Origin of the sequence: Micromonospora sp. NPDC050397, from assembly GCF_044901685.1 — a bacterium.
In the GTDB taxonomy this organism is placed as follows: Bacteria; Actinomycetota; Actinomycetes; order Mycobacteriales; family Micromonosporaceae; genus Micromonospora_G.
In genome coordinates this window covers 1-57,671 of sequence record NZ_JBJDPS010000019.1, presented here as the reverse complement: position 1 = coordinate 57,671, position 57,671 = coordinate 1, and the positions used below count along the sequence as shown (strand labels likewise).

The 57,671-nt window shown below is 70.5% G+C and carries 38 protein-coding genes (1 of these 38 running past the window's edge); 14 read left to right on the top strand and 24 right to left on the bottom strand.

Annotation, left to right across the window (positions count from 1 at the left end; genetic code table 11):
• A protein-coding gene (locus ACI2K4_RS32640) for a low temperature requirement protein A (protein ID WP_404516941.1) crosses the window boundary here: on the top strand, positions 1 to 839 show its 3' portion. 397 nt of this gene lie to the left of the window's left edge; only the last 839 of its 1,236 coding nucleotides appear in the window; its start codon lies beyond the left edge, outside the window; the stop codon is at positions 837 to 839.
• Positions 840 to 956: 117 nt separating this feature from the next.
• Here the strand turns inward: ACI2K4_RS32640 and ACI2K4_RS32635 are convergent, their stop codons facing one another.
• The 7 genes from ACI2K4_RS32635 to ACI2K4_RS32605 form a co-directional block, all read right to left on the bottom strand.
• On the bottom strand, positions 957 to 1,571 hold the full coding sequence (locus ACI2K4_RS32635) for a polysaccharide deacetylase family protein (protein WP_404516940.1): 615 nt from the start codon (positions 1,569 to 1,571) through the stop codon (positions 957 to 959).
• Positions 1,572 to 1,735: 164 nt separating this feature from the next.
• Positions 1,736 to 2,785 carry a polysaccharide deacetylase family protein gene (locus ACI2K4_RS32630; RefSeq protein ID WP_404516939.1) on the bottom strand — a complete coding sequence of 350 codons (1,050 nt, stop codon included), beginning with the start codon at positions 2,783 to 2,785 and terminating at the stop codon, positions 1,736 to 1,738.
• Between the two features lie 34 nt (positions 2,786 to 2,819).
• Positions 2,820 to 4,013 (bottom strand): endo-1,4-beta-xylanase, encoded by a 1,194-nt coding sequence (locus ACI2K4_RS32625; protein WP_404516938.1) that lies wholly within the window; start codon positions 4,011 to 4,013, stop codon positions 2,820 to 2,822.
• A 348-nt stretch (positions 4,014 to 4,361) separates the two neighbouring features.
• Positions 4,362 to 5,987 carry a glycoside hydrolase family 43 protein gene (locus tag ACI2K4_RS32620; protein WP_404516936.1) on the bottom strand — a complete coding sequence of 542 codons (1,626 nt, stop codon included), beginning with the start codon at positions 5,985 to 5,987 and terminating at the stop codon, positions 4,362 to 4,364.
• A gap of 80 nt (positions 5,988 to 6,067) precedes the next feature.
• Entirely contained in the window at positions 6,068 to 6,934 is an 867-nt protein-coding gene (locus ACI2K4_RS32615) for a carbohydrate ABC transporter permease (protein ID WP_404517000.1), read from the bottom strand.
• Positions 6,931 to 7,929 (bottom strand): carbohydrate ABC transporter permease, encoded by a 999-nt coding sequence (locus ACI2K4_RS32610; protein WP_404516935.1) that lies wholly within the window; start codon positions 7,927 to 7,929, stop codon positions 6,931 to 6,933. The genes ACI2K4_RS32615 and ACI2K4_RS32610 overlap by 4 nt, the downstream gene beginning before the upstream one ends.
• On the bottom strand, positions 7,926 to 9,233 hold the full coding sequence (locus ACI2K4_RS32605) for an ABC transporter substrate-binding protein (protein WP_404516934.1): 1,308 nt from the start codon (positions 9,231 to 9,233) through the stop codon (positions 7,926 to 7,928). The genes ACI2K4_RS32610 and ACI2K4_RS32605 overlap by 4 nt, the downstream gene beginning before the upstream one ends.
• A 139-nt stretch (positions 9,234 to 9,372) precedes the next feature.
• Here ACI2K4_RS32605 and ACI2K4_RS32600 point away from each other — a divergent pair, with 139 nt between their 5' ends.
• Positions 9,373 to 10,431: a LacI family DNA-binding transcriptional regulator gene (locus ACI2K4_RS32600; RefSeq protein WP_404516933.1), complete on the top strand. Its 1,059-nt coding sequence runs from the start codon at positions 9,373 to 9,375 to the stop codon at positions 10,429 to 10,431.
• A gap of 211 nt (positions 10,432 to 10,642) precedes the next feature.
• On the opposite strand, the gene ACI2K4_RS32595 is transcribed toward ACI2K4_RS32600, so the two are convergent.
• Positions 10,643 to 11,500 carry a GNAT family N-acetyltransferase gene (locus ACI2K4_RS32595; RefSeq protein WP_404516932.1) on the bottom strand — a complete coding sequence of 286 codons (858 nt, stop codon included), beginning with the start codon at positions 11,498 to 11,500 and terminating at the stop codon, positions 10,643 to 10,645.
• A 199-nt stretch (positions 11,501 to 11,699) separates the two neighbouring features.
• Positions 11,700 to 12,638 carry an RNA polymerase sigma factor gene (locus tag ACI2K4_RS32590; RefSeq protein ID WP_404516931.1) on the bottom strand — a complete coding sequence of 313 codons (939 nt, stop codon included), beginning with the start codon at positions 12,636 to 12,638 and terminating at the stop codon, positions 11,700 to 11,702.
• Positions 12,639 to 12,788: 150 nt separating this feature from the next.
• Here ACI2K4_RS32590 and ACI2K4_RS32585 point away from each other — a divergent pair, with 150 nt between their 5' ends.
• Positions 12,789 to 13,502 (top strand): M15 family metallopeptidase, encoded by a 714-nt coding sequence (locus ACI2K4_RS32585; RefSeq protein WP_404516929.1) that lies wholly within the window; start codon positions 12,789 to 12,791, stop codon positions 13,500 to 13,502.
• Positions 13,503 to 13,533: 31 nt separating this feature from the next.
• On the opposite strand, the gene ACI2K4_RS32580 is transcribed toward ACI2K4_RS32585, so the two are convergent.
• Positions 13,534 to 13,917 (bottom strand): AAA family ATPase, encoded by a 384-nt coding sequence (locus ACI2K4_RS32580; protein ID WP_404516928.1) that lies wholly within the window; start codon positions 13,915 to 13,917, stop codon positions 13,534 to 13,536.
• Between the two features lie 451 nt (positions 13,918 to 14,368).
• Here ACI2K4_RS32580 and ACI2K4_RS32575 point away from each other — a divergent pair, with 451 nt between their 5' ends.
• Together ACI2K4_RS32575 and ACI2K4_RS32570 are read left to right on the top strand one after the other, a co-directional pair.
• Positions 14,369 to 16,960 (top strand): M64 family metallopeptidase, encoded by a 2,592-nt coding sequence (locus ACI2K4_RS32575; protein WP_404516927.1) that lies wholly within the window; start codon positions 14,369 to 14,371, stop codon positions 16,958 to 16,960.
• Positions 16,961 to 17,119: 159 nt separating this feature from the next.
• Positions 17,120 to 18,244 (top strand): MalY/PatB family protein, encoded by a 1,125-nt coding sequence (locus tag ACI2K4_RS32570; RefSeq protein ID WP_404516999.1) that lies wholly within the window; start codon positions 17,120 to 17,122, stop codon positions 18,242 to 18,244.
• Positions 18,245 to 18,254: 10 nt separating this feature from the next.
• On the opposite strand, the gene ACI2K4_RS32565 is transcribed toward ACI2K4_RS32570, so the two are convergent.
• The 3 genes from ACI2K4_RS32565 to ACI2K4_RS32555 form a co-directional block, all read right to left on the bottom strand.
• The gene (locus tag ACI2K4_RS32565; RefSeq protein ID WP_404516925.1) at positions 18,255 to 19,604 is read right to left on the bottom strand and encodes a hypothetical protein; all 1,350 of its coding nucleotides are present in this window, start codon (positions 19,602 to 19,604) and stop codon (positions 18,255 to 18,257) included.
• A 221-nt stretch (positions 19,605 to 19,825) separates the two neighbouring features.
• Positions 19,826 to 20,371: a hypothetical protein gene (locus ACI2K4_RS32560; protein ID WP_404516923.1), complete on the bottom strand. Its 546-nt coding sequence runs from the start codon at positions 20,369 to 20,371 to the stop codon at positions 19,826 to 19,828.
• 51 nt (positions 20,372 to 20,422) lie between these two features.
• A complete protein-coding gene (locus ACI2K4_RS32555; protein ID WP_404516921.1) occupies positions 20,423 to 21,487 on the bottom strand; it encodes a gfo/Idh/MocA family oxidoreductase in 1,065 nt (354 codons plus the stop codon).
• 142 nt (positions 21,488 to 21,629) lie between these two features.
• Between ACI2K4_RS32555 and ACI2K4_RS32550 the strand changes: the two genes are divergently transcribed.
• From ACI2K4_RS32550 to ACI2K4_RS32535, 4 genes are all read left to right on the top strand, one after another.
• Positions 21,630 to 22,031, top strand: coding sequence for a DUF2267 domain-containing protein (locus ACI2K4_RS32550; RefSeq protein WP_404516919.1), 402 nt, complete (start codon positions 21,630 to 21,632; stop codon positions 22,029 to 22,031).
• Between the two features lie 129 nt (positions 22,032 to 22,160).
• Positions 22,161 to 22,679: a MarR family winged helix-turn-helix transcriptional regulator gene (locus ACI2K4_RS32545; RefSeq protein ID WP_404516998.1), complete on the top strand. Its 519-nt coding sequence runs from the start codon at positions 22,161 to 22,163 to the stop codon at positions 22,677 to 22,679.
• Positions 22,676 to 23,341: an NADPH-dependent F420 reductase gene (locus ACI2K4_RS32540; RefSeq protein ID WP_404516917.1), complete on the top strand. Its 666-nt coding sequence runs from the start codon at positions 22,676 to 22,678 to the stop codon at positions 23,339 to 23,341. The genes ACI2K4_RS32545 and ACI2K4_RS32540 overlap by 4 nt, the downstream gene beginning before the upstream one ends.
• Before the next feature lie 49 nt (positions 23,342 to 23,390).
• Complete coding sequence (locus ACI2K4_RS32535) at positions 23,391 to 24,476, top strand: Atu2307/SP_0267 family LLM class monooxygenase (protein WP_404516915.1); 1,086 nt, start codon at positions 23,391 to 23,393, stop codon at positions 24,474 to 24,476.
• A 129-nt stretch (positions 24,477 to 24,605) separates the two neighbouring features.
• Here the strand turns inward: ACI2K4_RS32535 and ACI2K4_RS32530 are convergent, their stop codons facing one another.
• The 3 genes from ACI2K4_RS32530 to ACI2K4_RS32520 all read right to left on the bottom strand — a co-directional run bounded on the left by ACI2K4_RS32530 (position 24,606) and on the right by ACI2K4_RS32520 (position 33,259).
• Positions 24,606 to 28,670 carry a ThuA domain-containing protein gene (locus ACI2K4_RS32530; RefSeq protein WP_404516913.1) on the bottom strand — a complete coding sequence of 1,355 codons (4,065 nt, stop codon included), beginning with the start codon at positions 28,668 to 28,670 and terminating at the stop codon, positions 24,606 to 24,608.
• 82 nt (positions 28,671 to 28,752) lie between these two features.
• Positions 28,753 to 30,036: a multicopper oxidase domain-containing protein gene (locus tag ACI2K4_RS32525; protein ID WP_404516911.1), complete on the bottom strand. Its 1,284-nt coding sequence runs from the start codon at positions 30,034 to 30,036 to the stop codon at positions 28,753 to 28,755.
• An 85-nt stretch (positions 30,037 to 30,121) separates the two neighbouring features.
• Positions 30,122 to 33,259: an OmpL47-type beta-barrel domain-containing protein gene (locus ACI2K4_RS32520; RefSeq protein WP_404516909.1), complete on the bottom strand. Its 3,138-nt coding sequence runs from the start codon at positions 33,257 to 33,259 to the stop codon at positions 30,122 to 30,124.
• A 561-nt stretch (positions 33,260 to 33,820) separates the two neighbouring features.
• Here ACI2K4_RS32520 and ACI2K4_RS32515 point away from each other — a divergent pair.
• Positions 33,821 to 34,567, top strand: a complete 747-nt coding sequence (locus ACI2K4_RS32515; protein WP_404516907.1) for a DUF6585 family protein — start codon at positions 33,821 to 33,823, stop codon at positions 34,565 to 34,567.
• Positions 34,568 to 34,652: 85 nt separating this feature from the next.
• Here ACI2K4_RS32515 and rhaS read toward each other — a convergent pair whose 3' ends face one another.
• The 4 genes from rhaS to ACI2K4_RS32495 form a co-directional block, all read right to left on the bottom strand.
• The gene (gene rhaS / locus ACI2K4_RS32510; RefSeq protein WP_404516905.1) at positions 34,653 to 35,711 is read right to left on the bottom strand and encodes a rhamnose ABC transporter substrate-binding protein; all 1,059 of its coding nucleotides are present in this window, start codon (positions 35,709 to 35,711) and stop codon (positions 34,653 to 34,655) included.
• An 85-nt stretch (positions 35,712 to 35,796) separates the two neighbouring features.
• On the bottom strand, positions 35,797 to 36,816 hold the full coding sequence (locus tag ACI2K4_RS32505) for an ABC transporter permease (protein WP_404516903.1): 1,020 nt from the start codon (positions 36,814 to 36,816) through the stop codon (positions 35,797 to 35,799).
• Complete coding sequence (locus ACI2K4_RS32500; protein WP_404516901.1) at positions 36,806 to 37,861, bottom strand: ABC transporter permease; 1,056 nt, start codon at positions 37,859 to 37,861, stop codon at positions 36,806 to 36,808. The genes ACI2K4_RS32505 and ACI2K4_RS32500 overlap by 11 nt, the downstream gene beginning before the upstream one ends.
• Positions 37,858 to 39,396: a sugar ABC transporter ATP-binding protein gene (locus ACI2K4_RS32495; protein ID WP_404516899.1), complete on the bottom strand. Its 1,539-nt coding sequence runs from the start codon at positions 39,394 to 39,396 to the stop codon at positions 37,858 to 37,860. Before ACI2K4_RS32495 ends, ACI2K4_RS32500 begins: the two co-directional genes overlap by 4 nt.
• Before the next feature lie 316 nt (positions 39,397 to 39,712).
• On the opposite strand from ACI2K4_RS32495, the gene ACI2K4_RS32490 reads away from it, so the two are divergent.
• From ACI2K4_RS32490 to ACI2K4_RS32480, 3 genes are all read left to right on the top strand, one after another.
• Positions 39,713 to 40,735 carry a LacI family DNA-binding transcriptional regulator gene (locus ACI2K4_RS32490; RefSeq protein WP_404516897.1) on the top strand — a complete coding sequence of 341 codons (1,023 nt, stop codon included), beginning with the start codon at positions 39,713 to 39,715 and terminating at the stop codon, positions 40,733 to 40,735.
• Between the two features lie 52 nt (positions 40,736 to 40,787).
• Positions 40,788 to 44,963 carry a CHAT domain-containing protein gene (locus ACI2K4_RS32485; protein ID WP_404516895.1) on the top strand — a complete coding sequence of 1,392 codons (4,176 nt, stop codon included), beginning with the start codon at positions 40,788 to 40,790 and terminating at the stop codon, positions 44,961 to 44,963.
• Positions 44,964 to 45,210: 247 nt separating this feature from the next.
• Positions 45,211 to 46,791: a DHA2 family efflux MFS transporter permease subunit gene (locus tag ACI2K4_RS32480; RefSeq protein ID WP_404516996.1), complete on the top strand. Its 1,581-nt coding sequence runs from the start codon at positions 45,211 to 45,213 to the stop codon at positions 46,789 to 46,791.
• A 116-nt stretch (positions 46,792 to 46,907) separates the two neighbouring features.
• Here the strand turns inward: ACI2K4_RS32480 and ACI2K4_RS32475 are convergent, their stop codons facing one another.
• Positions 46,908 to 47,651 (bottom strand): class I SAM-dependent DNA methyltransferase, encoded by a 744-nt coding sequence (locus ACI2K4_RS32475; RefSeq protein WP_404516893.1) that lies wholly within the window; start codon positions 47,649 to 47,651, stop codon positions 46,908 to 46,910.
• 406 nt (positions 47,652 to 48,057) lie between these two features.
• Here ACI2K4_RS32475 and ACI2K4_RS32470 point away from each other — a divergent pair, with 406 nt between their 5' ends.
• Positions 48,058 to 49,356, top strand: coding sequence for a cytochrome P450 (locus ACI2K4_RS32470; protein ID WP_404516891.1), 1,299 nt, complete (start codon positions 48,058 to 48,060; stop codon positions 49,354 to 49,356).
• Between the two features lie 81 nt (positions 49,357 to 49,437).
• Here the strand turns inward: ACI2K4_RS32470 and ACI2K4_RS32465 are convergent, their stop codons facing one another.
• From ACI2K4_RS32465 to ACI2K4_RS32455, 3 genes are all read right to left on the bottom strand, one after another.
• On the bottom strand, positions 49,438 to 50,769 hold the full coding sequence (locus ACI2K4_RS32465; protein ID WP_404516889.1) for a M1 family metallopeptidase: 1,332 nt from the start codon (positions 50,767 to 50,769) through the stop codon (positions 49,438 to 49,440).
• Positions 50,766 to 54,767, bottom strand: a complete 4,002-nt coding sequence (locus tag ACI2K4_RS32460) for a Pls/PosA family non-ribosomal peptide synthetase (protein WP_404516887.1) — start codon at positions 54,765 to 54,767, stop codon at positions 50,766 to 50,768. Before ACI2K4_RS32460 ends, ACI2K4_RS32465 begins: the two co-directional genes overlap by 4 nt.
• A 345-nt stretch (positions 54,768 to 55,112) precedes the next feature.
• Positions 55,113 to 57,338, bottom strand: coding sequence for a peptidase M6 immune inhibitor A (locus ACI2K4_RS32455; protein WP_404516885.1), 2,226 nt, complete (start codon positions 57,336 to 57,338; stop codon positions 55,113 to 55,115).
• Positions 57,339 to 57,671 lie beyond the last annotated feature (333 nt).

Below are 57,671 nucleotides of genomic sequence, written 5' to 3'. Positions count from 1 at the left end.
CCGCGCTGCGTGGCCATCCACGACGGCTGGTGCCGTTCCGGCTCGCCGCGTGGGCTGCGGCCAGCGCGCCGCTCTGGCTGGCCGGCGCGTTGGGCCCGGACCCACTCCGGCTGCCGCTGTGGGCCGCCGCCCTCGCTGTGGACTATCTCGCCTGGGCCCTGGGCTGGCCGCTGCCGAGGCTCGGGGCCTCGGCGGTGAGCCGCTGGCGGATCGCCGGGACGCATCTTGCCGACCGTCACCAGCAGATGTTTCTCATCGCACTCGGTGAATCGATTCTGGTCATCGGCATGGTTTTCAGTGGCACGGACTACTCCGGGGAGCGGGCCGCCGCCTTCGTGGTCGCGTTCGCCACCAGCGCGCTGCTCTGGCGGATCTACTTCCACCGCGCCGGCCTGCTGCTGACCGAGGCGCTGGATCGGGCGGGTATGCCCGGTCGGCTGGGCACGGCGTCGGAACGGACGCACTTGCTGATCGTGTTCAGTGTGCTCGTCACCGCCGTCGGCTACCAACTGGTGATCGATCACCCGCACGGGCCGCCGCGACCCACTTGGCTCCTGTTCCTGGTGGGCGGTCCGGTCCTCTTCCTCGTCGCCCATCTACGGCTGGAGTACGAGATCTTCGGCCGGGTCTCCCGATCCCGCATGATCGGCTTGGTGGTCCTGCTGCTGGGCACGCCGGCGTTGACGCAGTGGGAGCCGATGGTCGGGCTGAGCGTGGTGGCCGGAGTGCTGGCCCTGGTCGCGCTACTGGACGCGCTGCGGAACCGAAGACGGCCGCTGGAGCCTCCCGCCTCGCCGATCGGGACGGAGGCATCCGGCGATCGCGACTCCGAGGCGTGACCGCGCACCAGACCTGATCGGCTGGGACAGCGCCGGTTGGCCGTACGTCTACTGAGCGGATGCTCCGGGGGATCCCCGCCGCTGATCCCCCGGAGCTGGCTCCGCGCGCCGACCGCCTCAGGCCGGCAGGGTGAACCGCCACCCCCGCGACTTCAGTAGCGGGATCACCTGGTCGACCGCGTCGACGGTCTGGGCGCGGTCACCGCCGCCGTCGTGCATCAGCACCACCGCGCCGGGCGTCACCCCGTCGAGCAGCCGGTCGCGCAGCACGTCGGTGCCGGGCGGCTCCCAGTCGGTGATGGCCAGGCGCCAGCCCAGTGGCCGCATCCCCATCCGGGCGGCGACCGCCGGGGTCTGGCCCCAACTGCCGTACGGGGCGCGGAAGTAGCGGATCTGGACACCGGGCACGGTGTGGCGGATCAACGCGTTGGTCTGGCGCAGGTCGGCCTCGATCCGTGCCGGGCTCCAGTTGGCCATGTCGTCGTGTCGCATGCTGTGGTTGCCGATGCTGTGGCCGGCGGCGACGATCCGGCGGACCAGGTCGGGACGTCGCGCGACGTGTTCGCCCCAGAGGCAGAACACCGCCTTGACCCGGTGGGTGCGCAGCACCGAGAGCAGGCGTGGGGTGTCGACGGGGTTGGGTCCGTCGTCGAAGGTGAGACTGACGACGTTGCCGGTGCCACGGGCGGCATCGATGATCTCGGGGCTCACCCCGGGTCGGTGCCCAGGCATGGCACTCCGCCTTCCTCCGGTCGGGACCGACGGTGTCGATGCCGGCTGGTTCGGTCGATCCGGCTGGTTCGGTCGATCCGACTGTTTGGTCGTTCCCGGCGGCTCCGCCGGTCCCGGGATTACCGGGACCGGCGGGTGCCGGGGGGCCGTCGCCCTGGTCGAGATCAGGGGGTACGGCAGGCGACGGTGGGGGCGGTCCAGTTGCCGTTGGCCATCACGGTGAAGCCGAAGGTGGTGCTGCCGCCAGCGGGCAGGGAGCCGTTGCCGCTGGGCCTGACGGTCATGACCAGTCCGCTGCCGTCCCAGCTCGGGCTGCCGTTCCAGACGGTCGAGACCCGCTGCGGGCCGCGCAGGGTGACGGTCCCCGTCCAACTGGTGATGGCGGTGCCGCCGGCCCTGATGGTGACCTCGCCGTTGAACCGGTCGCCCCAGCGTTGCGTCTCGCGGTAGCTGGCGGTGCAGCCACCACCACCGGACGGGGGCGGCGTCGTGGTGGCGGTCGGGCCGGGATTGCCACCGTCGGGCGCGACCGCCCGGCCCGTGCTGGTGGAGATCATGCCGGCGCAGAGGTTGCGACTGGTCAGGTTCGCGACGATCTGCGGGATGGCGTTGATCGTGGTCTGGTAGCCGTCGTGCATGAGGATCACGCCGCCGTTCTGCAGGCTCGACGCCGCCTGCACGATCTGGGCGGTGCTGGCACCGTTCCAGTCCTGCGAGTCCACGCTCCAGAGCACCTCGGTCAGACCGAGTTGCGCCTGGACCGACCGTACGGTCGCGTTGGTCTCCCCGTACGGGGGCCGGAACAGCCGTGGCGCGGTGCCGGTGGCCTGCTGGATCGCCTGCTGGGTCTGGGTCAGCTCCGAGGTGATCTGCGCGCTGCTGAGCTGGGTCAGGTGCGGGTGGCTCCAACTGTGGTTGCCGATCCACATGCCGGCCTGTTGCTGGGCCCGGACCAGGGCCTGGTTCTGCTGTGCCTTCTGACCGATGTTGAAGAAGGTGGCGCGTACGCCGTTGGCCCGCAGGGCGTTGATGAGGCTGGTGGTGGTGCCGGCGTTGGGACCGTCGTCGTAGGTCAACGCGACGTAGCCGCTGCTACAGTCCGCGGCGGCGGCGGAAGGGCTCGCGGTGAGCGCGACGGCGGTGACGCCGACGACGGTGACCAGGGCGCTCAGCACGGCGGCGGTGGTTCGGGACAGGCGACGTGTCGGGGACATCGTCCAGCTCCTCGGGGTGAGGGAAGTGTGCTGGCTACCGGCGCGGCCGCTGCGGGACGCGCGGCATCACGTAGGGCGGTCCGGCGTACACCAGGTCGGCCTTGACCTCCTGGTAGGCCCGCTTGGGCTGGTAGTTCTCGTCGTACAGGGTGGCCAGGCCCTCGGGCGGGTTGGAGAACCAGCCCGGGACCCAGGAGTGCTTGTCGGTGAAGCCCCACACGGTGAACGACAGGCAGTGACGGTTGGCCAGGCAGGCGCGCAGCAGGACGCTGAAGTTCGCCGCCGACGCCTGTAGCCGGGGGTTGATCTCGTTGGAGTCGCCCGCCTGCACCGCCGGTGTCATCTGGCTGCGTACGTCGACCTCGGTGAACGCCGTGGCGAGACCGAGGTCGGAGAAGCGCTTGAGCGCGTCGGCGACCTGGAAGGTGTCGTAGTTGCCGTACTGGGTGCCCAGGTGCCCCTGGCTGCCCACGCCGTCGATCGGTACGCCGGAGGCACGCAGTTGCTTCACCATGTCGTACACGAACTGGGTCTTGTCGTCGGCCGGGTTGCCGGAGCCGAACGCCTCGATGTTGTAGTCGTTGTAGAACAGCAGCGCCTTCGGGTCGGCGGCACGTGCCCAGCGGAACGCGTCGGCGATGTAGCCGGGGCCGAGGTGCTGCGCCCAGAAGCCCTTGTAGTGCAGGGCGGGCGGGTTGTCCCAGGGGTCGCTGACCGCCTCGTTCACCACGTCCCACTGCCAGATCTTGCCCTTGAAGTGCCGGACCACCGTGGTGATGTGGTTGCGCAGGATGTCGCGGAGTTCGGTGCTGTCGATCGAGCCGTCGGCGACGCCCGCGGTGAGCCAGCCGGGCAACTGGTTCTGCCAGACCAGCACGTGGCCTCGGACGGACTGGTTGTTCTGCTGCGCGAAGGCGACGAGTTGGTCGGCCGGGCCCCAGTTGTAGGTGCCTCGGGTGGGCTCCAGGCTCTCCCACTTCATCACGTTCTCGGCGGTCACCGAGGAGAATTCGGATGCGGCGAGCCGGCGGTACTGCGGGTCCGCCGGGTCGTTCAGGGCGGCCATGTCGACGGCGGTGCCGATCTGCAGTCCGTGTCGCATGCCGAGGGCGCGCAGACTCTGGTCCGAGGGGTGGAGTGTGTGGCCGGCCGACGCGGGCAGGCTGTTCAGCGTGCCGGCGGTCGCGAGGGCAACGGCACCGACGGCCATCCATCGTCGCAGCTTCATCGGGCGTCCTTCCATTCCGGGGTGGGGACGGATTCCGCCCGGATCGATTCGGGCGGGTGGGTACGCAGGCAGGGTGGGGGTCACGCCGTGGCTTCGGCGGAGCGCCGGTGCGGTACGCGGATCGGCAGTACGCCAGCAGCCGTACGTCTTCCGTAACTTTGCCGAAACCTTACGACTGCAATCGATGGGCGTCAACAGCAAACATTTACAGATCTGCCTACGTAACGGCTATGGAAGAACGCCGAAAAGGTCCGGAATTTTCGGAACCCGCGTCGGGGTGCGGGCAGCCGGAACCGGCGGCACGCGCATCGATGCGTACCGCCGGTTCTCCGCGCCCCCGCCGGGGCGTCAGTGTTCGAGATAGGTGGCGTGGTCGAAGTCCGCGTACGCGCCGTCGGCGCCCAGGTCCTGCACCCAGAGGCCGAGGAAGGCCCCGGTGAAGCCCCATGCCTCCGGCTCGCCGTCGACAACGGTCGCGGCGTGCTCGTCGGAGAGGATGGTGGCGTCGAAGTCGGCCGGGATCTCGCGCCAGCCGTCGCCGAGGTGGTGGGCAAAACGCAGGGTCGGTCCGTCGAACGTCACCCGCAGACCCACCCGCTCCACGTCGGTGACGTCGAGACTGAGTTCGGGGTGGGCGGTGAGCCGGCCCCGGTCGCAGCCGAGCACCTCCAACGAGCGGCGCCCGTCGTCCGCGCGGGTGACGTAGGCGTAGTACCAGTTCGCGGTGTTGTAGTAGGCGGTCACCCCGGCGAGCTGACGGTGGTCGGCCGGGTCGAACTCCAGACTTGTCTCCAGGGAGCAGTGAGTGGCGCCGACCCGACGGGCGACCAGGCTCGGTCGCTGCCGGCCGACCGGCGACTGGCCACCGTAGAGACGCAGGTGGGACGGGCGACTGGTCAGGTCGACCCAGTCGGGAGCCGCCGGCCGGCGCAGGGTCGACCATGCCGGGCCGAGGTGCGGTCCCTCGAAGTGGTCGGTCGCCGGCTCGTCCGGCCAGGGATGGGCCGGCAGGTCCGGCGCGGCGACCTGGTCGGCGGGCACACCACCGGCGATCGACGGCCAGCCGCCGTCCGGCCAGTCGACCCGTTGGATGGCGGTCTCCCGGCCGAGCACGCAGTTGCCGAGCGGGGTGTAGGGGCGGGCCACCAGGTGGGCCAGGTACCACTGCCCGGTCTGGGTGCGTACGAGGCTGCCGTGTCCCGCCTTCTGCAACCGCAGATCCGGCCGACCGACCGAGGTCAGCAGCGGCCCGGCCGGGTCGCTCTCGTACGGGCCGAACAGGCTGCGGGACCGGGCCACGCTGGCCTGGTGCTCCCAGCTCGTGCCGCCCTCGGCGGTGAGCAGGTAGTACCAGCCGTCGTGCCGGTAAACGTGCGGCCCCTCGGTGAGCCCGGCCTCGGTGCCGCGATAGATGATCTGGGCCTTGCCGACGAGGCTCCGGCTCGCCCGGTCGTACCGCTGGATCTCGATGCCGCCGAACCGGTCCCGGCCTGGCCGCCAGTCGGCGCTCATCGCCAGCAACCAACTCGTGCCGTCGTCGTCGTGGAACAACGAGGCGTCGAAGCCGTGCGCGTGCAGCGGAACCGGGTCGGACCACGGCCCGTGGATGTCGGGCGCGGTGATGAGGTAGTTCTGCGGGTCCCAGTAGCCGCTGGCGAAGCTGGCCACGTCGCTGTACACCAGGTAGAACAGGCCGTCGGCGTAGCTCAGGTCGGGTGCCCAGACGCCGTTGGAGTCACCGGCGCCGTGCAGGTCGAGCAGTCGCCGATCGGTGAGCACCCCACCCAACGCGCGCCAGTGCACGAGGTCCCGGGAGTGGTGTATCCGCACCCCCGGGTACCACTCGAAGGTCGAGGTGGCCAGATAGTAGTCGTCACCGACACGCAGGATCGACGGGTCTGGGTGGAAGCCGGTGAGGATCGGGTTGCGGATCGAACCGGCGGCCGTCGCCACCCCCGCGAACTCGGTCGACATAGTGTGTTCCCCTCTGACGATCCAGCTTCCGGCGACGTTCCGGAAGTTCTTGCGCGTCGGAATCCCTGGTCACCGAGCACTCAGCCCTTGACCGCACCCTGTAGGCCGCCGACGATCTGCTTCTCGGCGAGTGTGAAGAAGAGCAGCGCCGGCAGCATCGACAGCGAGGTGAAGGCGAGGATGCCCGCCGTGTCGGAGGTGTACTGACTCGAGAAGTTCTGCACCCCCAGCGGCAGCGTGTGCAGGTCGACGTCGCCGAGGACGAGCAGCGGCAGGAGGAACGCGTTCCAGCTCGCCACGAAGGCGAGGATCCCGACGGTGACGAGCGCGGGGCGCGACAGCGGCAGCATGATGCGCCAGAGGAAGCCGATCCGACCCGTACCGTCGATCGCGGCGGCGTCCTCGAGTTCACGTGGCACGGCGGCCAGGAACGGGCGCAGGATCACGATGGTGAGCGGTAGCGAGAAGGCGACCTGCGGCAGGATCACCGCGTAGTAGGAGTTGATCAGGTTGAGGTCGCGCAGCATGAGGTAGAGCGGCAGGATCGCCGCCCCGGCCGGGAAGAGCAGGCCGAGGGTGAAGAAGGTGTAGAGCCCCTCACGCCCCCGGAAGGTGTACCGGGCCAGCACGAACGCGGCGCCGACGCCGAGCACCACCACCCCGAGCGTCGTACCGAGGGCGATCACGGCGCTGTTGAACGCCTGGGTCCAGAAGTCGCTCTGGGTCAGCACCCTGGCGTAGTTGTCCCAGACCCACGGGTCGGGCAGTCCGGCCGGGTTCGCCACGATCTGCGGGGTGGTACGGAAGCCGCCGATGATCACGTAGACCACCGGGGCGATCGACACGGCCGCGACCGCGAGTGCCAACGCGTACGTGAGTGGGCTGCTCCAGACCACCGGGCGACGCTTGGGCGACGGGGGCAGGACGGTGTTGGCGGCCACGGTCAGTTCACCCTTCCGGTGATGGCGCCCTGGATGTCACGACGGAGCAGGAATCGCTGGAACAGCAGCGCCGCGACGAACGAGATGACGAACAGGATCACGGCCACCGCGTTGCCGTAACCCCAGAGCCGGGCGAAGAAGCCGTTGTCCACCATGTACGTCGCCATCGTCGCCGAGGCGCCGAGGGAGCGGACCGCGGGCACCGAGGTCACCCAGATCACGTCGAAGACCTGGAGCGAACCGATCATCGACAGGAACATCCAGATCCGGATGGTCGGCCCGAGCAGCGGGAGCGTGATGTGGCGCTGGATCTGCCACCAGCTCGCGCCGTCGATCGCGGCGGCCTCGGTCAGCTCGTGCGGCACGTTCGACAGACCGGCGAGCAGCAGGATGATGGCGAAGCCGACGTACTTCCAGGTGAGGACGAACAGCAGGGTCCAGATGACCACGTCGAGGTCGGCGAGCCAGGCTTGGACCAGGCCGCCCAGCCCCAGTGACCGCATCAGCGCGTCGAGCGTGCCGCCGTCGGTCAGGATCAGCTTCCACATGATGCCGACGGTGACCTCGGCGAGCACGTAGGGCACGAACACCAGCAGGCGGAACACCGTGCGACCGCGAAAGCGCCGGTTGAGCAGCAGGGCCACCGCGAGCGCGATCGGGCCCTGGATCAGCAGTGACCCGACGACGATGAGGGCGTTGTTGCGCAGCGCGTCGAGGAAGATCGGGTCCTGGAAGGCGAGGACGTAGTTGTCGAAGCCGACGTACTCGGTGGGCGGTCCGACCCCACGCCAACGGAAGAGGCTGTAGTAGACCGCGAAGCCCATCGGCACCAGCACGAACATCACGTAGACGATGATCGCTGGGGTGGTGAGACCGATGATCTCGTACCACTTGCGTCGTGTCTCGGCCGCGCGGGTGGTCGTACGCCGGGCGGGCCGAAGTCCCGCCGGCGGCGCGGAGGCGCCGCCGGCGAGGTTCAGGGTCGGGTTGGTAGAGGTCACTTGCGTGCGGCCGCCTTCATCGCCGAGACCACCTGTTCGGGGCTGCCGTTGCCGGCGAAGATCGCGACGATCGCGTCGTTCATCGCGTTGCCGACGGTGCTGCCGTACGCGGTGTCCAGCCAGAGCTGTACGTAGGTGGCGCTGGCCGTGGCCTCCAGGATGGACTTCAGCGCGGGGTCGGTGACGCCGGCCTCCGCTCCCTTGGCCACCGGCAGACCGGTGCCGGTCTCGGCGTACGCCTTCTGCACCTCGGGGCTCACGATGTACTTGAGGAACTCGACGCACTCGACCGGGGCGTTCTTGGCGCAGGCGAACCCGTCGCCACCGCCGAGGGCCGCCTTCGGGTCACCCGGGGAGCCGGAGAGCGCCGGGACCGGGAACCAGCCGAGGAACTTCTTGACCGCCTCCGGGTCCTGGGCGACGGTCTCCAGGGTGCCCTTGTTCCAGTCGCCCATCAGCTCCATCGCCGCCTTGCCGTTGGCGAGCATGCCGTTCGCGCTGGTCGGATCGTTCTGACCCGGCGTGGCGATGAAGTTGGGCTGGAACGGGTTGGTGGCGAGGAAGGTCTTCAGATCCTCGCCGGCCTTGACGAAGCACGGGTCGTCGAAGGCGAGTTCGTTGGAGGCCTTCTTCAGCGTGTCGACCGAGCAGGCGCGCAGCGCCAGGTTGTACCACCAGTGGGCGGCGGGCCACTTGTCGCCCGCACCGACCGCGATCGGGATGACGTTGATCGCCTTGAGCTTGGTGACCGCGTCGTTGAGCTCCTGGAACGTGGTCGGCGGAGCGGAGATGCCCGCCTGCGCGAACATGTCCTTGTTGTACCAGATGCCCTCGATGCCCATCCGGAACGGCAGACCGTACTGCTTGCCGTTGGCCTGCCAGATCTCGGCCGCGCTACCGATGCCGGCCACCTCGGTCCGGACCTTTTCGGTGATGTCCTTGAGGTAGTCGGCCTCCACCTGCTCGCGGATCTCACCGCCGCCCCACGCCTGGAAGATGTCCGGCGGGTCGCTGCTCAGCAGTGCGGCGGGGAGCCGGGTGCGCTGGAGCTGGTTGGTCTCGATCGCCTCGATCTGGATCGTGACCGTGGGATGGAGGGCGGAGAAGTCCTTGGCGACCTTCTCCCAGTAGGTCTTGCCGGGCCCGTCCTGTGAGGCGTTGTGCCACCAGGTCAGGGTCACCGGGTTCTTGTATGGCTCGTCCTCTGTGGGCCCCGCGTCCTCGCCGCCGTTGCACCCGGCGAGAAGCAGTGCACTGGTCATGAACAGCGCTAGGACGGCGCCTGCGCGGCGCTTGGTCGTCATCGATGTCTCCTCGACTAGTCAGTCGCGGTACTCGGACTGAGGGCGAGTTTTACAGTCCCGTAACGTGGTGTCAACCGATGTCGATAACGTTTTCGACTCCCTGACGACGAGGCTCCGCCGGCCCTCTATCATCGTCTGCGTGGCGTTCCCGCAGCGTGTCAAGATGTCGGACGTGGCCAGTGCGGCCGGCGTCTCGGTGGCAACCGTATCCAAGGTGATAAATGGCCGGTACGGCGTCGCCCAGGCAACCGTGGAGCGCGTCCAGGAAATCATCCACCAACTTGGATACGAGGCCAGCCTGGGGGCACAGAGTCTGCGCAGCCACCGTACGAACGTGCTGGGCATCCTGGTCGCCGAGTTCGAGCCGTTCTCGACCGAACTGCTGAAGGGGGCGTCCAGAGAGGTCGCCGGCACCGGCTACCAGTTGCTGGCGTACTCCGGCGGCGACGGTGAGGGCGCGGGCATCGGCTGGGAGCGACGGTCGCTGGCCCGGCTGTCCGGAACGCTCATCGACGGGGCGGTGATCGTCACGCCGACCGTGGTCGAGACCAAGCAGGGCTTCCACGTCGTCGCCGTCGACCCACACACCGGGCCGTCCGGTCTGCCCACCGTCGACTCCGACAACTTCGCCGGTGCCGTGCTCGCGACCAACTACCTGCTCTCGCTCGGCCACCGCCGGATCGGGCACATCAGCGGACGCCCGGACCTCGAGTCGGCACGTCTGCGTGAGGCGGGCTTCCGTACGGCCATGGCCGACGCCGGGGTGCCGGTGGACGAACGGCTCGTCCGCGTCGGCGGCTTCCGGATCGAGAGCGCCGCCGGTACGGCCGCCGAACTGCTCGCACTCCCCGACCGGCCGACTGCGGTCTTCGCCGGAAACGACCTCTCCGCGATCTCCACGATCGACGTCGCGCGGAACATGGGCCTCACCGTGCCCGACGACCTCTCCGTGATCGGCTTCGACAACGTACCGGAGTCGGCACTGGTCAACCCGCCGCTGACGACGATCATGCAGCCCTTGCAACGGATGGGCGCGGAGGCGCTGCGCCTGCTCGTCGACCTGATCGCGGGCGTCGAACGGGACACCCACATCCGGCTCCCCACCGAGCTGGTCGTACGCGCCTCCTGCCTCCCGTACCCCGCGCCCCTGCGACGGGATCAGCCGCTGTCCACGCACGGTGCGGCGGCGGGTGGCTGAGCGCTCTCGGGACCGGGTCGGTCGGGGCGACCGTCCCGGTCCCCGGGCTGCTCACGCGACCGCCGGGGGCTACTCCCCGGACGGCGTGGCGAGTTGCACGTTCGCGCCAACATCCATCGATGTCAAGCGGTGTCGGTCTTGCTCGCGGCGAACACGACGAAGGCGCTGTTAGCGATAACAGCGCCTCGTCACCCCTACGTCAGCGGCCCGGTCACTCGGCCCCGGTCGCCGCACCCCCGCCGACGCCGGTCGACTTCCAGGTCCAGTTCTGGCGGTCGTAGAGCGGTACGAGACCGGCGCGCAGCATGTTGTTCAGCGAGTGGTTGACCGACCCGGGTCCCGGTCGCCAGGTCTGCGCCACCATCCACCGGCAGCCGGCCTCGGCCGCGGCGCGGGCCCGGACCGCCATCAGCGCCGACTGCGCGCCCCGGCCCCGGTGGCCGGGCAGGGTCGCCGCACCACAGAAGACCGCGACGTCGCCGTGGACGAAGAGGGACGCCGCCCCGACCACCCGGTCACCGTCCCAGGCGCCGTACGTGTGGAAGCGGGGATTGCCCACCGCCGCGACCATGAGATCGGCCAACGACCCACCCCTCGGCCACTCGAACCCCTGCATGAACACGTCGGCCCACTGGTCGGCGTCGTCCGACGGGACCAGCCCGATCCGCAGGTCGGTCGTGCCGTCGATCTGGAACGCGTCGATCTCACAGGCGAGCTGGATGATCACCGCGCCCGGCTCCAGTCCCTCCGCCGCCCGGATCTCGTCCCAGTCCGAGGGCAGCCGGTCCGGGGCGATCTGGATCGTCGCGACCTCGGTCCCCCGCTCGCGGTAGAAGGCGAGGACCCGGTCCACCAGGTCCCGGGTGACCGGCTCCGCGAAGCCGAATCCGAGCGCCTTGCTCCAGTAGTGGACCTCAGCGTGCCGGGTGGAGAGGACAACGCCGCCGCCGATCCGCGCGTGCGCGGTGTCGAGCGCGAGCGAGACCGGTTCGGGTACGTCGACCACGTACCGGATCATGAACTCGGCCTCGGCCAACTCCGCGAGCCGGCTCAGTTCTTCCCTATCCATCGGATAGACTGCTCCTTCGGCGCGAATAGGATGAATTCCCGAATAGGCGCTCAAATTTGTATGGCGCTCGCTCCATGGTGCCGTCACCGCCGCCGTACCACCAGGCTCCGTCGGTGTGAGTAACCGCTCCGGAGCGCGATCGAACTATCGGGCGCCATCGCACACGGACCTTCGACCGGCGCCGGGAGCCGGCCCTCGGTCAGCTCGCCGCCGGGCGGGGCAGGTGGAACAGGCGCAGCCGTTGGGTCCGGCCCTCGCGCAGGGTGTGCAGCCAGACCACGCCGGGTGGACAGTGGTCCGGGTCGTCCGGCGGATTGATCAGGTTGGCCTCCCAGATCATCACGTCCTGGCTGGCCACCGCGTTGGTGAGCCGCTGGCGCACACCGTCGGCCAGGTCCCGCTCCATGATCCTGAGCAGGTACGACCGCTCCCCCCGGCGCTCACCGTTCGGCCGGATCAGGTCGGCGTCGGGCCACCACCACTGCTCCAGGGCCCGCTCGAACTCGCCCCGCATCGCCGCCGCCATCACCTCCTCGGCCTGGCGCCGACTGGCCCCGTTGACCAGCGCCGAGTCGTCGTGCGCGAGGTCCGCCGTGTCCAGCAGCGCGGTCGCCAACTTGCTCCGCGCCTGGCTCAGCCGGCTGCGGACGGTCCCCACCGGTACGCCACAGAGGGCGGCGATCTGCTCGTACGACGAGACTCCGCTGAAGTAGCGCAGGAGCGTGACCAGCCGCAACGGTTCGGAGAGTGCGCCGACGGCGTGCCAGATCCAGTCCCGCAGACCCGCCTGCTCGACCAGTTCCTCGGGATTCGGCTCGGTGTCGGGCAGGTCGAGCGTCATCAGGTCGCCGGGCAGGACGCGGCGCGCGGCACGCAGCCGGTTGCGGCACCCGTTGCGCACGATCGCCCGCAGCCACCAGCCCACGGCCGCCGGCTCGCGGAGTTCGTCGAGCCGCCGCAGCGCCACCAACATCGCGTCCTGGACCACGTCCTCGGCGTCCGGCCCGTAGCCGAGCAGGCCCAGCGCGACCGCCTTCATGCCGGCCTCGTGCCGGGTCAGCAGTACGCCGACAGCGGTCGGGTCGCCGGACCGGGCGACCCGGACCAGCTCCTCGTCCGACGCCTGGGGCGAAGACACGCCTACTCCTCTCGACCGGGGTGAGCCACCCCACTGAACAACGGCCGGGCGGCATCACAGAGCGTACCCGGACTGGCAAAACAGACATTTCCCCCGACCCGGGGCGGGGGGTCCGGCCAGGAATCAGGGGCTCAGCGTACGGTTTTCGAGGTGTCACGTACCCGGGACAAACTGATCCTGTCGGCGCTGCTTCCCGCCCTCGTGCTCGCGGGCTGTACGGCACCGGCGGCACGGAGCGCTGCCGGCACCGCCGCGTCGACGTCGGCCTCCGGTGACATCCCGTCCCCCACCCCGCCGTCCGGGTTCGTCGCCACGGTCTCGCCCGCGACCCCGGCCGACGTGGCGAAGAGCTGGCGTCCGGGCTGCCCGGTCGGCCCGGACCAGCTCGACCTGCTGACGCTGTCGTACCGGGGCTTCGACGGCCAGCCGCACATCGGCACGATCGTCGTACGTCGCACCGTCACCGACGACGTGATCAGCGTCTTCACCGCCCTGTACGACGCACGGTTCCCGATCCGGCGGATGACCCCGGTCGACCACTACGACGGCGACGACGACCGGTCGATGGCCGACGACAACACCTCCGGCTTCAACTGTCGCGACGCGGTGACCGACGGCCCGAGCGGCTGGTCCGCGCACGCCTACGGCGAGGCGATCGACGTCAACCCGGTGGAGAACCCGTACCTCGTCGACGGCCGGGTGCTGCCGCCGGCCGGCGCCGCGTACGCCGATCGGAAGGTCGACCACCCCGGCCTGGCGGTGCCCGACGGCGTCCTGGTGAAGGCGTTCGCCTCGGTGGGCTGGCAGTGGGGCGGCACCTGGCGGTCACCCGACTACCAGCACTTCAGCCGCGACGGCGGGTAGCCGGGACAGCTCGCTAGCCCCGGTCCGGCGCCTACCCCAGCGGTGGTTTCAGCGCCCAGCCGTTCGCGAGCAGGTCGGCACAGGCGGCACGGGCGGCGGCGAGGCGTACCTCCGGCGGTCCGCTCAGCTCGCGTACCGGCACACCGCTGTCGCGCAACACCTCCCGGAACCGTCCGGTCATCCAACCCCGCAGGTGCTCACCGTCGCGCAGACCGTCGTCCTCGAACGGCACGCCCTCGTGGTCGGTGAGCAGGTAGAGATCGGGTCGCCGGGCGGCGGCGAGGGTCACGGCCGACCGCGAGCCCAGGTAGCGCTCCTCCCACACCGCCGTCGCCCGCGCGTCGGTGTCACCGACCAGGATCGGCCCACCGGACCGGGCCGCCTCGTCCTCGGCCCGGTTCTGGGTCTGCGCCACCTCGGCGAAGTCCGCCCGCAGGTCACGTCGAACACTCTCGCGGCCGGATCATCGCGGCGCAGGGCGGCGAGCTTGCGTGCGGTCAACTCACGCCCGAACTCCGGAACCCAACGGGTCGCCGCCCACGGTCCGTCGGACGGCGAACTCCACGGTTGCGACGTTGGACGGACCAGTTACCCGGAAGTTCCGTCAGGTGTCCGGTGATGCCGATCGAGGCCGGCGGATACGGTCTACCGACCCGGAATAGACGCCGGCGGATCACGACGGAGACGAGTCACGGGGGTGGCGACACGGTCCCCCGGGTGCGGTCGCGTCCGCACGAGCTCGTAGCCAGCCGTTCCGCCGCCGGATCCCACCGGGTTTTCGCCTGCCCCTGAACGGCGCGGCGGGGTTGGCGGCCACGGTCGAGTGCCGGACGTCGAGCCGGCACCTGTTAGGTGAGGTGAAATTCGTGAGACGTTGGAGAGCGATTCTCGCGGTGGCGGGACTGGCGGCGAGCCTGCTGGTCGCCGGCCCCGTACCGGCGGCGCTGGCGGAGGAGGCGCCGACACCGCTGCCGGTGCCGAAGGTCCACCCGATCCAGGTCACCGGACCGGCCGCCGAGCGACTCAATCTGATCATCATGGGTGACGGTTACCAGGCCGACCAGCAGAGCGTCTTCTTCGAGGACGTGGACCGCAACCTGGCCGCCATGTGGGCCACCGAGCCGTTCCGCAGCTACCGCGACTACATCAACGTGTACGCGGTGGAGATCGCCTCCGTCGACTACGGGGTCCGGTGCGACCCGGACGGCCGGGTCCGGAACCCGGACGGCACGATCCGGGACACCGGCGAGCGCGAGGGCCCGATCGACGGCAAGAACACCGCGCTGCGGATGATCTACCAGAACGGCTGCGCGGACCCGCTCTCCCGGGGCACCGTCTACGGCGGCGCACCGCTGGACTGCCAGGACGACGCCGGGTACTACCCGCCCGGGGTGAACCCCTGCGAGACCGGTAACCAGGCGCACAACCGCATCATGGACAACTACGTGACCCCGGTGCTCGGCATTCCGCGTACGTCGCAGAACGTGCAGTCGCTCGCCATCTTCAACACGTTCACCTACGGCGGGATCGGCGGCACGAACGCCACCACCTCCGGCGGCTCGCCCCAGGGCCCGCTGATCTCCCTGCACGAGCTGGGACACTCGCTCGGCACCCTCGCCGACGAGTACCCGTACAGCTCCCGGGACGTGGTCCGGAACTGCTACACCGGCGGCGAGCCGGGCAGCTTCCACCACACCACCTACACCAGCGAAGAACAGATGATCGCCGACCAGCACAAGTGGTTCCGCTGGATCGGCGAGGAGAGCCTCTCCGGCGGCACGATCGGGCTGCACGAGGGCGGGGGGTCCTACCCCTGCGGCCAGCGTCGGCCGAGCGAGCACTCGATGATGCGGTGGATCGGCTTCGACCTGGACCAGATCGGCCGGGAGAACATGGTCGCCCGGATCACCGGCATGCGTAACGCCGGCCAGATGAACGTACGGCAGTCCCCGACCGGCACCGTGCCGAACGACGGTGTGCTCTGGGTCGAGGCCGGGCAGCCCCGCTACCACGAGCTCCAGGTGACCTGGCGGATCGGCGGCCCCACCGGTACGGTGCTCGACACGCACAACAGCCGCAGCCTGGACCTGGAGCCGCTGGACCTGCCCGCCGGCACGGTCGTGCACGTCGAGGTACGTGACCCGGTCGGACCGGACGGGACGGACTGGGTACGCAACCCGTCGACCAACAACACCGCCTCGGACTCGGGCTTCAACGGCCCCCGGTTCGTACAGACCCGGCAGTGGACGGTCGGCGACTCCAGCGCGGTCCCGTCGGCCCCGGCCGCCGAGATCACCTCGGCGACGATCGCCACCCAGCCGGTCGCCGGTGACGAGGTCGTCTTCGTCGAGACCAACCACCCGACCGACCGGATCGTGAACGTGGCCTGGTCGCTCAACGGGGTCGCGGTACCGAACCCGCACAACAGCCGGACGCTGGACCTCGGTGCGCTCAAGCTGGCGGCGGGCACCCACAAGCTGGTCGCGACGGTGACCGACCCGGCCGCGCCGGGCGTCTCCGACCGGGTCGAGTGGACCGTCGACAACGCGCTGCCGACCGCGCCCCGTACGCTGTCGGAGCCGCTGACCAAGCTGCCCGGGGCGCTGGAGCACCCGGTCTACTTCGACGGCTGGGACATGTGGCTGACCCCGCAGGACAACCGGGCCGGCTACGATGAGGAGCGGTACGTCGTCGGTCAGCTCCGGCTGGACAACGACGGCTGGTTCAACTACTTCGGCTTCCCCGAGCAGCCCATGCCGGAGTCCCCGTACCAGTTCCGCCACTCCGGCACCAGCGTCAAGGCGCTGACGTACGGCAACCTCGGCACCGGCGGGCTCTCCCGGGCGACGTTCGAGCAGACCCTTCCCGACGACCACCCGAGCGGCGGGTTCGTCCCGGGCTTCGGCACCCACCTGGTCGAGCACCGGGCGATCGACCCGGCCGGCAACATCGGTACGGCGGAGAGCTACCGGGCCACCGTGCTCCCCGGCTCCTCCCCCACCTGCACCACCACCCTGACCGGCCGCCAGTCCCGGATCGTCGTCGAGCAGGGCGTGACCTGCCTGACGAACGCCCAGGTGAACGGCTCGGTGACGGTACGTTCCGGCGCCTCGCTGGTGGTCCGGAACAGCTCGATCAACGGGACCCTGGTCGCCTCGGGCGCCCAGGCGGTGCAGATGTTCGGCTCCACGCTCAACGGCGCGGCCCAGATCTCCGGGACCACGCGTGACGTGACCATCGCCGGCAGCACGTTCAACGGCGCGGTCGCGATGTCGGGCAACACCCAGGTCTCCGCGAACGAGCGGTACAGCCGGCTGGCGGGTGCCTACGGGCCGCTGCTGGTCGGTAACCGCTTCAACGGGGCACTGGCCTGCTCGGGCAACAGCGCCCAGGTGAAGGACTTCGGTGCGCCGAACAAGGTGAACGGTTCGAAGAGCGGCGACTGCGCCAAGCTCTAGTGGCGATGTCCGCCTCGGTGTGACAGGTGGTGGGCCGGCGGGACAGCCGGCCCACCATCGGCGTTACGCGCCCCGGCCACGAACGCCTGTGTCCACAGCGGACGGACCGGGTTCGGACGGTGTCGGGTAGCGTCCGTGGACGTGGGCAGCCCCTTACAGATGTCGCTGGACGAGCTACGCCGCCGGACGAGTGAGAAGTGGCGGCGGTACCCTCCGGACGTACTCCCGCTCTGGGTCGCCGAGATGGACGTGCCGCTGGCCGAACCGGTCGTACGGGCCCTGACCGAGGCGATCACGCTCGGCGACACCGGTTACCCGACCGGTACGGGTTACGCCGAGGCGCTCGCCGAGTTCGCGGCGGAGCGCTGGGACTGGGCGCCCCGGATCGCGCACACCGCGCTCGTACCGGACGTCATGATGGGCGTCGTCGAGATGCTCAAGCTGGTCACCGGGTACGGCGACGCGGTGGTGATCAACCCTCCGGTCTACCCGCCGTTCTACCAGTTCCTCACCAGTCTGGACCGGCGGATCGTCGAGGCGCCGCTCGACCACCGGCACCGGCTCGACCCGGACGCGCTCGACCGGGCGTTCGCCTCGGCCGTCGCGGGTGGACGGCGGGCGGCCTACCTGCTGTGCAGTCCGCACAATCCCACCGGGACCGTGCACACCCGGGCCGAGTTGACCACCGTCACCGAACTCGCCGAGCGACACGGCGCACGGGTGGTCGTGGACGAGATCCACGCACCACTGGTGTACGGCGGCGCGAGCTTCGTACCGTACCTCTCGCTGCCCGGCGCCGGGCGCGGCCTCGCCCTGCACTCGGCGTCGAAGGCGTGGAACCTGGCCGGGCTGAAGGCGGCCGTGGCGGTGGCCGGACCGGACGCGGCCGCCGACCTGGCCCGGATGCCGCCGGAGGTGGCCGACGGTCCCAGTCACCTCGGCGTCATCGCGCACACCGCCGCGCTGCGCCACGGCGGAGCGTGGCTGGACAACCTGTTGACCGGCCTGGACGACAACCGCCGCCTGCTCGGCGAGCTGTTGGCGCGACGGTTGCCGCAGGTTCGGTACCGGTCGCCGGAGGGCACCTACCTGGCCTGGCTGGACTGTCGGGCGCTCGACCTGCCCGGCGACCCGGCCGAGGCGTTCCTGGAGCGCGGCCGGGTGGCGCTGGTGCCGGGCCCCGACTTTGGTACGGGTGGGGCCGGACACGTACGCCTCAACCTCGCGACCTCACCGGAGCTGATCACCGAGGCGGTCCGGCGGATGGCCGAAGCGGTACGTTGACCGGTCCCGTCTAGAGCCGGGGGTTGTCGCCGTCCGGCGGCGCCACCTGCGGCAGGAAGGCCGTGTCCGGCTGCGGGAGGAACACGGGCTCGGGCTGCGGGAGAAAGGCCGACTCGGGCTGCGGGAGAAAAGCCGACTCCGGCTGCGGCGGCAGGAAGGCCGACTCCGGCGGGGCGGAAACCGGCTCGGCGGCCTCGTCGGTGATCCGGGCGGCGTCGGCGCGGTTGGCCTCGGAGCGGACCGCCACCATCCGGTACTCCCCGGTCTCGGCGTCGATCGCGGCAGCCGCCATCACCGCGGCGGCCGCCCGGTCCGCCATGCGCTTGGCCTCGCGCTGCACCCGTGCCCGTACCTCGACCGCGTGCCGCTCCACGGAGTCCGCCGAACGTCGAGCCTCCTCGAGCCGGTTCAGCTCGGCGGTCAACTCCTGCCGGGTCTCGGTGAGACGGTGCTGGAGCTGGGCGACCTCCCGCTCGGCCAGGGCACCCTCCTGACGCGACTGCGCCAGACGCTGCTGGGCGTTCTCCTGCGCGGTCTGTAGCTGGGCCAACGCCTGCTGCCGGGCCTCGATCTCCTCCTGAACCAGGGTGAGCTGCTGCTGATGGGCGGTGGCCTGCTCGTCGGCGCGCTGGCGGAGGTCGGCGGCGTACTGCTGGACCTCCGTCTGGAGCGCGGCGTTCTCCTGCTCGATCACGCTGCGCTGGCGGGCCAGCTCCGCCTCGGTGGCGGCGCGGCGGTCGGCGATCTCCCGCTCCACCGTGGTCTGCCACTGGGTCATCGCCTGCTGCGTCTGGGTTCGGGTCGCCTCGACCTCCTGCTGGACCTGCACCCGCGCGGCCTCGATCATCGCCTCGGTCTCGGCCCGGGTCTGCTCGATCTGCTGGGCGCTCTCCTCGTCGATCCGCTTCGCCTCCTGCTCGGCGCGCTCCCAGGCGGCCTCGCCGTCGGCCCGCATCTTGTCCGCCTGCTCACGCGCCCTGGCGAGGGCCTTCTCGGCCTCGCCCTGGTGCTCGGCGGCCCGCTGCGCGGCGGCGCCGAGGTTCACCTCGGCCTGCTTGTCCGCCAGGGCGATGATCTGGTCGACGATCGAGCCCAGGTGACGGAACGAGGCCCGTTCGAGCTGCGCCGGCCGCTCGCGCAGCTCGGCCACCTCGGTCTGGAGCTGCTGGAGGTGGGCGGTCAGGTTCTGGATGTGGCTGAGCGCCTGTTCCCGCTCGGCCGACAGCCTCGAGAGCTGGCCGGTCGTCTGCGACACGTACTGGTCGACCTGCCGCTTGTCGTAGCCACGGAGGCCGGACTCGAAGTTCGGCCGCGAGACGACGCCCGCCTGTGGGTCGAACAGCTCCTGAACCTGGGACATGTGCCATCCTCCATACGTCGCGCGCTCGGTGCCAGCGTCTGAGCCACGTCGCGGAAAGTAGGGCTCAAGCGGCGGACTATACCTTCCGACGAGTACGGAAAGTCCCGGCTCCGGTCCCACTTTTTACGAGCGATCGCGGCTGGCTGTCAACAGCGGACCGACGACTTCGTTGGGTTACTCCACCGCTACCGACCAACCCCGCCCTCGGTTGTCGGATTCGCTCACGCGTCCGAGGATGCCGCCGGCGCCGATCGGCGCACGGCGCGGTACAGCGTGATCCCGACGAGCACGTACGTCCCGGCGGCGATCGCACTGCCGGCAATCGTGGTCCAGAAACCCTCGACCCGGAAGCCGACACCGAGTCGCACCGCGAACCAGCCGGTGAGCCAGAGTTCGAGGGGCAGGCTGGCGACCGCCACCAGCGTCTTCGTCGCACGCCAGAGGGCGCCGCCGAGTCCCGGCACCACGAGATCCGCCTCGCCGTGTCCCGCCGTCCCGGAGGAGGCGACGGTCACCTCGGCCAGCGCCGGGGACCCCAGACTGCTCTCGACCTCGACTCGCACACGCTGGCCCAGCCAACCCTCACCCCGCCGGAACAGGCCGGCAAGACCCTCGGTGAGCAGCCACAACGCACCGAAGAGCGCGGTCGCGCCGGCCAACGCCCCGAGCCGGCTCGCCGCTGAACCGCCGGTCAGCGCGATGCCCGGGAGCACGGTGGACGCCCACAGCCCGACGGCCATGGCGAGAGCCTTGCGGACGATGTTCACCTGACCAGCTTCGCACGGTACGGAAAGGCCACCGTCGATCCGGCCCCGACCTCAGGGTGTGGCGGCCCACGGTTCGCTGGTCGTGGTGACGGTCCGGTCGGTGTCGGCGGCCTCTTCGACCGCCAGCGCGATCAGGTGGTCCTGCGCCCCGTCGGCGAGCGGATAAGGTGGTGCGCCCTCGCCGCGTACCCAGGCGGCCATGGCCTGGAGCATCGTGGCGGTGGCGATCTCGTCGTCGTTCCACCGCAGGCCGGGGTAGGGGTTGCGGTAGAGGACCCGGGAGCCGAGGGAGATGGTCTCGGTGTCGAACCCGGCGAGGTCGAGATCGTGGCCGGTCTGTCGCCGGACCAGGGACGAGCGCAGGATCGTACGGGGTGCGGGCAGGTGGACGATCTCGTCGTCGCGCAGTTCGCCGTGGCTGCCCCGGACCAGGATCCGCCGGAACCGCAACTGGTTGCGGGACTGGTTGTCGGTGAAGTCGTAGAGGCCGGAACGGCCGTGACCGAAGTCGAGTGTGGCGAGGGTGGTGGTGGCCGGCTTCGGCACCGGGTCGTCGGTCCAGCCCTGGCGGGTCTGGGGATCGAGCAGCAGCGCGACGGTGCGGGTGGCCCGGACGACCGCCTGGGCGTGACCCGCGTCGAGCAGGTGCCGGATGAGGGAGACCGCGTGGTACTGGTGCGTCGAGGAGACCTGCACCTGGGTCGGCGTACCGATGATCCCGGACCGGACCGCGGCCAGCCGGGCCGCGTGCGCCGGCATCAACAGGTACTGCTCCGCGACCTGGACCAGCCCCGATCCGCCGACGGCGTCCCACAGCCGGCGCAGACCGGTCAGGTCGGGCGCGGGTGGGGTCTCGGTCAGCACCGGCACGCCCCGGGCCACCGCGTCCGTGACGACCTCCGGGTTGGCCACCCGGGGCAGGGCCGTGACCAGGAAATCGGGTCGGACCGAGGTCAGACAGTCGGCGAGCGACCCGAAGTCCGGCACCGGCAGGGACCGGGGTGAGCGGACCACGGCCCCGACACAGGACACATCGGGCAGTACGGTCGACAGCCGCCAGAACGCTTCCGCACGCCAACCGAATCCGATCAGCGCGAACGAGGTCTTACCCGTCATCGGGCAACCGTAGGGACGGAGAGCCCAGCTCGTCCAGCACGGCGGGTCGAGGCCGCCTCCGTTTGTCCGAGCGGCGCGGGGGAAGCCAGATGGTTGCCGTGGTCGAGGGGACAGCCCTCGCGGTGGAACGAGGAGGCTCCAGGTGACGTACGACGACTTCATCGCCACCGTGGCCCGGCGGACGGGGCTACCGAACGAGCAGGCCCGATCCCTCACCGAGGCCACGTTGCAGACCCTGGCCGACCGGATCAGCGCGGGCGAGGCAGGGGACCTGGCGAACGTGCTCCCCACCCGGCTCGGTGACCCACTGCGCAAGCCGCCGAGCCGCGAGTTCGCCGAACCGTTCGACCTGGCCGAGTTCCTGGACCGGGTGAGCGCTCGCGCGGGGATCGACGGGGCGCAGGCCGCACCCGGGGTCGCCGCGGTGATGAGCACCATCCGGGAGGCGGTGCCCCGGCACGAGTTCGACGACATGCGGTCCCAGCTCTCGACCGACCTGCGCCAGCTCACCGAGCCGGTACCGGCCCCCGGCACCCTGGGCTGACCGCCGCCCGTACGGCGGGCTCCAGCCCACCATCTCGATCGCCTGCTCCGCCCAGTGGTTGACGCGTCAATGTTGACGCGTCAACCATGCGCGCTATGCTTGACGCGTCAAGGAGATGGGGTGCGGAGCATGCGGGACGGCGACAACGCCGACGGCGCGGCGGGCCGGGAGAAGATGACCACCAAGGAACTCGCGGTCTGGCGGGCGCTGATCGACACCACGGACGAACTTCGCAAGATCCTCGGGTCGCAACTGCTGCGCGAGTCGAACCTCTCCCCCGCCGACTACCAGGTGCTGCTGGCCCTGCACGAGGCGGACGGCCGGCGGATGCGGTCGTCGGAGCTGGCGGCGAGCATCGACTGGGAGCGGAGCCGTCTCTCCCACCACCTCGGCCGGATGGAGCGGCGCGGCCTGATCCGCCGCGACGACTGCGCCACCGACAACCGTGGCTCCGAGATCTCGTTCACCGACGACGGCGCCCGGCTGTTCCGGGCCTCCACCGCACCGCACTTCCGGGCGATCAAGCAACACTTCGCCGACGCCCTGACCCCGGTCCAGCTCGACGCGCTCGCCGACATCACGCGGGCGCTCCAGCGGCATCTGCGCCCGGAGCCGCAGCCCACCCAGGCCGGAGGGGACCGGTCGTGACCGACGACACGCTCGTCCCGCCGGGCCTGCCACGGATCGCCGTACTCGGCGCCGGCCACACCGGTCCGGTGATCGCGCGGGTCGCCATCGCCGCCGGCCACCCCGTGTCGATCGCCGCCTCCGGCGACCCCGACCGGATATCGCTGATCACCTCGGTGCTGGCCCCGGGCGCGCAGCCGCGCTGGGCCGCCGACGCGGTCGCCGACGCCGACATCGTGATCCTGGCGATCCCGCTGCACCGGTTCCCCGCCTTCGATTCCGACCTGGTCGCGGGCCGGCTCGTGGTCGACACGATGAACTACTGGCCGCCGACCGACGGCGTCCAAAAGATGTTCGAGGACCGCCGGTACGGCAGCAGCGAGATCGTCCAACGCCGGCTCACCGGGTCGACCGTCGTCAAGACCCTCAACCACATCGGCTACCACGAGCTCGAAGAGGACCGGCGGTCCCCGGGCTCGCCGGACCGCCGCGCGCTCGGCGTCGCCGGGGACGACCCGGGGGCGGTGAAGCTCGTGGCGGAGCTGATCGAGCGGATCGGCTACGACACCGTACGGCTGGACAACCTGGAAGCCGGGCGCCTGTTCCAACCCGGTGGCCCGGTCTTCGGTGCCCCGCTGAGCCGTACCGCGTTCGAACTGGCCCTGGTCACCGACGCCCAGTAGGTCGGTCTCGGACCGCCCACCCATCCCGCACCCGACAGAGAGAACCGACGTGACCACCGCACCGCCCAGCCCCGTACCCACCACCGCCGACAAATCCGGAAGGTTTCCGCTGGTCCTCGGCCTCGACACGTTCGGCGACGTGACCCACGACGACGGCGACCGGCCGCTCTCCCACGCGCAGACCATCCGCAACGTGGTCGAGCAGGGCGTCCTCGCCGACCATGTCGGCATCGACTTCTTCGGCATCGGCGAACACCACACCGACGACTTCCCGCTGGCCGCCGCCGACGTGGCGCTGGCCGCGATCGCCGCGCGTACCAGCCGGATCCGGCTCGGATCGGCCGTGACGGTGTTGAGTTCCGACGACCCGATCCGGGTCTTCCAGCGCTACTCCACCCTCGACGCCATCTCCAACGGCCGGGCCGAGGTGGTCCTCGGGCGCGGCTCCAGCATCGACTCGTTCCCGCTGTTCGGCTACGACCTCGCCGACTACGAGAAGCTCTTCGAGGAGAAGGCGCACCTCTTCGCCGAGGTGCTCAGGGGCGGTCCGGTGAGCTGGCAGGGCAAGACCCGGGCCCCGCTGCGTGACCAGGACGTGGTGCCGTACACCGAATCCGGCCCCTTCCCGGCCTGGATCGGTGTCGGCGGAAGCCCCCAGTCGGTGATCCGCGCGGCCCGCTACGGATACGCGCTGATGCTCGCGATCATCGGTGGCTCACCGGCCCGCTTCGCCCCCTTCTCCCGCCTGTTCCACCAGGCGCTGGAGCAGCTCGGACAGCCCGCCCGACCGGTCGGCGTGCACTCACCCGGGCACGTCGCCGCCACCGACGAGCAGGCGCTCGACGAGTTCTGGCCGCGTTACCTGGAGGTGATCCGCCGGGTCAGCAAGACCCGGGGATTCGCCGTACCGACGCTGGAGTCCTTCCGGTACGAGGTCGGGCCGCAGGGCGCGCTCTACGTCGGCTCACCCGAGACGGTGGCGCGGAAGATCGCGGCGAACCTCACCACGCTCGGCGCGACCCGGTTCGAGATGAAGTACGGCATGGGCGGCCTCTCCCACGAGGCACTGATGACCAACATCGAGCTGTACGGCACCCGGGTCGTCCCCCGGGTCCGCGAACTGCTCGCCCGTTGACCCGCGCCGGACACAGCACCGGCCCTGTCCGTCGCCGGTGTGGGCGCGACGGCAGGGCCGGTGAGTGGTCGCAGCGGTTGGATCAGGTGCCGGGTACGGACACGCACGCCCGTACCCGGCGCCGTTGCCTCAGAGCTCGCGTACCCGGATGTTGCGGAACTCGATCAGGTCGTTGTTGCCGTGGTTCTGCAACCCGACAAAACCGCTGAGGAACTGCCGCAGATCCGTGGACGGGTCGCCCGCGCGGGACGACTGCTTGCCCGGGAGGTTGTCGAACTCGGCGATCACCACACCGTTGCGGATCATGGTGTAGTGCTGGCCGACCACCCGGACCTCGTAGTCGTTCCACTGGTTCTTCGGGGTCACCCCGGCCTTGTCCAGCGTGTTCGGCGCGAAGTTGTAGACCGAGCCGGTCTTCTGCGTCTCGCCCGTCTCGCCGTCGTAGATCTGGATCTCGTGACCGCAGTAGATCGCGACCCAGGCCTGCGAGCTACGCGCCGAGCCGAGGGTGCCACAGCTTCCCGGGGGACGCTGCTCCAGCGGGGTCCTCGGGTCCGGGAACCGGACGAAGATACCGCTGTTGGCCCGGACGTTCTCCGGCGAGATGTCCCGGAACTGGACCTTGATCGAGTAGTCGGCGAGCTGCTTGTCCGCGTACCACAGCATGCCGAGGCCGCCGGAGCTGCGGATCGAGCCGTCCGGACGCAGCGAGAACGACCCGCTGGGTGCCTGACGCCAGCCGGCGAGCGACTGCGCCGATCCGTCGAAGATCGGCTGGTACCCGTTGGTGTTGCCGATCGGCGACTGGGTACCGGCCCGGCGGAGCTTGGTCGACTCGCGGTTGTCGATGACGTGGGCCGCGGTCAGTTCCGCGAGCACGCCGTCGAGGTGGGTGACGAACGAGGACTTGTTCGGGTAGGTGGTCTCGTCGTCGATCAGGTCGTTGATCGTGCAGCCACCGCCGACCTGACGGTTGGCCACACCGGTGTCGGTGTCGAGCATCCAGACCGTCGGGCGGGCGTCGGCCGCGGCGCAGCCGGCGTTGACGGCGACCTTGCCGGTGACGACCTCACCGTTGGCGTACGTCACCTTCACGGTTGCCTCGAAGGTGCCGTACCGCTTGTAGGTGTGGGTCGGGTGGGGCTGGTTCGACACCTTGCTGCCGTCGCCGAAGTTCCACTCCCAGGCCACGCCACCGACCTTCGCCGCCGAGAACGCGACGGTCCGGGGCTGGCTCGGGGCGACGGAGCGCGCCTCGGCCAGGCTCGGGTTCGGGGTGGCCTGACCGCCCTGGTAGGTGATCCGGATCAGCTTCTGGTTCTGGTGCAGGCTGAAGAAGCCACCGGCGTAGTCGAGCATGTAGAGCGCGCCGTCGGGGCCGAACTTCGCGTCCATCCAGGACTGGAGCTGGGTGGTGCCGTTGCCGCCCTGGATGATGCTGCGCAGGTCCTCGGCGAAGGCCGGGGCACCCGCCTGGGCGACCTTGGTCGGGTCGACGGTGACCGCGATCCGGTTGTTCCCGTTCGACTGGTCACCGATGAACCACTTGTTGTCCCAGTACGCCGGCCACGCCACACCGCTGTTGACGTCGACCTTGGAGCGCTGGTAGGTCGGGCCGTCCATGATGGCCTGTCCGCCACCGCTCAGGTACGGCTGGGTGAAGGTGGCGTCGGTCGCCTGGTAGGTCGGCAGCCCGCTGCCGTCGGTGCGCTTCGGGAAGACCGGGCCACCACCCTGGGGCGAGTACCAGATCATGTTGTCCCGGGCCGGCGGGATGTTGACCAGACCGGTGTTGCGCGGCGACTCGTTCTTGAGGTTGTCGCAGTCGTACCAGCCGGTCAGGACGCTGGCGTTGGTGGTGCTGCGGTCCCGGTACGGCTGCCGGTTACCCATGCAGTACGGCCAGCCCTGGTTGCCCGCCGAGGTGATGATCGTGGCGGTCTCGTACTTCGCCGGACCCAGCTCCGGGCTCGGCGCGCCCGCGTCCGGGCCGACCCAGGCGGCGGTCAGCCAGTCGTTCACCGGGTCCCAGGCGATCCGGGCGATGTTGCGTACGCCCATCACGTAGATCTCCGGACGGGTCTTGCCGCCGCCCTCCTCCTGGCCGGTGAAGAGGTTGCCCTGAGGAATCGTGTAGGTGCCGTCCGCCTCCGGGTGGATACGGATGATCTTGCCGTTGAGGTCGTTCGTGTTACCCGAGGTACGGCGGGCGTCCTGGAACGAGATGCCGGCGTACTCCTGGGTCCAGTTGTTGCCGGAGTAACCGTCCGAGCCGCCGGAGGAGTTGCTGTCACCGCTACCGATGTAGAGGTTGCCGGACTCGTCGAAGGTCATGCCACCACCGGCGTGGCAGCAGCTGTGGATCTGGGTGTCCCAGTGCAGCAGGTCCTTGCGGGTGCTCTGGTCGATCGACTGCTGCGCGTGGTCGTACGTGAACCGGGAAACCGTACGCTGACCGACCCGCTTCTCCCGGTCGATCGACTCGTGCGGCATCCAGTAGACGTAGAACCAGCCGTTCTCCGCGAACTTCGGGTCGAGCGTGATGCCGACGAGGCCCTCCTCGTTCTTCACCAGCTCGCTGCCGCTACCCCGGTTACCCATGACCCTCAGCGTGGTCAGCAGCTTGACCTGCTTGTTCTTGGGGTCCCACTGGTGGATCGTGCCGCAGCCCAGGCCCACGTTCGGGTTGGCCCAGTCGGCGACCGCCCCGGTCGCGCAGGCGGCCTTGCCGATGTAGAAGACCTTGCCGTCGGGGGCGATGGTCAGACCGTGCGGCTCACCGATCTGGTCGAGCTGGCCGGACTGGTTCGTCGCGGTCAGCCGCTCGATCTTGTAGTTCGACGCGATGGTCGCCTGGCAGTCGCCGCGTACCAGACCGGTCGTCCACTGCAGGGCGCCGAGCAGGTGGCTGCGGAACTGCGCGTCGGTGGTGTAGCTCGCCTCGGTACGACCCATGCCGGTGTAGAACGACCGGCCGCCGTCGTAGTCGCGGCACCAGGAGATCGGGTGGAACGCGCCGTTACCGGCCAGCCCCGGGTTGTACGAGCTCTCCTTGACCTGGGCGATCGTGTGCACCCGGCCGATCGGGCTCGGGTCCCAGTTCATCCACTGGTCCGACCGGGTCCAGTTGAGCGGCAGCCCCTTGTTCGCCGGGTGCTGCCGGTCGGTCACGTCCACGACCGCCTGCTGCACCGTGTTCTCCGGCGCCGGCCCGGCGTCCGGGCCGATCAGCCACAGCTCGGCGAGCTGGATCAGCGGCTCGCCGCTGTTCGCGGTGATGTTGAGCCGGTAGTACTGGTACGCCTGGGTGTTGGTGAACTTGTACTGCTTGGTGAAGAACCGCTGCTGGAACGTCTCACCGGTCCGGGTGTCCAGGTCGGTCCAGTTCTCACCGTCGGCGGAACCCTGTAGGGTCCAGTCCCTCGGGTCACGTCCCTGGAAGTCGTTCGCCGAGGTCAGGGCGTAGTGGGCGATCGCCTTCGGCGCGGCGAGCTTGGCCGTCACCCAACCGGTCCGCGACTGGGCCAGCCACTTGGTGCCGGTCGAGCCGTCGATCAGGTTCGCGACGACCTCGTTCGGCGGGTTGTTGCCGCTGGCCGTGACGCTCTCGATGTCCTCGGCGTTCGGCAGGCTCGCCGCCGGGCGGGTGCCGATCAGACCGGTGAACCACTCCGAGGTCGGCTGCGCGCGGGCGGCGTCGTGGATGCCGACGAAGCCGCCGCCACCCTTGACGTACGCCTGGAACGCCGCCTCCTGCGCGTCGTTCAGCGTCACGCCGTTGGCGGACAGGAACACCACGCTGCGGTAGCGGTCCAGGTTCGCGGAGTTGAAGACCGACGGGTCGTCGGAGTCGTGGACGTAGAAGCCGTTCTCGCTGCCGAGCTTCCGGATGGTGTTGACGGCCTTGACGACCGGGTCGTCCTGGGACGCCGCCGGTCCGTGGAAGACCAGCACGTTCACCACCTGGCCGCCCCAGGCCGGCGCCACCCCACCGGTGCCCTCGTCGGGTGCGGCGGAGACCGGCGTGGTGAGCAGGCCCAGCGTCAGTACGGCGCCCGCGGCGAGAGCGACCGCGCGCCGGAACGGTCCGGCGCCGAGACGACGCGACCGGGTTGCCGACGGTAGGGGGTCGGAACGGTCGGAACGGGGCCGTCCGACCGATCGGGACAGTTGGAAATGGCGTTCTTGAGCCATTTCTCCTCCTCCAGAGGTACGAAAGTCCTTCGGGTGGTGGAAAGCGGATTCAGGGTCGGGGCTGGAGTGCACGGTCAGCCGGTCAGCGGTGGTTGGTGTGGGTTCCGGACGCCGGGGCTCCCGCTGCCGGGGTTCCCTGCGTGGTGGCTCCCTGGGACGACGCGGCGGGGGCCGAGTGGCCGTCCGGCTGCGGCATCATCACGCCGTTCTCGTCGAGCACGTGGAACGTCGTCGACATGCCCTGGTCGGAGTGGAACTGCATGTGGCAGTGCAGCATCCAGTGCCCCGGTCCCACCGAGTCACCGGCGACGAACTGGACACCGAAGGTGTCGCCGGGGCCGACGGTCTTGTTGTCGACCACCGGGACCGAGTCGACCAGCGCCTTGTTCTCGCCCACGATCAAGCCGGTCCGGGTGTCGGCCCAGGAGTGCCCGTGTACGTGGAACGTGTGCATGTCGGAGCCGATGCCGATCACGATGATCTCGACCCGCTCGCCGATCTTGGCGACCATGCAGGTCGGACCGGGCACCGGGTTGACCGGGTCACAGCGGTCCGCCTCGGCGCTACGCCGCAGGTTGATGGTCTGCCGGTCACCGAAGGCCGTCACGTAGGTCCGGTTCGGCCTCGGGTCGCCCTGTCGACGCACCACCACACCGCCGAACAGCCCCGAGTTGAGGCCCTGGGTGCCGTGCGGACCGCCGCCCACGTGGTCGTGGTACCACCAGTAGCCGGCCGTGCCCTGCGAGGTCGCGGTACGCGGCTTCGCGTACCAGATGTAGGTACGCGACCCGCCCGGCGGCACGAAGGAGTTGCTGTGCACGGTGCCGTCGGACATCTGGGTGTACTTGACCCCGTGCACGTGCAACGAGATGCCGAGCGGATGCGTGGGATCGGTACGGATCCCCTCCAGCGTCGCGGCCGGGATCTGGTTGTGCAGGGTGATCGCCAGGCACTCGCCCTCGATCATCTCCATCGTCGGCCCCGGGTACGAGGCCGTCTCCGGCGTGAGTCCGTAACCGAGCCGGACCTGGTTGGTCACCGGGTCGCGGGGCAGTTCGACCGCGTACAACTGAAGGCGGCGGTCGGGTGCGACGCAGCCCTCGGGCCGCTCGGCCGAACGAGCCGCGGCACCGGCCGCCGCACCGGCGGGAGCACCGGCTCCGGCGGCCAGTTCCGCCGGCGACTCGGTGGTGTTCCGGGCGAGCGCCAGCCCACCGGCGCCCACCATCGTCGCCAGCAGCACGGCGACGACCATCACGGCCCGACCCGCGCTCGATCCGAGCAGCCCGGCCCGCGACGACGGCCGGTCGTCCGGGGTTTCCGGCTCCGGCTCCGTCGACGGCGCGAGTTCGCCAATATCGTTCATTTCCCTGTCCAAGGTCGTATCCAATCGCTCGGCCTGCCGCCGGCGGAGCCGGCGGCAGGAGCGAGAACGGCGTGCGGTACGGGCGTCACGGAGTCAGCGGGGCGATCCGGATGTTGCGGAAGCTGACGATGTCGCTCGCGCCGTGGTTCTGCAGACCGATGTAGCCGGTCGCGTTCTGACGCCCGGTGGTGCCCGGGTCGTCCGCGCGGGGCGGGTCGAAGACGGCACCCGGTGCGTTGACGTACTGGTTGATCAGCTTCCCGTTACGGAAGACGGAGTAGTGCTGGCCGACGACGCGGATCTCGTAGTCGTTCCAGGTGCCCTTGGGCGTCACTCCCGCCCCGCCGAGGCCGACCTCGTCGAAGCCGTAGACCGAGCCGCTCTTGTACTTGTCGCCGGTGGGCGAGTCGTAGATCTGCATCTCGTGTCCGTACTTGATGGCCACCCACTCCGGCCGGGACTCCTGCGGGTGCTGGTGCGGCTGGGGGAAGCGGACGAAGACGCCGCTGTTGACCCGTCCGTCACCGGGGGCGTCGTCGCGCCACTGGAGCTTGAGCGAGAAGTCGCCGTAGGTCCGGATCGGGAACCAGAGCATGCCCAGACCGGGCACGGACCGGCTGGTGACCGACCCGTCGGCGTTGCGGCTGAAGCCGCCCGCGCCGACCTGCTCCCACTGGTTGAACGAGGCGCCCGAGCGGTCGAGCAGCGGCTGGTAGCCCTGCTTGTCCTCGGCCTTGCCGACGCCGGAGTCACCGGCGGCGCGGTTCAGCGCGTTGCGCTCCTTCAGCAGGACCAGCCCCCGGGTGTAGAGGTGCTCGGCGACGGCCTTGGCGTGCTCCACGAACTCGGTGTGGCTGGCCCAGGCCCGCTCGTCCTCGATCAGGTCGTTGATCGAGCAACCGCGCTCGACGACCCGGTTGGTCACACCGCTGTTCACCGTGCCCATCCAGACCGTCGGGCGGCTGTCGGCCACCTGGCAGGTCGGTGCCGGCGGGGCGCTCTCCACGATGGTGAAGGTGGTGGAGCCGGTGCCGGAGGTGTTGCCCGCCCGGTCGGTGGCCCGGTAGCTGAGCGTGTGCGTACCCACCTCGTTGACCGTCAGCGGCCCGGAGTAGACCACGTAGCCCCGACCGTCGAGGGCGTACTCGACGCGGTGCACGCCGGAGCCGCTGTCGGTGGCGGTGAGCGTGACGGTGGCGCTGCCGACGTACGCCCAGCTTCCGTTCTGCTGACCGGTGATCGCGGCGTTCACCACGGGCGCGGTGGTGTCGGGGTTCGGCGGCGCGACCACGGCGAAGGAGACCGACTTCGCGGTGGCGGTGTTGCCGGCGACATCCGTGGCCCGGTACGAGACCGTGTGCTGGCCGGGCTGGTTGACCGTGACCGGGGCGGTGTACTGCGCGTACGGCTGGCCGTCGACGGAGAACTCGATCCGGGCGACGCCCGACTCGGCGTCGGTGGCGGTGACGGTGACCGTGGCGGCACCGACGTAGGCCCCGGTGCCGTTCTGGTTACCGGCGACGGTCGCGTTCGTGGTCGGCGCGGTGGTGTCCGGGTTCGGCGCGGCGACCACCTGGAAGGCGACCGACCCCACCGGCGAGGTGTTGCCCGCCACGTCGGTGGCCCGGTAGGTCACCGTGTGCTGACCGACGGCGTTGACCGTCACCGGTGCGGTGTACGCGGCGTAGGCGCCGCCGTCGACCGCGTACTCGATCCGCTCGACGCCGGACTCGGTGTCGGAGGCGGAGACGGTGACCGTCGCGGCACCGATGTAGGCGCCGTTGCCGTCCCGGTCGCCGGTGACGCCACCGCTGACCGTCGGCGGCGTGGTGTCCGGGCCGGACGCGCCGACCACCTGGAAGGTGACCGACTGCGGGGCGGAGGTGTTGCCCGCCCGGTCGGTCGCCCGGTAGCTGACCGTGTGCTGGCCCGGCTGGTGCACCATCACCGGCGCGCCGTACGTGGCGTACGCGGCCCCGTCGAGGGAGTACTCGATCCGGTCGACACCGGACTCGGTGTCGGAGGCGGTGACGGTGACCGTCGCCATGCCGACGTACGCGCCGTCCTCGTTCCGGTCACCGGCCACCGTCGCGGCCGTGGTCGGCGCGGTGGTGTCCGGGTCCGGCTGCGCGACCACCTGGAACGCGCTGGACTGGACGGGCGAGGTGTTGCCCGCCACGTCGGTCGCCCGGTACGTCACCGTGTGCTGACCCGGGGTGCTGATCGTGACCGGCGCGGTGTACGTGGCGTACGCGGCGCCGTCGACCGAGAACTCGATCCGCTCGACGCCGGACTCGGTGTCGGTGGCGGAGATGGTGACCGTGGCGGCGCCGACGTACGCGCCGTTCCCGTCGCGGTCACCGGTCACCGCGGCGGTCACCGTCGGCGCGGTGGTGTCCGGGTCGGAGGGTGCGACCACCCGGAAGGTGCTGGTGCCGACCGGCGAGGTGTTGCCCGCCACATCGGTCGCCCGGTACGTCACCGTGTGCTGGCCGGGCGCGTTGACCGTGACCGGGGTCGAGTAGGTGCCGTACGGGCCGCCGTCGAGGGCGTACTCCACCCGGGCGACGCCGGACCCGCTGTCGCTGGCCGACAGGGTGACGGTGGCGGCGCCGACGTACGCGCCGTCCTCGTCACGGTCACCGGTCACCGCCGCGCTCACCGTGGGCGGGGTGGTGTCCTGACCCCCACCGGTGACGGTGAGCAGGCCGGTCATCGCGCCGTGGCCGGGGATCGCGCAGAAGTAACGGTAGGTGCCGGGGGTGAGCACCACGTCGACGGTCCACCGGCCCTGGTTGCTGTCGAACGGGTCGGCGAGGATGTTCACGTCCACGTCGCGGTTGTACGCGGGGTTGCCCGTGTCGAAGGTCAGCGTGTGCTGCATGCCGGTGGTGTTGCCGGTGGCGGCGCTGTTCTCGAAGACGAGGGTGGTCGGACCGGCTACGGCCGTGGTGGGTACCGACGCGTAGGCCTGGAAGTTGTTGTTCGCCGTCCAGGTCAGCACCTGGGCCTGGAGTTGCCCGGAGGACGCGGGGGCGGCGTCCGTGCCCGTGGCGGTGTTCGCCGGCTGGGCGTTGGCCGGCACCGAGGCCGTCACGGCACCGGCCAGCAGTACGGCCGCCGCCGCGAGCATCGTCATCGGTCGGCTGAGCCGACCCGTGGCAAGCTTGGTGAGCGGTCGCGGGCGACGTGGTGAGCCACGTCGCACGGGGAGAGTTGGCATGTCAGGCATACCTTTCGCGAGTCTTCCTTTTAACTTCCGGCGATCCCGTGCGGGCTACCCGTCAGCCGTCGAGACGGCATGGCGGCCGACCGCAGACGTGCTCGGCCCACGGCTGTGCACCGGTACGGCAACTGCCGCCCGGTCCAGCGTGGACAGACGTGTCTGACGTCAGGGACGAACATGGATGATGGACGAGGTCGGACCACGACCGGCCTGGGGCCGACCGGGTGTCACTGGGACGGTGAGGACGGGCGTGGTTGCGGGCAGGGCACGAGTGGATCGCGCCAGTTCGGTCTGCGGACAACGCCGACCACGGGGAGTGGAACTCCCCTGTCGGACGGTGAGCTAACCGCGCCGCCGGTTACCTCGACGAAACATCTTGATGTTGACCGACACTAACGGCCTTGGCGTCAACGTGTCTACATCTTTCGACGGGATTGGCCGCACTTTTATCCGTGGCGACAAAAGGGGTCCAAAAACGGGGCGCCAACGTGGACGGTTGACGCCGGGGACGAGGATGGAGCCGGCCCATCGACGTACGTCCCGGAAGGGTGGGCAGCGGTGAAGAGCTACCCCTCGAAGATCGTCACGACCGTCGGCGAGACCGGCCTGGGTGAGATCGTCGCACGCCACCGGCTCGCGGTGTCGACGGAGGTCAGCTTCGCCGTCACCTGTGGACTGCTCGCCCTGTTCGGCCTGCTCTTCGGCGACGACGTCGGCCGGGGCATCGGGGCCGGGGCCGGCGTCCTCGCGGCACTGTTCGCCGTGCCCGCCTGGCGCAAGGCCCACCGGTACCTCTACCTCTGCTCCGGCGGCCTGCTGACCAGCACCGGCACCGCCGTCACCCGCGTGCTCACCTGGGACCAGGTGGCCCACGTCCGGGTCTGGACCACCCGGGTCTACCAACTCGGCCCCGTCGAGGAGTTCTCCCGCTGTGCGCTGGAGCTGACCGACGGCACAACGCTCAACCTGCACAAACCCCCGTACGCCGACCTCGACAAGCTCGCCGCCGCCGTCGAACGGCGGGTGACCGAGACCAACCACCCGCGCCGGGCCGCCGAGATCGCCGATACCGGCGCCACCGGCTTCGGACCGATCAGCGCCACCGCCGCAGGGATCCGCGACGGCGAGCGGTTCGCCGCCTGGTCGGACATCACCGGCGTGCAACGCGGGCGGGTACGGCTGCGAATCTACGGCCGCAACGGACAACCGATCGTCTCCCGACAGGTCAGGACGATTCCGGACGTGGCCGTACTGGTCGCCCTGGTGGCGGAGGGTGCTTCCCGGGCCACGGGACGGTCGGAGTGACTCCGGTGAACCGGTGGAGGATGCCTGCGGCTCCCCCGCCGGTCCCCCGGTGCCGACGGACCACGCCGGCACCGGAGGAGGTCGCTCAGAAGTCGAACTGGTCGACGTTGGCCGCGTCGAAGACGGTCGGCGGGCCGAGCACCACAACCCCGTCCGCGCCGACGGTGTACTCGCCGAGTTTGCCGGCGGTGAACCTGTCGCCCTCCTTGCCGGCGATGATGCCGGAGGCGAGCGCGGCGCCCGCGTACGCGGCCAGGTAGCCGAGGTCGGCCGGGTTCCAGAGGGCGAAGTTCTTGACCGTGCCGTTCTTGACGAACTCCCGCATCTGGTTCGGCGTACCGAGACCGGTCAGCGCGACCTTGCCCTTGTACTGCGAGCCGGAGAGGTAACGCGCCGCCGCGGCGACGCCCACCGTGGTCGGCGAGACGATGCCCTCGAGATCCGGGTACGACGCCAGCAGCCCCTGGGTCTCCTGGAACGACTTCTGGTCCTCGTCGTTGCCGTACACCGTCGTGACGAGTTGGACCTTGGCGTACTCCGGCTTCTTCAACTCGGTCTTCATCAGCTCGATCCAGGCGTTCTGGTTGGTCGCGTTCGCCGTCGCCGACAGGATCGCGATCTTCCCCTCACCGCCGATGGCCTCGGAGATCAGCTTGACCTGGGTCTCCGCGATGCCCTGACCGGTGACCTGGTTGACAAACAGGTCCCGGCAGTCGGGGTTGGTGTCGGAGTCGAACGTGACGACCTTCGCGCCGCCCTGCCGGGCCTGGTTGACCGCCCCGCAAATCGCGTTCGGGTCGTTCGCCGACACCGCGATCACGTCGCTGCCCTGCTGGGTCAGCGTGTTCAGGTAACTCACCTGCGACGAGGCGCTCGCCTCGGAGGGGCCGACCTCCTTGTACTCGCCCTTGAACTCGGCGACGGCCGCCTTGCCACCGTTGTCCGAGACGGTGAAGTACGGGTTGTTCACCTGTTTGGGCAGGAAGGCGACGCTCAGGCCGCTCCTGATGGTGCCGTCGCCGCTCGCACCGCCGGACGGCGTCGAGCCCTCGTCGCTGGCACATGCCGTGGTGCCGACCAGCACCGTCGCCAGCGCGAGTACGGACGCGCCGAGGCGCAGGTTCGCGGTCCGCGTACCTCTCATGACTGATTCCTTCCTGGACGTATCGGTTGCCCAGCCCGAGCAACGGGTGGTGGGTGGGGTGGTGCGGAGTGGGAGTCGTGGTCGGTCAGCCGCCCGCGACCGGCGTGGCGACCGGTCGTCGGCGGCGCCACCGCTCCCGCAGCAGGGCCGCCGCGTTCGGACCGACGACGGAGACGATGAGCAGGGCACCGGTGACCACGGTCAACGTGTCGGCCGGCACGTCGGCCAGTTGCAGGGCGTTGCGCAGGGTCATCAGCAACAGCACCCCGGCCAGCACGCCGACCAGGGTGCCGCGCCCGCCGAAGATGGAGACCCCGCCGAGCAGGACCGCCGCCACCACCGCCAACTCCAGCCCGTTGCCGTTGTCCGCCCGCGCACTGGCGTAGCGCAGCGTCCAGAAGATGCCGGCCAGCGCGGAGACCGCCCCGGTGAGCACGTACAGCCAGAACTTGGTTCGGTTCACCGAGATACCGGCGAAGCTGGCGGCCTCGGCGTTGTTGCCCATCGCGAACAGGCTCCGGCCGATCGGGGTGGCGTGCAGCAGCACCCCGAAGACCAGGGCGAACGCGGCGACGACCAGGGCCACCCAGGGCACGGTGGTGCCCGGTAACGCCTCGATCGTGTTGCCGGTCCAGGAGAACGGGAAGTCGGCGACCGCCCGGTCACCGAGCACCACGTAGGCCAGACCCCGGTACAGCGCGAGCGTGCCGATCGTCACCGCCAGCGAGGGCAGGCCGAACCCGGCGACGAAGAGGCCGTTCACCGCGCCGAGCAACGCGCCGAGCAGCACCACCAGCGGCAGGATCACCGGCATCGGCAGGCCCAGGAACCAGAGCTGCCCCATCACCGCGCTGGCCAGACCGAGCACGCTGGCCACCGACAGGTCGATCTCGCCGGTCACCACCACCAGGGTCATCGGCAGCGCGATCAGCGCGATCGGGACGACGTCGAGCAGCAGGAAACCCCAGAACCGGGAGCTGGCGAAGCCCTCGACCAGCACCGACGAGCCGACGACCACGCCGACGAGGACGACCATCACCAGTACGTCCCAGCTACCGAGCTTCGCTGTCCAGCGGGCCTGCCGGCCCGTCTTGTCAGGCGCCACGGGCCTTCCTTCCTCGTAGCCTCCGGGCGACCCGCGCCGCGAGCACCCGGTCCAGGCCGATCGCCGTGAGAATGAGCGCACCGACCACCGTCTGCTGCCAGAACGGGTCGATCCGCAGCACCGGCAGCGCGCTGCCGATCGTGCTCAGCAGCAGGGCGCCGAGCGCGGCCCCGTACACCGAGCCGCTGCCGCCGAAGATGGCCACCCCGCCGACCACGGCGGCCGCGACGACGTTGAGTTCCATCCCGCTGCCGGCCGCCGCGTCGAGCGTGCCGAACCGGGCCGCGTACAGCACCCCGGCCAGCCCGGCCAGCGCCCCGCTGACCACCATCGCCGCGAACACCCGGCGACCCACCGGGATACCCGACAACCGGGCCGCCGCCGGGTCCGAGCCGATCGCGTACAACTCCCGGCCGCTGCGGTAGGAGCGCAGGTAGTAGCCGGCGACCAGCAGCACCACGATCGCGAAGAGCGCGAGCACCGGTACGCCGAGCACGGTCGCCGTACCCATGTCCTTGAAACCGGACGGCATGTCGGCGGCGTTGATCTGCTGCCCCGCCGCCCACGAGTAGTCGAACCCACGGAACATGTAGAGCGTGCCGAGCGTGACCACCAGCGCCGGCACCCGGGCCACCGCGATCAGCGCGCCGTTGACGGCGCCGCAGAGCACACCGAGCCCGACACCGGCCAGGACCGCGAGCACGATCGGCGCGTCGGGCAGGGCGAGGAAGAGCTTGCCGGTGGCGAACGCGGACAGCCCCAGCACCGAACCGACCGACAGGTCCACGTTGCGGGTGATGATCACGATCGCCTGCCCGACCACGAGCACCACCAGGATGGTGGCGCCGAGCATCAGGTCCTTGCGGCTCTGCCCGGACAGGAACCTCGGGTTCACCGCCGTGGTCACCGCGACCAGGAGCACCAGGGCGAGCCCGATGCCCAACTCACGTACGGCGAACAACCGGCGCGCGGCCCGGCTGTCTCCCCGGGTGGTAGCCGGCGGCGGCGCGCTCGGCGCCTGTCCCGCTCGGGCCGTGGTCGTCATGACGGCGTGTCCTCTCCGTGGGTCCCGACCTGACCGGTGGCGGCCAACATGACGGTTTCCTCGTCCGCCCGGTCGCGGCCGATCTCCCGCACCAGCCGGCCCTCGTGCATGACCAGCACCCGGTCGGCCATGGCCAGCACCTCGGGCAGTTCGCTGGAGACCATGAGCACCGCGACCCCGTCGGCGGCGAGCTGGGACATCAACCGGTGCACCTCGGACTTCGTGCCGATGTCGATCCCCCGGGTCGGCTCGTCGACGATCAGCACCTTCGGGTTGGTGGAGAGCCACTTGGCCAGCACGACCTTCTGCTGGTTGCCGCCGGAGAGGGTGGAGACCGGGTCGGTGGGCCGACCGGCCTTGACCTGTAGTCGCCGCAGCCAGGTGTCGGCCGCGCCGCGTTCGGCCGACCGGCCGAGCAGCCCGAACCGGGAGAGCTGCCACCGCCGGGTGAGGGTCGCGTTCCGCTCGATCGAGAGTTCCATGACCAGTCCCTGCTGGCGGCGGTCCTCCGGCACCAGGGCCAGCCCGGCGGCCATCGCCGCGGCCGGTGCGCCGCGCGGCAGTCGGCTGCCCGCGACGCTGACCTCGCCGGAGTCGTACCGGTCGACGCCGAAGACGGCCCTGATCACCTCACTGCGACCGGCGCCGACCAGTCCGGCGAGCGCCACGATCTCCCCGCCCCGGACCTGGAAGCTGACGTCGGCGAAGACACCGTGCCGGGTCAGCTCGCGTACGTCGAGCAGCACCTCCCCCGGCTCGGTCGGCGTCTTCGGGAAGAGCTGGGCCACCTCGCGACCGACCATCCGTCGTACCAGTTCGGACACGTCCAGGTCGGCGGCCGGGTCGGTGGAGACCCGCTGACCGTCGCGCATCACGGTGATGCGCTGGCAGAGGGCGAAGACCTCGTCGAAGCGGTGCGAGATGAACAGGATGGCGGCCCCGGACTCCCGCATCGACCGGGTGACGGCGAACAGCCGTTCGACCTCGACACCGGAGAGCGCGGCGGTCGGCTCGTCCATCACCACGACCCGGGCGTCGAAGGAGAGCGCCTTGGCGATCTCGACGAGCTGCTGGTCGGCGATGGAGAGCCCGCGCGCCGGCCGGTCCGGGTCGAGCGTCACGCCCAGACGCGCGAACAGCTCCACGCAGCGCTCGCGCATCCGCGCGGTGTCGATGCGGCGCAGTCGGCGCAGGGGTTGCCGGCCCATGAAGATGTTCTCCGCGACCGACAGGTCGGGAAAGAGGGTCGGCTCCTGGTAGATGACGGCGATCCCGGCGGCGCGCGCGTCCGCGGGACCGGTCAGGACCAGTGGCCGGCCGTCGAGGGTCAGGGTTCCGCTGTCCGGTGTGTGCACGCCGGCCAGGATCTTCACCAACGTGGACTTGCCGGCGCCGTTCTCTCCCACGAGCGCGTGCACCTCGCCCGGACAGAGCTCCAGGGATACGTCACGCAGCGCGGCAACGGCACCGAACGATTTGCTCGCCCGGTCCAGGGCCAGCAGTGGCTCCCCGGCCACGCGGTTGCGTTCGGGCACAACAACCCCCAGAGATGAAACGTTTCACGAGAAGCCGTAGGTAGACGTTAAGCGGAGGTTTCACGCGAGGTCAAGGGTTTCCAACCGGCTACCGCGCCGACACCTCAGGAAAAGGCTTTCCTATTTTGCCTCTGACCACGTACGGCGTCCCGATCCGCGGAAACCGGCGACCTGCCGGCGACCCCCGCCGGGAACGACGGGCACCCCTCACACATCCGGCTCACGACTTCCCCAATCCCGGTCGACGCGGCATTCTTGAGACGGTTCAAGACCGTCAGACATCGACGCAGGGAGAACCGTGACTCGAGAATCGGCCGTGAGCATCCGCGATGTCGCCCACCACGCCGGCGTCTCGCTCGGGACAGTCTCCAACGTGCTCAACCGGCCCGACACCGTCGCGCGGGGCACCCGGTCCCGGGTGCTCGCCGCGATCGCGGAACTCGGTTTCGTACCGAACGACGCCGCCCGGCAACTGCGCCGTGGCCGCAGCCGCACCCTCGGCCTGGTCGTCCTCGACGTGGCCAACCCGTTCTTCACCGACGTCGCCAAGGGCGTCGAGAGCAGCGCCGGGGCAGCCGGCATGGCCGTCATCTTCTGCAACAGTGACGGTGATCCCGGACGGGAAAGTGCCTACCTCGACCTGCTCGAGGAACACCGCGTACGGGGTGTGCTGATCACCCCGGCCGACAACACGTTCCGACGACTGCTCCGGTTACGCGAGCGGGGCGTACTGGTGGTACTGCTCGACCGCAAGTACCCGGAGACGCGGATGTGCTCGGTCTCCGTCGACGACCGGCTCGGCGGCGAACTCGCGACCCGACACCTGCTCGAGAACGGACACCGGCGGATCGCCTTCGTCGGTGGGCCACACCAGCTCGAACAGGTCCGCGACCGCTACCGGGGCGCGGTGCGGGCACTGGCCGACTCCGGGGGAGACGAACGGGACCTGCGCCGCTTCGACACCCCCGCGCTGACCGTCGCCGCCGGCCGCGACGCCGCCGCGCGGATCATCGGCCAACCGCGCTCGACCCGGGCCACCGCCGTCTTCTGTGCCAACGACCTGCTCGCCCTCGGTGTCCTCCAGGAGCTGACCCGTCAACACATCCGGGTGCCCGAGGAGATCGCCCTGGTCGGCTACGACGACATCGACTTCGCCGCCGCGGCGGCCGTACCGCTCTCCTCGATCCGCCAGCCGAGCCAACGCCTCGGCCAGACCGCCGCCGCGCTCCTGTTGGACGAGGCCAACCACCCCGACCGGCACCGGCACCAGCAGGTCGTCTTCGAACCGGAGCTGGTCGTACGCGAGTCGAGCCAGTACCGACGGCAGAGCCCGACCTGAGGCCCCGGTCCGGCCACTCGACCGCCGTCGGGAAGCTGTCATGATGTCGCGCATGACAGGCGGGCTCGGCCGAATCCTCATCTCGTACGCCCCCGACGACGCGGTGCACATCGACAGCGTCCGGGACCTCTGGATCCTGCTGCGGGCCGGCGGTCTGGACGCCCGCCTGCTCGACTCACCCGCCGAACAGATCCCCTCGCAACTGCACTCGGCCGACGTCGTGCTGCTCGTCGGCTCACCGCTCTACCGCGAGGTCGCCGCCGCCGACGACCCGTCCGACCACGACCCGGGCCTGTGGCGGGCGGCCAGCACGGTCCGCGAGATGGTCGACGGCGACGAGAAGTCGGCCGCCACGCTGCTGCCGGTGCTGCTGCCCGGCGGCCGGCTGCGCGACCTGCCGGAATTCCTCACCGCCGACACCCACACCACGCACCGGGTACGCACGCTGAGCAAGCGCGGGGTGGCCGCGCTCGCCGCCGAACTGCGCCAGCGGTGCGGCACCGTGGACCCCGCACCCCGACACGAACTGCGCCTGCGGGTCAGCGTCGCGCAGAGCCGGGTCCGCAGCACCGCGACCCTCGCCGGAACGCTGCTCTGCGAACGGGACGAGCCGCTGCCGTTCGGTCGGGACGAGATCTGGTCCCTGGTCGACCTCCCGGACGCCGAGACCCGGATGGCACGGCTGGGTCAACGGCTGTCGGCGGCCCTGTTCGACCCGGACTCGCTCGACCAGCTCAGCACGCTCCTGGCGAACGCCGACGACGGCACCGTGGTCGACGTTGTCATCGACGCCGACGGCCCGGCCCACGAGCTTCCGTTCGAGATGATCCGCCTCGCCGACCAGCGGGTGCTGGCCACCGTCGAGGGAGTGCGCCTGACCCGTACGGTCGCGGGTGTGCGGGCGACCGCCCAGCCGCCGACACCCGGCCCGCTGAAGATCCTCGTCGCGGTGGGCGCACCCGAGAACACCGAGAACCCGGCCCTCGACATCGAGGCCGAGATGCAGGCCATCGTGAGCATCGTCGGCGGGCTCGGCCGGGCCGAGGTCACCATCCTGGAGGTGGCCGGGCCACCGGAGATCGCCGCCGCGCTGCGCGCCGACGCCTACCACGTGCTGCACCTGTCGGCGCACGGCTCGCCGTACGGGGTCGAGTTGGAGGACCGGGACGGCAACGCCGTCGAGGTCACCGCCGAGGATCTGGTACGCGCACTGCGGCGCGCGGGTCGGCCGGTCCCACTGATCGTGCTGTCGAGCTGTGACGGCGCCGCCGACGCGGACACCGGGCTCGCGGCGACCCTGCTGCGCCACGGCGCCAACCGGGTCATCGCCATGCAGACCACGGTCAGCGACAGGTACGCGACCGGCCTGCTCACCCGCGTCTACCGGGCACTCGCCGAGGAGAACCTCCCCGTCGCGGCGGCGCTGGCACGGGCACGGTCACGGATGTACGACGAGACGGTACGCGCCGAGTCGCCGGGCCGCCCCGAGTACGGGATCGCGACCCTCTTCGCCACCTCGGACGGTCCGCTCTGGGACGCCTCGGCACAGCCCACGCCACTGAGCAACCCGACCGAACTGCCCAGCGGCGGCGGCGTACGCGAACTCTCCCTGGGTGACCTGGTCGGCCGGCGCGCCCAGCTACGGACCGTCGCCCAGACCCTGCGCGACGAGGTCCCGTCGACCGGGGAGTCCACCCTGGTCAACGGGGTGGTGCTGACCGGGGTCGCCGGAATCGGCAAGACGGCCCTCGCCGGCCGGGCGATCAACCGGCTCCGCGACGACATCGACGACCCGTGGTCGATCGTCGTGCACGGCGGCTCCTGGAACCCGCCCCGGCTCCTCGCCGACATCGCCGCCACGGCCGCCGGTGCCGGCATCGACAACCCCGACGACCAGTCCGCCGCCCTGGCGGCGGTCACCGAGGCGCTGCGGACCGAACGGCTCCTGATCGCCTTCGACGACTTCGAGCAGAACCTCACCCCGGGCGGCGACGCCTTCCGCGACCCGGGTTTCGCCGAGGTCTTCGCCGACCTGTGCCACGCGGCGGGGCGCGGCAAGATCCTGGTCACCAGCCGCTACCCGGTGCCGGTGGAGGTGCCGCTGGCGCGTGTCGAGATGCCACCGCTGAGCGACGCCGAACTGCGCCGGCTGCTGCTGCGCCTGCCGGCGCTGCGCGAGCTCTCCTTCGCCGACCGCGACGTGGTGGTAGGGGCCGTCGGTGGACACCCCCGACTGATCGAGTTTGTCGACGCCCTGGTCGGCGGCAGGGGCGGCGCGGCCCGGCTGCCCGAGGTGACCGAACGGCTGCGCGGCCTCGCCAAGCAGGAGCGGGTCGCGCTCGCCCGTTCGGCGGCGAACGCACCGGACGCGGCCGAGGCGACCCGGCAGGCGATCACCCTCGCCGCCCGGGACATGCTGCTCGGCGAACTGCTCGACCTGCTCACCCCGGACGAGCACGAGGCGCTGCTCCAGGCATCGGTGTCGCGGGTGGCTCTCACCGATGACGACCTCGCGTTCGCGGTGACCGGACGGGAACCGAGCGACGAGGAACGTGCCGCGATGGCCGGGCATCTCGGCCGGCTGGGCGACCTCACCCTGGTCGTACCGACCGGGGACGACGCGCTCGTGGAGTCCTGGGTCCGGCAGGCCCTGGCACCCCTGCACGGCGACCGGCACCTCGACCGGCACCGTCGGGCCGTCGCGATGTGCCACCGGATCGTCGAGGCCGGTCGCGCCGACTTCGAGACCCTGACCGAGGCCGTGCACCACCTCGCGACCGCCGGTCAGTTCGACGAACTCGCCACCTTCGTGCACGACGTGCTGCCCAGTCTCGGCGGGGAGCTGACCGTGGCGGCCCTGCTCGGCGACGTGACCCCCGGCTTTCCCACCGGGCACGCCGCGTACCTCGACCTGGTCGGGCGGGAACGGGACGCCCTGGCGGCCAGCGGGAGCACGGCGGCTGCCGCGGTGAAGGGCGAGGAGTTGGTCGCCCTGACCACCGAGGCCGCGCAGGACCGGCCCGGGGACGCGCAGGCGCAGATCGCGCGCAGCGCCGCACTCGACAGCCAGGGCCGGCTGATGCGCCGGCTCGGCCGTACCGACGAGGCCCGCCGCTGCTACGAGCAGGCCCTCGCCATCGACTCCCGGCTCTGTGAGGCCGACCCGAGCGACCTGCGTTACCTGCGCAACCTGGGCCTGAGTTACCAGAAGATCGCGCAGATCGCACTCGACGGCGACGACGTCGTACGCGCGCACGAGGCCGCCCGGCAGTCGCTCGACATCCGTCAGCGGCTGGTCGACGGCGATCCCGACAACCCGATGTTCCACTACGACCTGGCCGTCTGCCTCGACACGCTCGCCGCCGTGCACCGCGCCGACGACGACCCGGCACAGGCCCGGCAACTGGTCGAGCAGGCCCTGGAGGTCTGGCGTCGGCTGGTGCGGGCCGACCCCGAGGAAGAGGACCTGCTGGGCCACCTCCTGCACACCCTGAGTGTCCTGGTCGACATCGTCGGCCACGTCGGCGACAACGCCGGATCCGCCCGCGAACTGACCACCGAGGCGGCGTCGATCGCCGACCGGCTCGCCACCTCCGACCCGAGCAACACCGCCTACCAGCGCGAGCTGCTCGGCTCCCACTGGCGGCTCGGCGACATGGACCTCGGTGCCGGCGACCTCTCCTGCGCCCAGGGGCACTTCGTCAGCGCCCTCTCCCTGGCCCAGCGACTGGCCGACGGCGACCCGGACAGCGTCGACGGAGAACGCGACCTCGCCACGGCCTTCCGCCGGATGGCCGACCACGCCACCGCGAACGGGCAGCCCGAAGAGGTACGCGGCAACCTCGAACGGTCGCTGGAGGTGACCCAGGGGCTCGTACACCGCTTTCCCGGCAACGCGGGTCTGCACCGCGACCTGGCCGAAGCCTGCCTACGCCTGGGCGGGTGGCTCCAGCAGGCCGGGGAGCCGACGCCGGCCCGCGCGCTGTTCCGGCAGGCGCTGGCGACCTGGCGACGCCGGGCCGCACTCGACCCGGCCGACCTCGGGGCGCGACTGGCCCAGGCCGACACGCACGACCGGATCGGCGAGCTGGAACGGGTTGCCGGCCGCGCCGACCGGGCGCGCAGGCAGTGGCGGGAGGCCCTCGCGCTCGCCGAGCAGGCGTACGCCGATGCCCCGACCGAGGAGCACCGCGACCGGGTGGAGCGCTACCGGACCAGGCTCGACTGAACGTACGACCCTTCAGCGTCGCGTCACCCCAGGTCAGCAAGGTAACGGCGGGGTTACGTGGCAGGGCGGGTGAGCAAGAACACGCTTTCGACGTGGGCTGACCGGGTGGCCGAGGGGCCGTGTGATCCTGAGGCCGGAGACTGACGGCCGTACGACCACAGGTCAGTCGGTTCTCGTCCGGCGTACGCAGCCCAACGTGCACTGTGTGGACATCGCCCCGCCCGGCCCCCTGGACCTGGAGAGTCACGTGACCAATCAAGCCGTTGCGGCGCCCGACAAACTCGACGGCGCCGTCCTCAAAATCGCCGGGGTGGTGGTCCTCGGCGCGATCATGTCGATCCTCGACATCACCGTCGTCAGCGTCGCACTGCCCACCTTCCAGACCGAGTTCGGCGCGACGTACGCCGAAGTCGCCTGGACCATGACGGGTTACACCCTGGCGCTCGCCACGGTGATCCCGCTGAGCGGCTGGGCCGCCGACCGGTTCGGCACCAAGCGGCTGTACATGCTCGCCCTGTTGCTGTTCACGCTCGGCTCCGCGCTCTGCGCCACCGCCGACTCGGTCGGTGAACTCATCGGCTACCGGGTGCTCCAGGGCCTGGGCGGTGGCATGCTCATGCCGCTGGGCATGACGATCATGACGCGGGCGGCCGGACCGGCGCGGATCGGCCGGCTGATGGCGGTCCTCGGCATCCCGATGCTGCTCGGCCCGATCGGTGGACCGATCCTCGGTGGCTGGCTGATCGAGGCGGTGGGCTGGCACTGGATCTTCCTGATCAACGTCCCGATCGGTGCGATCGCGCTGGTCTACGCCTTCTTCGCGCTGCCGAAGGACACCGCGGAGCCGTCCGAGTCGTTCGACTTCCTCGGCATGGTGATGCTGTCGCCGGGTCTGGCGCTGTTCCTCTACGGCGTCTCGTCGCTGCCGGAGACCGGCACGATCTCCGCCACCAGGGTCTGGGCCACCATGCTGGCCGGGGCCGTCCTGCTGGTCGCCTTTGTCCTCTACTCGTTCAAGCCGAGGCACCCGCTGCTCGACCTGCGGCTCTTCCGCAACCGCAACCTGTCGGTGGCGTCGATCTCGCTGTTCGTGTTCATCATCGCGTTCATGGGTGCCGGCCTGCTGTTCCCGAGCTACTTCCTCCAGGTCCGGGGCGAGTCCACCCTGCACGCCGGCCTGCTGATGGCGCCGCAGGGCATCGGCGCGATGCTCACCATGCCGATCGCCGGCACCCTGGCGGACAAGATCCCGATCGGCCGTACGGTGCCGTTCGCGATGGCGCTCATCGCCCTCGGCTTCTTCGCCTTCACCCAGGTCGGTACGGACACCTCCTACCTGCTGCTCTGCGGTTCGCTGTTCGTGATGGGTCTCGGCATGGGCGGCACGATGATGCCGATCATGACCTCGGCGCTGCGTACGCTGACCAACCACGAGGTGGCGCGCGGTTCCACGCTGGTCAACATCCTCCAGCAGATCGGCAGCTCGATCGGTGCCGCGATCATGTCGGTCATCCTCACCAGCCAGTTGAACGGTTCGGACCCGGTCCCGGGCCTGAACGACCCGCGTACCGGCGAACCGATCACCGAGGCCGGCGCTGCGATCGCGAACCAACACAACGCGCAACTGCCGGTGGAACCCTCGATCATCCAGCGCGGTCTGGAGTTCGTGGCCGACTCGTTCGCCACGACGTTCTGGGTCGGCTTCGCGCTGGTGCTGGCGACGTTCATCCCGATCGCGTTCCTGCCCCGCAGGCGCGAGGTGTCGCACCTGCTCGACGAGACCGGCGAGGGCGGCACCCCGACCAGCACTCCGGTGCTGATCCACTGACGCCGCGTACCGACGGCTCATCGGCCGTCGCCCGAGCCACCGCTCGGGCGACGGCCGTTTCCGTGCTGGCCGACCGGGCCGGTGGTCCACCGCTCCGGCTGGATGCGGCCGGTGGTCTACCGGTCCGGCGGGATGCGGTAGACCGATACGTGCGACCGTGAGTCGGCGGTGAACTCCGCGCCGGCCCAGTCAGCGTGCCGACTCTCCAGCTCGAACCCGGCCAGCTCGGCCATCAGGTCAAGCTCGGCCGGCCAGACGTAACGGTGCGGGCTGCGGGTCAGCCGGGCCTGCCTGCCCTCGTCGAACCTGAAGTGGTGCGACACCACATGCTGGCGCAGGGTGTCGTAGGTGTCCAGGCCGATGTAACCCGGCTCGACCTGCCAGACCGTCGCCTGCTGACCCGGTGGCAGCTTGCGCAGCTCCGGCACCCACAGCTCGATCACGAACCGGCCGCCGGGCAGGAGGTGACGGGCGGCGTTGCGGAAACACGCCACCTGCTCGGCCTGGGTGAGCAGATTGGAGATCGTGTTGTAGACGAGGTAGACAAGCGCGTACGCGCCCGGGGCGACGGCGGTCGCCATGTCACCGACGACCACCGGGATCGTCGCCTCGTCCGCCTTGGCACGCAGGCGATCGATCATCGGCCCCGAGAGTTCGATGCCGGTGACGGGCACCCCGCGACCGGACAGCGGGACGGCCACCCGGCCGGTTCCGATGGCGAATTCGAGTGCTCGGCCGTCACCCGCGAGCGCGGCGAGGCGGTCCACCGTCGGCCCGAGGATCTCCGGGGCGAACATGCCGGTTCCGGGCGTGTCGTAGCGACCGGCGGTGTCGGCGTCCCAGATCTCGTCCTGGCGCATGGGGCCAACGATCGCCATCGGCGTACGTCTTGTCCAGCGATTTTGTGGCCCGATGGGCGTACCGCCACCAAGCCTGCCGACAAGCGGGTATCGCGGCGATTGCGGGGAAATACCATTACGTGCGCCCGGCGAGGGGCGTCGTTGCACGCCCCCTACCGCTGTGACAACATCCATTCAGTGATCGTTCCCAATCGATGTGGGAGGTGTTCATGACACGGACGCTGCGCCACGTGGCGGCTCGCCTGATGGGTAGGAGTCGGGTCAGCGGGCGTTACCCGTACTGGTTCTACAACTACGAGTAGGCCGAACCAGCCACCGCCGAGACAACTTCCACCAGAACAAGTCGACCGACAGCGATCACAGGATCCCGGGTTCGGGGTCCTGTGATTCTCTCTTGGGGGCCCGGATGACGAACGGCGACAAGGGCAGGCGACCGGCGGGTCCGCGCGGGCACTGGCTCCTGGGCAACACACCCGAGTACGACGCCGACCGGATCGGCTTCCTCCGACGCGGCCACCACCGGTACGGCGACGTGTTCTCCTTCGACGAACGTACCGTCTTCGTGATCGACCCCAAGCTGACCCACGACGCGCTCGCCCGCACCAACCACAGCTTCGTGACGGAACTGGCCCCGTTCGGCACCCGACCGGACATCGACCTCGCCGCCAGGCAGGGCGACGCCTGGATGTCCGCACGCCGTACGGTGTGGCCGGGGCTGAACCACTCGGCCGCCACCGCGGTCGACCACCGTACGGTCGACATCCTCGACACGGTCATCGGCTCGGCCGCCGGCGGTGAGGTTGACGTGCTCACCACGATGCGGGCCTTCACCGCCCAGGCGACCGCCGAATACTGCTTCGGTCCCGACTCCGCCGACATCCCGAGGCTGCTCTCCGACAACCTCGAGGTGACCCGACCGTTCACGGCAGCCTCCTACCAGTTCCCCGCCTGGTTCCCGCTCCGGCGCAACCGCCGCTTCTTCCAGGTCCACCGGGAGACCGTCGAAACGCTCACCGGCATCGTCCGGCGGCGACGCGCCACCGGTGTCGGGGCGCCGCAGGACGACCTGCTCGCCTTCCTGCTCGACGCCGACCCGGCGATGCCCGACCGCACCGTGATGGCGACACTTCGCGGCATCCTGATGGGCGGCCACGGCGTACCCGCCGCCGCACTCGCCTCCGTCGTCCGGGAACTCGCCGCCCGGCCCCGGCTCACCGCCGACCTCCGCGACGAGGCGGGCGGGTCGGCCAGCGGTGCGAAAGCGACACCGGCGGCGCGGCTGCCGCTGGCCGAGGCCGTGGTCAAGGAGGTGCTCCGGCTCTACCCACCGGTGTGGCTGATGACCCGCACCGCCCGTACCGCCACCAACCTCGGCGACTGGTCGCTGCGCCCCGGGGACGACGTGCTGCTGAACCCGTACCTGATCCACCGGGACCCACGGTGGTGGCAACGGCCGGACGAGTTCGACCCGGACCGGTGGTTGAACGGGCGACCGGCGACCGGCACGACGTACCTTCCGTTCGGCGCCGGCCCCCGGGTCTGCATCGGCTCGGCACTGGCCATGCGGCAACTCACGCTGGTCACCTCACGGCTGGCGCAGCGGTTCGCCGTCGAGTCGCCGAACGCGGCGTCAGCCGTGCCGGCGTTTCTCGGCCGACTCTCACCCACCGGCCTACGGGCCCGGTTCCGACCGCCGAACCGGTGACCGCCGTGCCGGTGTCCGTCAACCGGTGATCGCCGAACCGGTGCCCTCGCGCGTCCGACGGGGCCGTGCCCGGGGCGCGGCTCAGGAGGGCAGCGGCGGCAGCGCCGGTTCGTGCAGCCAGGCGTCGAACAACGCGCCGACCGGCCGCGTCGTGTGGCGCTGCGCCAACGCGGTGAACTCCTCGGTGGTCACCGTGCCGTGCCGGTGGACCCGGGTCCACTCCCCCACCAGGGCGAAGAAGGACCCGTCGCCGACGGCCAGGCGCAGGGCGTGCAGCGTCAGCGCGCCACGCTGGTAGACCCGGTCGTCGAAGAGGCGCCGTGCTCCCGGGTCGGCCAACCGCAGGTCGTGGCGTTGCGCGGCGAGCCAGCTCCACGACCGGGCCGCGTGCGCTCGGGCCGGTTCACCGCCGGACAGCTCCGACCAGAGCCACTCGGCGTACTTCGCGAACCCCTCGTTGAGCCAGATGTGGCGCCAACCGGCCACGGTCAGGCTGTTGCCGAACCACTGGTGCGCCAACTCGTGCGCGACGAGGCGCTCGAAGCCACGCCGCCCGTCCACGTGGTTGGCCCCGAAGATGGACAACCCGTGCGCCTCGACCGGTACGTCCAACTCCTCGTCGACCACGACCACCGCGTACTCGTCGAACGGGTACGGGCCGAAGACGCACTCGAACGCGGTCATCATCTCCGACTGTCGGCCGAAGTCGTGTCTGGCCGAGGCGAGCAGCCGGGACGGCACCGCCGCCCGCTGGGGTATCGGGCCGGTCGCGAGGTCGAACAGGTGGTACCGCCCGATCTGGACCGTGGCGAGGTAGCTGGGCATCGGAGCGAGCTGCTCGAAGACCCAGGTGGTCGTGTTGGCGTCGGACGTACGCGAGACCAGGGTGCCGTTGGCGATGACCGCGTACCGGGACTGGGTGCTCACGGTGATCCGGTAGGTGGCCTTGTCGGACGGGTGGTCGTTGCACGGGAACCAGGACGGTGCCCCGGTCGGCTGGCTCGCGACCAACGCACCGTCGTCGAGCCGCTCCCAGCCGAGGTCGCCCCACCGACTCGGGATCGGTCGCGGCGCCCCGGCGTACCGGACCGTGACCGTGAACGCCGTCCCGGCGGGCAACGGTGTCGCCGGCCGGATCCGCAGCTTGCCGGCGCCGTGCGTGTGCCGGGCCGGCACCCCGTCGACCGACACCCGCTCGATCCGGAACATGCCGAGATCGAGGCTGAACTCGGTCAGGTCACGGTCGGCCGTGGCCGAGATCCTCGCCCGGCCGGCGAGCCGACCGGGACCGGGCCGGTAGTCCAGCTCGAGGTCGTAGTGCGTGGTCCGGTAACCGACGTTGCCGTGCCCGGGCAGGTACGGGTCCGCCAGCGCACCGCTGGCGGAGCCCGACGTGCCCCGTCTCGCGCTCACCCTTGACGTGCCCTCTCCGCCGGCCAGGTGGCGATCGGGTTGCCCAGCCAACGGCCTCCGCCGGGCACCGTCTCGCCCCGCATCACGAGCGACGCCGGTCCGATCGTGGCGTGCTCCCCCACGGTGACGCCGGGCAGCACGATCCCGTGCGGTCCGAGCGTCGAGCCCTCGTCGAGGGTCACCTGGTCCATGCGCAATATTCGATCATGGAACAGGTGGGTCTGCACGACGCAGCCACGGTTGACGGTGGCACCGTCGCCGATCCGGACCAGGTCCGCCTCCGGCAACCAGTAGCTGTCGCACCAGACGCCGCGCCCGATCCGTGCCCCGAGGCCACGCAGCCACAGGCTCATCAGCGGGGTGCCGCCGACCGCACCGGCGAGCCACGGCACCGCCAGGACCTCGACGAAGGTGTCGGCGAGTTCGTTGCGCCACACGAAGCCGCTCCACAACGGGCGCTCACGGACCCGGAACGACCCCACCAGCACCCACTTCGCCAGGACGGCGACCACACAGGCGACGATGCCGGCGACCAGCAGCAGTGGGCCACCGGCGACCAGCGCGGCGACGTACCCGTAGCCGGCGAGCAGCGCCTCGAAGGCGGCGAGGGTGACCACGCCGAGCGCGACCGTACACATGACCGGGACGACCCGGCAGAGCTCGACGGCGGCACGGGCCACCATCAGCCGCCTCGGCGGGTCGAACGTGCGGCTCTGGTCGCCGCCCTCGACCGCACGCGGCAGCTTCATCGGCGGCATGCCGAGGTAGGAACTGCCGGCCTTGGCCCGCTTCGGCGTCGCGGAGAGCACCCCGACCAGCCCGTGCTTGGGCACGGCCCGACCGAGCGCGGTCATCCCCGAATTGCCGAGGAACGCCCGCTTGCCGACCCGGGCGGCGCCGACCCGCAACCAGCCGCCGCCCAGCTCGTACGAGGCGACCAGGGTGTCGTCGGCGAGGAACGCGCCGTCGCCGACGGTGGTCATCGAGGGGAGCGCGAGCACCGTCGACGCCTCGACCCGGCGCCCGACCCGCATCCCCAACGCGCGCAGCCAGACCGGCGTGAAGAGGCTGGCGTAGAGCGGGAACAGGCCGACCCGGGCGAGGTCCATCAGCCGCTCGGTCGCCCACGCCTGCCAGGCGACCCGGCCGTGCACCGGGTGGTGCCCGGCACGCAGACCGAGGCTGAGGGCCCGGACCAGGACCAGGATGAGCAACGCGTACGTCGTCATCCCCGCCACCGTGGCGAGCGGTACGCCGGTCAGCGCGCCCAGCAGGGCGTCCCGGAGGCTGGCGGTGTCCCGCACGAACCAGCCGAGCACGAGCAGCCCGGGTAGCGCCGCGATCGCGGGAAGGAAGCCGAGCAGCAGTGAGGTCAACCCGTACGCCAGGGTCCACCGACCGGTGCGGCCGGGACGCTGCTGCGGCCAGCGGCGGGCCGCCTTGCCGGAGCGCGTCGCCGGCACACCGGCCCAACGGCGACCGGCGGGGACCGTGCCGGTCACACACGACCCGGGCGCGACCTCGGCCCGTTTGCCGATCCGGGCACCGGGCATCAGCGTGCTCCGGGCACCGACCGTCGCGCCGGCATCGATCCGGATCCGCCCGACGTGCACGACGTCGCCGTCGACCCAGTGCCCGGCGAGGTCCACCTCGGGCTCGACCGCCGCGCCCGGCCCGATCCGGAGCAGACCGGTCACCGGCGGCAGCGTGTGCAGGTCCACCTCGTTGGCGATCCTGGCACCGAGTGCCCGCGCGTAGTAGGTGATCCACACCCCGGCGAGGTTGGTCGCGCCGCTCGCCGCCGCCAGCCGTTCGGCGGCCCAGAGTCGCAGGTGGACGCCGCCGCCGCGCGGATAACTGCCCGGGGTCAGGCCACGCAGCAGCAGCCGGGCCCCGCCGGCCGCGATCGCGATCCGACCGGCCGGGCTGATCACCAGCAACCAGCCGAGCACCACCCACCACCAGGAGACGGTGGGCGCCCACGGGTACGAGCCGAAGAGCGCCAACACGTTGTTGATCGCGGCGAGCGTCACCACCCAACGCAGGCCGACGACGCCGAGCAGCGGCAGCATCAGCGCGCTCTGGACGAGACCGGTACGCCTCGGGGTCGGACGCACCACGCGGGTGGGAGCCTCCACCTCGCCGAACCCGTCGAGCCGGCGCGCCATCGCGCGCAGCGTCGGGTGCTGGTAGACATCGCTGACCGACGCGCCCGGGTAGCGGTCACGCAGCAGCGTGACGAGTTGCGCGGCGCCGAGGCTGGAACCGCCACCGGCGAAGAAGTCGTCGTCCCGACCGGTCGGCGCGACGCCGACGATCTCTTCCCAGCACTCGGCCAGCCACGCCTCGGTGCCCTCCAACCGGTCGACGGTCCCAACCGTCTCCAGCTCGGGCAGCGGCCACGGCAACGCGTTGCGGTCGACCTTGCCCGAGGTACGGGTGGGCAGGCCGTCCACCACTGCGATCAGCGGCACCAGCGCGGCCGGCAGCGCCGTACCGAGCCGCCGCGCCGCCTCCGCCCGGTCGAACCCGTCGGCCGAGACCGGCACCACGTAACCGACCAGGAGCTGGTTACCGTGCCGGGCGGTACGGACCGCAGCCGCCGCGGCGGCGACACCGGGCAACGCCTGCAATGCCGCGTCGACCTCGCCCAGCTCGATCCGGCGCCCGCCCAGCTTGATCTGCTCGTCGGCCCGGCCGACAAAGAGCAGCCCCTCGGGCTCGGCCCGGACCAGGTCGCCGCTGCGGTACGCACGCGACCAACCGAGCGATTCCAGCGGCCCGAACTTCTCCCCGTCCTTGACCGGGTCCAGGTAACGCGCCAGCCCGACACCACCGATGACCAGTTCGCCGACCTCGCCCATTGGGACCACCTGGCCCCGGGCGTCCACCACCGCCAACGCCCAGCCGTCGAGCGGCAACCCGATGCGGACCGGACCCTCGCCGCTCAGCCGCGCGGCGCAGGCCACGACGGTCGCCTCGGTCGGCCCGTACGTGTTCCACACCTCCCGGCCGTCGACGGCCAACCGCTCGGCCAGTTCGGGTGGGCACGCCTCGCCACCGAAGATCAGCAGTCGTACGCCGTCGAGCGCCTCGGCCGGCCAGAGGGAGGCGAGCGTCGGCACCGTCGACACGACGGTGATCCGCTGCTCGACCAGCCAGGGACCGAGATCCATCCCGGTACGCACCAGCGAGCGCGGCGCGGCGACGAGGCAGGCGCCGTACCGCCACGCCAGCCACATCTCCTCGCAGGACGCGTCGAACGCCACCGACAACCCGGCGAGCACCCGGTCACCGGGCCCGATCGGCTCGTCAACCAGAAAAAGCCTCGACTCGGCGTCGACAAACGCGGCGGCGGCACGGTGGGTGACCGCGACGCCCTTCGGCCGACCGGTCGAACCGGAGGTGAAGATGATCCAGGCGTCGTCGTCGGGACCGGGCCGACGGGCCTCGCCCACCGGGGCGCGGCGGGGGGTCAGTGTCCGGTCCGGCCCGATGACGGCGCAGACGTCCGCCTCGGCGAAGACCAGTTCGGCCCGCTCGTCCGGGTCGTCCGCGTCCACCGGCACGTACGCGGCACCGGCGGCGAGCACGGCGAGGATCGAGACGTACAGGTCGACCGTGCCGGACGGGGCGCGTACGCCCACCCGGTCCCCGACGCCGATACCCGCGTCGACCATCCGGCGACGCGTCTCGTCGATCCGGGTCTCCAGGTCCCGGTAACTGAGCAGGGTGGCGCCGTCGTCGATCGCCGGTGCCGACGGGTGCCGGCGCGTGGTCTCGGCGAGAACGTCCAGCAACGTACGGGTGGCCGGGGCCGCCTGTGCGGCGTAGAGCGCCGCCGGCCGGTCGGTGGCCACCAGCGGCTCGGCCGTGCCCGACGGCGTCCCGACCGGGCTCACCGTCGGGTCGGCGGGGTCGAGCAGGTCGACCGACGGGAGCGACGGCTCCCCGTCCGGCACCTCGATATGATCACTGTCTGCCAGGTACGCGCGCATGCTTCACCCTTCGACGAGCTGGGCTGCACCGCGTAGGGGGAGGACCTTCCCGGTCCATCGGCGACCCGCTCCACGGTCAGCGTGGCGATCCGCACGATGGCAACGCTCGTGGCGTGTCAGGAAACTCGGCGCATCGGTCCTTCGGTGGGGCAACAGTGCGACCACCGGTCGAACAGCTTAACGCGGGATGAACCGCTGCTGTCGCCACAGAGCCGGACCGGTGGTTGGTATCACAGGCCCGTCCGACCACCCTCGGCGTCGTGGAGACGGCCCTCGGTGGAGAAACAGCACGGGGGCATCCGCCGTCGTTCCCGACGGCGGATGCCCCCGCATCCGGGGCCGAGATCAGCTCAGCGAGCCGCTTCCGCCGGGCTGGACCACACCGTTCACGGTCAGCTCGTACGGCGCGTACTGCGCCACCTGCTCGGTCGGCTCGTCGTACGCGACCACCGCGACGACCTCGGGGAAGGCGTCCAGTACAGCCAGTTCCAGCTTGCCGATGGTCACCTCGGAGCGGCCGTCGGACTCGAACTGCCAGGCGAGCGAGTGCTTCTCGTCGATGCCGATGAGCCGCAGGTTCCAGTTGTGGACCGGGGTCGGTCGGATCTCGGTGGGCGAGTCGAACGGAGCGAGGCTGGTGCCGTCGCTGACCGTCCGGCCGCCGACGGTGATGTCGTCGAGCAGCAGCCCGCCCTCGTTGACGCCGCCGTCGCTGACATACCGGAATCCGAGCAGCACGGTCTTGCCGGCGTACGCGGACAGATCGTAGGTACGCGGTTCGAAGCCGTTCGTCGTACCGTTGAGCCCGGGTCCGAGCGGCCCCTCGACCGTCCGGTCACCGGGAATCGCCGTGTACGTGGCACCGCCGTCCGTCGACACGGTCACGTAGCCGTAGTCGAAGCCGAACTCGGCACCGTACTTGGCGAGGAACCGCAGGGACGGGTCGGCGGTCGGCACCGCGACGGAGACAACCGCCGCCGCGTCCAGGCTGTTGGCGTTACCGGACCAGAGAACCGCGTTGCCCGGACGGTCCGGGTCCTGGGCGGTGCTGGTCCAGGCCAGCGGTAGCGCGGGCAGGGTCCGTGCCCCCTGGAACTTCACCGTACGCAGGTCGCGACCGCTGAGCACCTTGCCCTTGGCCGCCCCCAACTGCACGTAGTCCGCGCCGTTCGGCGCGACGCCCGGCGTGCCGTTCGCCGCCGAGCTGGCCAGGTTGACCGTGGAGCGCAGGCTCGGCGTCGTGACCCGACTCTTGGGCACCCCGAGGGTGATGCCGAGGCGCGAGTCGCCCACGATCTTGTCGAGCAGGGTCATCGACTGGTAGTCGTGCAGGACCTGGTAGACGTCGTGGACCCCGACGGTCTCCAACTCCGCGTCCAGACTCGCGAGGCCCTGGCGGGCACCGTCGCGGTGCAGTCGGGACATGAAGTCGGCGCCGTAGCGGTCGTACAGGAACAGCATGAACGAGTACGCGTTGCCGTAGTCGGCGAGGATCGCGTTCGGGTTCGGGCTCTCGCCCCACAGGGTCAGCGAGTTCTCCGGGCCACCACAGTCGCGGGGGTTGACGTTGAACGGCGTCTGCACGGTGCCGAACCCCTGGTAGCAAAGGAGGTGACTGTCCGCGCCCCGGTCGAAGACCGTGGCCGTGGAGCTGCTGTACCCGGTCAACGACATGGCGAAGTCGGAGAGACCCTCGTTGATCCAGTTACCCTCGAAAGGGTCGGCGTAGTAGTGCGCGAGGTGCTGCCACTCGTGCGCGAACGTGCCCTCGTAGCTGAACGGCCGGGCGGCACGACTGGTGCAGAGGTCGGTCGTCGGCTCGTCCGGCGGGTTCGCCGTCATCCGGTGCAACCAGTCGAACGCGTCGATGGTCATCACGTTGCGGTCGAGCAGCTCGTTGAACTGCGCCGAGAAGAACCCGGCGATGTACGTCGGCGCGGCCGGGAAGGTGTAGAAGTTGTCGTCACGCACGTTGTCCACGAGCGTCACGGTCCTGTCCCCGGCACCGGTGTAGACACCGCCGTTGCCGTCGGCGTCGGGTCCGATCTGGGCGTTGCTGCCATCCCGGTCCGGCGGCGTGCTGAAGGCGTTGGTCTCCTTCGGGTACATGTTGTTGTCGAACTCGTCGACAAGATGCCGCACCTGTGCGTCGGTGATCTGCGTCGAGGACGGCACCTGGGCCCGGCAGTCTCCGGCCGGGAATGCCAGGTCGTTGGCGACCCAGACCTCGATGTGCTCGCCGACGGCCCGGAGTGTGTAGTCCTTGCGGTAGACAGTGCCCTGGATGTCGTCGAGACCGAGCCACTGACGGACGGTGCCGACCGTCGGGGTCTCGACGGGGGCCACCTGTGCCCTTCTCCCCGCGTCCACCCTGGGCAGGTAGCGGGGAGAGGTCTCGATCGGTCGACCGTCGAGGGTGAAGTCCTTGCGGGTGAGCTCCCGGATGTCACTGCGCTGGGCAGCCTTCGGAGTGGCGGGGTCCGCGGAGGCCGGTGATGTCGAAGCTAAGACGGAGAGGACCGGCAGGACGAGGACGGCGGCGAGCGCCCCAGCGATGCGGGTGCGTGCCATGGAACCTCCTTCGGGTGTCGTACCCGGTATCCCGTGAGTGCGACCACGCGCCGACACTCACGATGATCAACTGAACCGGCGTCACCGTAGCCCGCCCACCGCCCGGTTTGCGACCAAAAGGTGAAGCGATACATATCACCCAGGCCGTAATGAAGCACCCGACACCTGGATGCGGAAGGACGTCCGGCCGCGTACGCCCAGCTCGGGCGGGCGGCCGACGGTCGAGCGGCGGGGACGGGGGTAAAACAAATGTGGGCCACCCCTTTTGGGGTGGCCCACATCAGAAAGTTGTCCGGCGGCGTCCTACTCTCCCACACCCTCCCGAGTGCAGTA

What these genes read in the sequence shown, in the direction of transcription:
- ACI2K4_RS32605 (WP_404516934.1), bottom strand. Translation starts at nt 9,233, where the DNA reads ATGACGACCAAGCGCCGCGCAGGCGCCGTCCTAGCGCTGTTCATGACC.
- ACI2K4_RS32530 (WP_404516913.1), bottom strand. Translation starts at nt 28,670, where the DNA reads ATGGCTCAAGAACGCCATTTCCAACTGTCCCGATCGGTCGGACGGCCC.
- ACI2K4_RS32500 (WP_404516901.1), bottom strand. Translation starts at nt 37,861, where the DNA reads ATGACGACCACGGCCCGAGCGGGACAGGCGCCGAGCGCGCCGCCGCCG.
- ACI2K4_RS32470 (WP_404516891.1), top strand. Translation starts at nt 48,058, where the DNA reads ATGACGAACGGCGACAAGGGCAGGCGACCGGCGGGTCCGCGCGGGCAC.
- ACI2K4_RS32485 (WP_404516895.1), top strand. Translation starts at nt 40,788, where the DNA reads ATGACAGGCGGGCTCGGCCGAATCCTCATCTCGTACGCCCCCGACGAC.
- ACI2K4_RS32555 (WP_404516921.1), bottom strand. Translation starts at nt 21,487, where the DNA reads ATGACGGGTAAGACCTCGTTCGCGCTGATCGGATTCGGTTGGCGTGCG.
- ACI2K4_RS32545 (WP_404516998.1), top strand. Translation starts at nt 22,161, where the DNA reads ATGCGGGACGGCGACAACGCCGACGGCGCGGCGGGCCGGGAGAAGATG.
- ACI2K4_RS32520 (WP_404516909.1), bottom strand. Translation starts at nt 33,259, where the DNA reads ATGCCAACTCTCCCCGTGCGACGTGGCTCACCACGTCGCCCGCGACCG.
- ACI2K4_RS32455 (WP_404516885.1), bottom strand. Translation starts at nt 57,338, where the DNA reads ATGGCACGCACCCGCATCGCTGGGGCGCTCGCCGCCGTCCTCGTCCTG.
- ACI2K4_RS32630 (WP_404516939.1), bottom strand. Translation starts at nt 2,785, where the DNA reads ATGTCCCCGACACGTCGCCTGTCCCGAACCACCGCCGCCGTGCTGAGC.
- ACI2K4_RS32570 (WP_404516999.1), top strand. Translation starts at nt 17,120, where the DNA reads ATGTCGCTGGACGAGCTACGCCGCCGGACGAGTGAGAAGTGGCGGCGG.
- ACI2K4_RS32525 (WP_404516911.1), bottom strand. Translation starts at nt 30,036, where the DNA reads ATGAACGATATTGGCGAACTCGCGCCGTCGACGGAGCCGGAGCCGGAA.
- ACI2K4_RS32595 (WP_404516932.1), bottom strand. Translation starts at nt 11,500, where the DNA reads ATGGATAGGGAAGAACTGAGCCGGCTCGCGGAGTTGGCCGAGGCCGAG.
- ACI2K4_RS32460 (WP_404516887.1), bottom strand. Translation starts at nt 54,767, where the DNA reads ATGCGCGCGTACCTGGCAGACAGTGATCATATCGAGGTGCCGGACGGG.
- ACI2K4_RS32620 (WP_404516936.1), bottom strand. Translation starts at nt 5,987, where the DNA reads ATGTCGACCGAGTTCGCGGGGGTGGCGACGGCCGCCGGTTCGATCCGC.
- ACI2K4_RS32565 (WP_404516925.1), bottom strand. Translation starts at nt 19,604, where the DNA reads ATGTCCCAGGTTCAGGAGCTGTTCGACCCACAGGCGGGCGTCGTCTCG.
- ACI2K4_RS32475 (WP_404516893.1), bottom strand. Translation starts at nt 47,651, where the DNA reads ATGCGCCAGGACGAGATCTGGGACGCCGACACCGCCGGTCGCTACGAC.
- rhaS (WP_404516905.1), bottom strand. Translation starts at nt 35,711, where the DNA reads ATGAGAGGTACGCGGACCGCGAACCTGCGCCTCGGCGCGTCCGTACTC.
- ACI2K4_RS32625 (WP_404516938.1), bottom strand. Translation starts at nt 4,013, where the DNA reads ATGAAGCTGCGACGATGGATGGCCGTCGGTGCCGTTGCCCTCGCGACC.
- ACI2K4_RS32635 (WP_404516940.1), bottom strand. Translation starts at nt 1,571, where the DNA reads ATGCCTGGGCACCGACCCGGGGTGAGCCCCGAGATCATCGATGCCGCC.